Origin of the sequence: Mesorhizobium sophorae, assembly GCF_002270415.1 — a bacterium.
GTDB lineage: Bacteria > Pseudomonadota > Alphaproteobacteria > Rhizobiales > Rhizobiaceae > Mesorhizobium > Mesorhizobium sophorae.
Window position 1 is genome coordinate 230,286 of sequence record NZ_NNRI01000007.1, and the last position, 55,804, is coordinate 286,089.

At 62.4% G+C, this 55,804-nt stretch carries 54 protein-coding genes and 1 pseudogene (2 of these 55 only partly in view); 18 read left to right on the forward strand and 37 right to left on the reverse strand.

The window, feature by feature from the left end:
* The 8 genes from CGZ66_RS05535 to CGZ66_RS05570 form a co-directional block, all read right to left on the reverse strand.
* Positions 1 to 235, reverse strand: the beginning of a protein-coding gene (locus tag CGZ66_RS05535; RefSeq protein ID WP_095082359.1) for a type II secretion system F family protein. Its footprint begins 779 nt before the window's first position; 235 of the gene's 1,014 nt are visible here — the first part of the coding sequence; its start codon is at positions 233 to 235; the stop codon falls past the left edge of the window.
* Between the two features lie 20 nt (positions 236 to 255).
* Complete coding sequence (locus CGZ66_RS05540; RefSeq protein ID WP_095082361.1) at positions 256 to 1,761, reverse strand: TadA family conjugal transfer-associated ATPase; 1,506 nt, start codon at positions 1,759 to 1,761, stop codon at positions 256 to 258.
* Positions 1,762 to 1,790: 29 nt separating this feature from the next.
* The gene (locus CGZ66_RS05545; protein ID WP_245331028.1) at positions 1,791 to 3,074 is read right to left on the reverse strand and encodes a CpaE/TadZ family protein; all 1,284 of its coding nucleotides are present in this window, start codon (positions 3,072 to 3,074) and stop codon (positions 1,791 to 1,793) included.
* Between the two features lie 43 nt (positions 3,075 to 3,117).
* Positions 3,118 to 3,855, reverse strand: coding sequence for a CpaD family pilus assembly protein (locus CGZ66_RS05550; RefSeq protein WP_095082365.1), 738 nt, complete (start codon positions 3,853 to 3,855; stop codon positions 3,118 to 3,120).
* Positions 3,856 to 3,867: 12 nt separating this feature from the next.
* Positions 3,868 to 5,385, reverse strand: coding sequence for a type II and III secretion system protein family protein (locus CGZ66_RS05555; protein ID WP_095082367.1), 1,518 nt, complete (start codon positions 5,383 to 5,385; stop codon positions 3,868 to 3,870).
* A complete protein-coding gene (cpaB, locus tag CGZ66_RS05560; protein ID WP_095082369.1) occupies positions 5,382 to 6,197 on the reverse strand; it encodes a Flp pilus assembly protein CpaB in 816 nt (271 codons plus the stop codon). Before cpaB ends, CGZ66_RS05555 begins: the two co-directional genes overlap by 4 nt.
* Before the next feature lie 214 nt (positions 6,198 to 6,411).
* Entirely contained in the window at positions 6,412 to 6,930 is a 519-nt protein-coding gene (locus CGZ66_RS05565) for an A24 family peptidase (protein WP_095082371.1), read from the reverse strand.
* 178 nt (positions 6,931 to 7,108) lie between these two features.
* Positions 7,109 to 7,285 (reverse strand): Flp family type IVb pilin, encoded by a 177-nt coding sequence (locus CGZ66_RS05570; protein WP_095082373.1) that lies wholly within the window; start codon positions 7,283 to 7,285, stop codon positions 7,109 to 7,111.
* A 327-nt stretch (positions 7,286 to 7,612) separates the two neighbouring features.
* On the opposite strand from CGZ66_RS05570, the gene CGZ66_RS05575 reads away from it, so the two are divergent.
* The 3 genes from CGZ66_RS05575 (at position 7,613) to CGZ66_RS05585 (ending at position 9,412) form a co-directional block, all read left to right on the forward strand.
* On the forward strand, positions 7,613 to 8,035 hold the full coding sequence (locus tag CGZ66_RS05575; protein ID WP_095082375.1) for a pilus assembly protein N-terminal domain-containing protein: 423 nt from the start codon (positions 7,613 to 7,615) through the stop codon (positions 8,033 to 8,035).
* Positions 8,036 to 8,173: 138 nt separating this feature from the next.
* Entirely contained in the window at positions 8,174 to 8,755 is a 582-nt protein-coding gene (locus CGZ66_RS05580) for a TadE/TadG family type IV pilus assembly protein (protein WP_095082377.1), read from the forward strand.
* Positions 8,756 to 8,800: 45 nt separating this feature from the next.
* Positions 8,801 to 9,412 (forward strand): TadE/TadG family type IV pilus assembly protein, encoded by a 612-nt coding sequence (locus tag CGZ66_RS05585; protein WP_095084272.1) that lies wholly within the window; start codon positions 8,801 to 8,803, stop codon positions 9,410 to 9,412.
* 45 nt (positions 9,413 to 9,457) lie between these two features.
* On the opposite strand, the gene CGZ66_RS05590 is transcribed toward CGZ66_RS05585, so the two are convergent.
* Positions 9,458 to 10,408 (reverse strand): phosphate/phosphite/phosphonate ABC transporter substrate-binding protein, encoded by a 951-nt coding sequence (locus tag CGZ66_RS05590; RefSeq protein WP_167392012.1) that lies wholly within the window; start codon positions 10,406 to 10,408, stop codon positions 9,458 to 9,460.
* A gap of 339 nt (positions 10,409 to 10,747) precedes the next feature.
* Between CGZ66_RS05590 and CGZ66_RS05595 the strand changes: the two genes are divergently transcribed.
* The 9 genes from CGZ66_RS05595 to CGZ66_RS05635 all read left to right on the forward strand — a co-directional run bounded on the left by CGZ66_RS05595 (position 10,748) and on the right by CGZ66_RS05635 (position 20,741).
* Positions 10,748 to 11,989: a phosphopentomutase gene (locus CGZ66_RS05595; protein ID WP_095082379.1), complete on the forward strand. Its 1,242-nt coding sequence runs from the start codon at positions 10,748 to 10,750 to the stop codon at positions 11,987 to 11,989.
* Positions 11,982 to 12,872 (forward strand): bifunctional DNA-formamidopyrimidine glycosylase/DNA-(apurinic or apyrimidinic site) lyase, encoded by an 891-nt coding sequence (gene mutM / locus CGZ66_RS05600; RefSeq protein WP_095084273.1) that lies wholly within the window; start codon positions 11,982 to 11,984, stop codon positions 12,870 to 12,872. The genes CGZ66_RS05595 and mutM overlap by 8 nt, the downstream gene beginning before the upstream one ends.
* A gap of 129 nt (positions 12,873 to 13,001) precedes the next feature.
* Positions 13,002 to 13,775 (forward strand): enoyl-CoA hydratase, encoded by a 774-nt coding sequence (locus CGZ66_RS05605; protein WP_095082381.1) that lies wholly within the window; start codon positions 13,002 to 13,004, stop codon positions 13,773 to 13,775.
* Between the two features lie 160 nt (positions 13,776 to 13,935).
* A complete protein-coding gene (rpsT, locus tag CGZ66_RS05610; protein WP_095084274.1) occupies positions 13,936 to 14,202 on the forward strand; it encodes a 30S ribosomal protein S20 in 267 nt (88 codons plus the stop codon).
* 838 nt (positions 14,203 to 15,040) lie between these two features.
* On the forward strand, positions 15,041 to 16,588 hold the full coding sequence (dnaA, locus tag CGZ66_RS05615; RefSeq protein ID WP_095082383.1) for a chromosomal replication initiator protein DnaA: 1,548 nt from the start codon (positions 15,041 to 15,043) through the stop codon (positions 16,586 to 16,588).
* 304 nt (positions 16,589 to 16,892) lie between these two features.
* Entirely contained in the window at positions 16,893 to 18,011 is a 1,119-nt protein-coding gene (dnaN, locus tag CGZ66_RS05620) for a DNA polymerase III subunit beta (RefSeq protein ID WP_095082385.1), read from the forward strand.
* A 185-nt stretch (positions 18,012 to 18,196) separates the two neighbouring features.
* On the forward strand, positions 18,197 to 19,336 hold the full coding sequence (recF, locus tag CGZ66_RS05625; RefSeq protein WP_095082387.1) for a DNA replication/repair protein RecF: 1,140 nt from the start codon (positions 18,197 to 18,199) through the stop codon (positions 19,334 to 19,336).
* A 156-nt stretch (positions 19,337 to 19,492) separates the two neighbouring features.
* Positions 19,493 to 20,248 (forward strand): molybdopterin-synthase adenylyltransferase MoeB, encoded by a 756-nt coding sequence (locus CGZ66_RS05630; protein WP_095082389.1) that lies wholly within the window; start codon positions 19,493 to 19,495, stop codon positions 20,246 to 20,248.
* A gap of 31 nt (positions 20,249 to 20,279) precedes the next feature.
* On the forward strand, positions 20,280 to 20,741 hold the full coding sequence (locus CGZ66_RS05635; protein ID WP_425352281.1) for a GNAT family N-acetyltransferase: 462 nt from the start codon (positions 20,280 to 20,282) through the stop codon (positions 20,739 to 20,741).
* A 27-nt stretch (positions 20,742 to 20,768) separates the two neighbouring features.
* Here CGZ66_RS05635 and CGZ66_RS05640 read toward each other — a convergent pair whose 3' ends face one another.
* A complete protein-coding gene (locus tag CGZ66_RS05640) occupies positions 20,769 to 21,770 on the reverse strand; it encodes a 2-hydroxyacid dehydrogenase (RefSeq protein WP_095082393.1) in 1,002 nt (333 codons plus the stop codon).
* A 151-nt stretch (positions 21,771 to 21,921) separates the two neighbouring features.
* Here CGZ66_RS05640 and CGZ66_RS05645 point away from each other — a divergent pair, with 151 nt between their 5' ends.
* Complete coding sequence (locus CGZ66_RS05645) at positions 21,922 to 22,482, forward strand: SH3 domain-containing protein (protein WP_095084275.1); 561 nt, start codon at positions 21,922 to 21,924, stop codon at positions 22,480 to 22,482.
* A gap of 55 nt (positions 22,483 to 22,537) precedes the next feature.
* Here the strand turns inward: CGZ66_RS05645 and CGZ66_RS05650 are convergent, their stop codons facing one another.
* Together CGZ66_RS05650 and irrA are read right to left on the reverse strand one after the other, a co-directional pair.
* Positions 22,538 to 22,897, reverse strand: a complete 360-nt coding sequence (locus CGZ66_RS05650; protein ID WP_095082395.1) for a DUF4260 domain-containing protein — start codon at positions 22,895 to 22,897, stop codon at positions 22,538 to 22,540.
* Positions 22,898 to 22,957: 60 nt separating this feature from the next.
* Positions 22,958 to 23,389: an iron response transcriptional regulator IrrA gene (gene irrA, locus CGZ66_RS05655; RefSeq protein WP_167392014.1), complete on the reverse strand. Its 432-nt coding sequence runs from the start codon at positions 23,387 to 23,389 to the stop codon at positions 22,958 to 22,960.
* Positions 23,390 to 23,632: 243 nt separating this feature from the next.
* Here irrA and fabA point away from each other — a divergent pair, with 243 nt between their 5' ends.
* The 4 genes from fabA (at position 23,633) to CGZ66_RS05675 (ending at position 28,004) form a co-directional block, all read left to right on the forward strand.
* Positions 23,633 to 24,151, forward strand: a complete 519-nt coding sequence (gene fabA / locus CGZ66_RS05660; RefSeq protein WP_095082399.1) for a 3-hydroxyacyl-[acyl-carrier-protein] dehydratase FabA — start codon at positions 23,633 to 23,635, stop codon at positions 24,149 to 24,151.
* A 36-nt stretch (positions 24,152 to 24,187) separates the two neighbouring features.
* The gene (gene fabB, locus CGZ66_RS05665) at positions 24,188 to 25,408 is read left to right on the forward strand and encodes a beta-ketoacyl-ACP synthase I (protein ID WP_095082401.1); all 1,221 of its coding nucleotides are present in this window, start codon (positions 24,188 to 24,190) and stop codon (positions 25,406 to 25,408) included.
* Positions 25,409 to 25,440: 32 nt separating this feature from the next.
* The gene (gene fabI, locus CGZ66_RS05670; protein WP_095082403.1) at positions 25,441 to 26,253 is read left to right on the forward strand and encodes an enoyl-ACP reductase FabI; all 813 of its coding nucleotides are present in this window, start codon (positions 25,441 to 25,443) and stop codon (positions 26,251 to 26,253) included.
* Between the two features lie 206 nt (positions 26,254 to 26,459).
* Positions 26,460 to 28,004: a putative bifunctional diguanylate cyclase/phosphodiesterase gene (locus CGZ66_RS05675; RefSeq protein ID WP_095082405.1), complete on the forward strand. Its 1,545-nt coding sequence runs from the start codon at positions 26,460 to 26,462 to the stop codon at positions 28,002 to 28,004.
* 72 nt (positions 28,005 to 28,076) lie between these two features.
* Here CGZ66_RS05675 and CGZ66_RS05680 read toward each other — a convergent pair whose 3' ends face one another.
* From CGZ66_RS05680 to rimP, 10 genes are all read right to left on the reverse strand, one after another.
* Positions 28,077 to 29,096 carry a class I SAM-dependent methyltransferase gene (locus CGZ66_RS05680; RefSeq protein ID WP_095082407.1) on the reverse strand — a complete coding sequence of 340 codons (1,020 nt, stop codon included), beginning with the start codon at positions 29,094 to 29,096 and terminating at the stop codon, positions 28,077 to 28,079.
* Positions 29,097 to 29,248: 152 nt separating this feature from the next.
* Positions 29,249 to 31,396 (reverse strand): polyribonucleotide nucleotidyltransferase, encoded by a 2,148-nt coding sequence (gene pnp, locus CGZ66_RS05685; protein WP_095082409.1) that lies wholly within the window; start codon positions 31,394 to 31,396, stop codon positions 29,249 to 29,251.
* A 277-nt stretch (positions 31,397 to 31,673) separates the two neighbouring features.
* The gene (rpsO, locus tag CGZ66_RS05690; protein ID WP_006202929.1) at positions 31,674 to 31,943 is read right to left on the reverse strand and encodes a 30S ribosomal protein S15; all 270 of its coding nucleotides are present in this window, start codon (positions 31,941 to 31,943) and stop codon (positions 31,674 to 31,676) included.
* Positions 31,944 to 32,125: 182 nt separating this feature from the next.
* Positions 32,126 to 33,220 (reverse strand): magnesium/cobalt transporter CorA, encoded by a 1,095-nt coding sequence (corA, locus tag CGZ66_RS05695; RefSeq protein ID WP_095082411.1) that lies wholly within the window; start codon positions 33,218 to 33,220, stop codon positions 32,126 to 32,128.
* A gap of 99 nt (positions 33,221 to 33,319) precedes the next feature.
* Positions 33,320 to 34,315, reverse strand: a complete 996-nt coding sequence (gene truB, locus CGZ66_RS05700) for a tRNA pseudouridine(55) synthase TruB (RefSeq protein ID WP_095082413.1) — start codon at positions 34,313 to 34,315, stop codon at positions 33,320 to 33,322.
* Positions 34,315 to 34,740 carry a 30S ribosome-binding factor RbfA gene (rbfA, locus tag CGZ66_RS05705; RefSeq protein WP_095082415.1) on the reverse strand — a complete coding sequence of 142 codons (426 nt, stop codon included), beginning with the start codon at positions 34,738 to 34,740 and terminating at the stop codon, positions 34,315 to 34,317. The genes truB and rbfA overlap by 1 nt, the downstream gene beginning before the upstream one ends.
* Positions 34,741 to 34,880: 140 nt before the next feature.
* Positions 34,881 to 37,448, reverse strand: coding sequence for a translation initiation factor IF-2 (gene infB / locus CGZ66_RS05710; RefSeq protein ID WP_095082417.1), 2,568 nt, complete (start codon positions 37,446 to 37,448; stop codon positions 34,881 to 34,883).
* Positions 37,445 to 38,095, reverse strand: a complete 651-nt coding sequence (locus tag CGZ66_RS05715) for an RNA-binding protein (RefSeq protein ID WP_095082419.1) — start codon at positions 38,093 to 38,095, stop codon at positions 37,445 to 37,447. The genes infB and CGZ66_RS05715 overlap by 4 nt, the downstream gene beginning before the upstream one ends.
* 38 nt (positions 38,096 to 38,133) lie before the next feature.
* A complete protein-coding gene (gene nusA / locus CGZ66_RS05720; RefSeq protein ID WP_095082421.1) occupies positions 38,134 to 39,729 on the reverse strand; it encodes a transcription termination factor NusA in 1,596 nt (531 codons plus the stop codon).
* A gap of 49 nt (positions 39,730 to 39,778) precedes the next feature.
* Positions 39,779 to 40,426 carry a ribosome maturation factor RimP gene (gene rimP, locus CGZ66_RS05725; RefSeq protein ID WP_095082423.1) on the reverse strand — a complete coding sequence of 216 codons (648 nt, stop codon included), beginning with the start codon at positions 40,424 to 40,426 and terminating at the stop codon, positions 39,779 to 39,781.
* 289 nt (positions 40,427 to 40,715) lie between these two features.
* Here rimP and CGZ66_RS05730 point away from each other — a divergent pair, with 289 nt between their 5' ends.
* A complete protein-coding gene (locus CGZ66_RS05730; RefSeq protein WP_095084276.1) occupies positions 40,716 to 40,880 on the forward strand; it encodes a hypothetical protein in 165 nt (54 codons plus the stop codon).
* A 70-nt stretch (positions 40,881 to 40,950) separates the two neighbouring features.
* On the opposite strand, the gene trmB is transcribed toward CGZ66_RS05730, so the two are convergent.
* From trmB to CGZ66_RS05805, 15 genes and pseudogenes are all read right to left on the reverse strand, one after another.
* On the reverse strand, positions 40,951 to 41,652 hold the full coding sequence (gene trmB / locus CGZ66_RS05735) for a tRNA (guanine(46)-N(7))-methyltransferase TrmB (protein WP_095082425.1): 702 nt from the start codon (positions 41,650 to 41,652) through the stop codon (positions 40,951 to 40,953).
* A 23-nt stretch (positions 41,653 to 41,675) separates the two neighbouring features.
* Positions 41,676 to 42,941: a methionine adenosyltransferase gene (metK, locus tag CGZ66_RS05740; RefSeq protein ID WP_095082427.1), complete on the reverse strand. Its 1,266-nt coding sequence runs from the start codon at positions 42,939 to 42,941 to the stop codon at positions 41,676 to 41,678.
* A 170-nt stretch (positions 42,942 to 43,111) separates the two neighbouring features.
* A complete protein-coding gene (locus CGZ66_RS05745; protein ID WP_095082429.1) occupies positions 43,112 to 43,531 on the reverse strand; it encodes a helix-turn-helix domain-containing protein in 420 nt (139 codons plus the stop codon).
* Between the two features lie 141 nt (positions 43,532 to 43,672).
* The gene (gene lnt, locus CGZ66_RS05750) at positions 43,673 to 45,265 is read right to left on the reverse strand and encodes an apolipoprotein N-acyltransferase (RefSeq protein WP_095082431.1); all 1,593 of its coding nucleotides are present in this window, start codon (positions 45,263 to 45,265) and stop codon (positions 43,673 to 43,675) included.
* A gap of 95 nt (positions 45,266 to 45,360) precedes the next feature.
* On the reverse strand, positions 45,361 to 45,831 hold the full coding sequence (locus CGZ66_RS05755) for a VOC family protein (RefSeq protein WP_095082433.1): 471 nt from the start codon (positions 45,829 to 45,831) through the stop codon (positions 45,361 to 45,363).
* A gap of 128 nt (positions 45,832 to 45,959) precedes the next feature.
* On the reverse strand, positions 45,960 to 47,033 hold the full coding sequence (locus tag CGZ66_RS05760) for a hemolysin family protein (protein ID WP_095082435.1): 1,074 nt from the start codon (positions 47,031 to 47,033) through the stop codon (positions 45,960 to 45,962).
* 28 nt (positions 47,034 to 47,061) lie between these two features.
* A complete protein-coding gene (gene ybeY, locus CGZ66_RS05765; RefSeq protein WP_095082437.1) occupies positions 47,062 to 47,568 on the reverse strand; it encodes an rRNA maturation RNase YbeY in 507 nt (168 codons plus the stop codon).
* Positions 47,569 to 47,585: 17 nt separating this feature from the next.
* Positions 47,586 to 48,578, reverse strand: coding sequence for a PhoH family protein (locus CGZ66_RS05770; RefSeq protein ID WP_023758127.1), 993 nt, complete (start codon positions 48,576 to 48,578; stop codon positions 47,586 to 47,588).
* A gap of 83 nt (positions 48,579 to 48,661) precedes the next feature.
* Positions 48,662 to 50,071: a tRNA (N6-isopentenyl adenosine(37)-C2)-methylthiotransferase MiaB gene (miaB, locus tag CGZ66_RS05775; RefSeq protein ID WP_095082440.1), complete on the reverse strand. Its 1,410-nt coding sequence runs from the start codon at positions 50,069 to 50,071 to the stop codon at positions 48,662 to 48,664.
* Positions 50,072 to 50,154: 83 nt separating this feature from the next.
* The gene (gene olsA, locus CGZ66_RS05780) at positions 50,155 to 50,955 is read right to left on the reverse strand and encodes a lyso-ornithine lipid O-acyltransferase (RefSeq protein ID WP_095082442.1); all 801 of its coding nucleotides are present in this window, start codon (positions 50,953 to 50,955) and stop codon (positions 50,155 to 50,157) included.
* An 85-nt stretch (positions 50,956 to 51,040) separates the two neighbouring features.
* Positions 51,041 to 51,535 (reverse strand): ribosomal protein S18-alanine N-acetyltransferase, encoded by a 495-nt coding sequence (gene rimI / locus CGZ66_RS05785; protein ID WP_095082444.1) that lies wholly within the window; start codon positions 51,533 to 51,535, stop codon positions 51,041 to 51,043.
* Positions 51,535 to 52,212 carry a tRNA (adenosine(37)-N6)-threonylcarbamoyltransferase complex dimerization subunit type 1 TsaB gene (gene tsaB / locus CGZ66_RS05790; protein WP_095082445.1) on the reverse strand — a complete coding sequence of 226 codons (678 nt, stop codon included), beginning with the start codon at positions 52,210 to 52,212 and terminating at the stop codon, positions 51,535 to 51,537. The genes rimI and tsaB overlap by 1 nt, the downstream gene beginning before the upstream one ends.
* A gap of 110 nt (positions 52,213 to 52,322) precedes the next feature.
* Positions 52,323 to 53,429 (reverse strand): DUF1513 domain-containing protein, encoded by a 1,107-nt coding sequence (locus CGZ66_RS05795; protein ID WP_095082446.1) that lies wholly within the window; start codon positions 53,427 to 53,429, stop codon positions 52,323 to 52,325.
* A gap of 2 nt (positions 53,430 to 53,431) precedes the next feature.
* Positions 53,432 to 54,511 (reverse strand): imelysin family protein, encoded by a 1,080-nt coding sequence (locus tag CGZ66_RS05800; RefSeq protein ID WP_095082448.1) that lies wholly within the window; start codon positions 54,509 to 54,511, stop codon positions 53,432 to 53,434.
* Positions 54,511 to 55,804 (reverse strand): annotated as a pseudogene (locus tag CGZ66_RS05805) (di-heme oxidoreductase family protein); it runs 307 nt beyond the window's last position. Before CGZ66_RS05805 ends, CGZ66_RS05800 begins: the two are co-directional and overlap by 1 nt.

The window sequence follows — 55,804 nt, forward strand, 5'->3', positions numbered from 1 at the left end:
CGAGCTCGTTCAGCGAATCCTGAACCGACTTGCGCCGCTTGACGGCTTCCGCCGCGCGGTCACGCGAGGCCTTGACGACGGAGCGATCAGTCTCGGCGGACTTGATCGTTTCAAGCCGCTTGCCGACCTGTTTCTCGTTGCTGATCCGGGTGAACAGGAATGCATAGGCGACCGCGCCGGCGCTAAAGCCGGCGAGCACGACAAACGCCAGTACTGTGCCGTCAATTCCAAACATTGGCCAGAACCCTCACGCCGTCAGTCAGCGCGTTTCTCCATCGCTTCGAGCGCAGTGGCGAGGCGCTGCTCCTCGCCATAGTAGCGAGCCCGGTCCCAGAAATGCGGACGACCGATGCCGGTCGATACATGCTCTCCCAGCAGCCTGCCATTGGCGTCCTCGCCCTTGATGTTATAGAGGACGATATCCTGCGTGATGATGACGTCGCCCTCCATGCCGATCACCTCGGTGATGTGGGTGATGCGACGCGATCCATCGCGCAGGCGCGCCGCCTGGATGATCACGTCGATGGAGCCGACGACGATTTCGCGCACGGTTTTCTGAGGCAGCGAATAACCGCCCATCGCGATCATGGATTCGATACGGTTCAGGCACTCGCGCGGGCTGTTCGAGTGGATCGTTCCCATCGAACCGTCATGGCCGGTGTTCATCGCCTGCAGAAGGTCGAACACCTCGGGTCCGCGCACTTCGCCGACGATGATGCGCTCGGGACGCATGCGCAGGCAGTTCTTGACCAGGTCACGCATCGTTACCTCACCCTCGCCCTCCAGATTCGGCGGGCGGGTTTCGAGGCGCACGACATGCGGCTGCTGCAATTGCAGCTCGGCCGAGTCCTCGCAGGTGATGACGCGCTCCTCACGGTCGATATAGTTGGTCAGGCAGTTGAGCAGAGTCGTCTTGCCCGAGCCGGTACCGCCCGAGATGACGATGTTGCAGCGAACACGACTGATGATCTTGAGAACTTCGGCTCCCTGCGGTGAGATGGCGCCGAACCTGACCAGCTGATCCAGGGTCAGCTTGTCCTTCTTGAATTTGCGGATGGTGAGCGTGGCACCGTCGATGGAGAGCGGCGGCGCGATGACGTTGACGCGTGAGCCGTCGGGAAGACGCGCGTCGCAGATCGGGCTGGATTCGTCGACACGGCGGCCAACCTGGCTGACGATGCGCTGGCAGATGTTGAGGAGCTGCTGGTTGTCGCGAAAGCGGATGCCGGTCTGTTCGACCTTGCCGTTGACTTCGATGTAGACGTTCTTGGAGCCGTTGACCATGATGTCGGCGATGTCATCGCGCGCCAGCAACGGCTCGAGTGGCCCATAGCCGAGCACATCGTTGCAGATGTCCTCGAGAAGTTCCTCCTGCTCAGCGATCGTCATCGCGAAATTCTTGATCGCGATGATGTCGTTGACGATGTCGCGAATTTCTTCGCGTGCGCTTTCGGGATCAAGCTTGGAGAGCTGCGACAGATCGATGGTGTCGATGAGCGCGGCGAAAACCTGGCTCTTGGTGTCGTAATAGGATTCGCTCTTTTCGCGTTGGACCCGCTTCAGGTCCGGTGCCGATGACGGCGCATCGATTGTGCGGCGCGCCGGCGGCGCGACAGGTGCGCTTGGCGGAGGCGCAGCGGGGCGGGCAAGCACCGCCGTATCCGCAGAACTTACGGCCGCCGGCGCAACCGGGGTCGGTGCCGGCTGGCGAAATTCCGGCGTGAACCGGTTTCCGTCGTCGCTGCCTCTTTTACCAAACATGATCTGCTACCGATTCCACCGCTGAAACGTCATTTCTTGTTGCGCGAGAGCCTGCCAAGCAGATTGCCAAGCCCTGCCTTCTTCTTCGTCTTGATTTCACTGCGCCCAGTCAGCACGTGCGCGATTTCGTTGATCATCGCGACAACCGAGTTCTTGGCATCCATTTCGCCAAGCATGCGCCCGTTGTTGGCGGCGTTGCCGAACAGCAACGGATCAAAGCCAATGACCGACATCGGCGTCAGGCCGAGCGGCTCGGTGAAATCGGACGGTGAAATCTCCGGGCGCTTGGGGACGCCGGCCTGGTTGATGATCAGCTTCGGCGGCGGGTCGTTGGGACGAAGTCGCTTCAACATGTCGAACAGGTTCTTGGTGTTGCGCAGATTGGCCAGTTCCGGCGTCGCCGTGATGACGATCTCGTCGGCCTTGATCAGCGTGTTCTTGGTCCAGCCCGTCCAGGCATGGGGGATATCGAGCACCAGTAGCGGCACGCTGCGCTGGGCGGTGTCGATGAGCTGCGCGAAGGCTTCGGGATCGAAGTCATAGACCCTTTCGAGCGTCGAAGGGGCTGCCAGCAGCGACAGGTGTTCGGCGCACTGGGTCAGCAGACGGTCGAGATAGACTTCATCGATGCGCTCCGGCGAAAACACCGCCTCGGCGATGCCTTGCGCCGGATCCCGGTCGAAATTGATGTTGGCCGTACCGAAAGCGAGGTCGAGATCGGCGACGACCACCTCGGATTTGAACAGGGTGGACATCGCCCAGGCCACATTGTGGGCAATCGTGGAGGAACCGACGCCGCCCTTGGCGCCGACAAAGGCGATCGAGCGGCCGAGCGGCTCGGCTTCCGGATCAATGAAAATCGACGACACCACGCTGACGATGTCAGCCATCGAGACAGGTGCGATCACATATTCGGAAATGCCGGAGCGGATGAGCTCGCGATAGAGACCGACATCATTGTAATGACCGATCACCACCACCTTCGAGGTCGGATCGCAATATTCCGAGAGCTGGGCGAGTTGCTCCAGCAATTGCTTCGGCTCGCTGCGCGATTCCAGCAGGATAAGATTGGGCGTCGGCGCCGACTGATAGAATTCGATGGCGGTGGGGACGCCGCCCATATGGACCTTGAGATGCGCCTTCGTCATGCGGCGGTCCTCGCCGGCGCGCTCGACCGGATTTGCAACGCCCTCGGTCTCGCAGAATGCCTGGATCGAGATGCGCGGGATCGGCCGCAATGCCTGCATCGCGGCGATGTCTTGCTGCGAAGTATCGCTGCCATCCACCGGGGCGTCGTAGGCAAGGTTGCTCATGATCATACTCTTTCGCGTGGCCTGTTCTGTCCGAGACGGCGGCTCAGAAGTCTACTTCCGAATTGCTAAGGAAATCGCCCGAGATGCCTCTTTGACGGTAGACATCGATCACCGCGCCGCGATTTTCAGCATCGATGTCGGTAGATTTGCGCGGGCCGAGCAGATCGGCCGGGTTGGCCATTTGCGCGGCGAGATTGTTCTGATAGGAGCAGCCGAAGTCGGCATAATGCTTGTTTTCCGAGGTCTCGACCAGGTCAGCTGGCCAGCGTCCGCATTTGTCGGTCTGGGCTCTCACCGAGACAAAGGAGACGCGAACCGGCGAGGAGATCTCGCTCGAGGCGGCCTGATAGGAGGTGACGACGACCCGGTTGCGCTTGACACCAGCGGCGACCGCGAGCCGTGCGAAATCGCGGGCGGCCGCCGTCGCGGCGACCTCGTTGGCCGACCCGCTCGGGACCTGGATCGTCAGCGTCGGGGCGGCACTCTTGTCATAGCTGTCGAGGAAGCCCAGAAGCGTGTCGCGCTGCGATCCGGTCATGCCGCGATCGCCGGCGCCGACAGGCAGGTCGATCTTCTGGTTCTTCTCCGCGATCACGATCGGATGATTGGTGCGATAATCATCCGGAATCGCACCGACGGTGACGCTGTCGCGATTGGCGCAGCCGGACAGCAGCGCCGCTACCGCAATTGCCAGGACCGGAACGGCTCGCCCGCAAATCCGCGAACGGCCAAAGCGCATCGTCGTGGCGATGGTGCTTGCCTTCAATGCTGACTGAGACATGTCCGCTCCCGCCTATTTGTAGATGAAGCCGACAACGCCATGGTAACGGCCGTTGGGCTTGTCAGTCTGCATGGTGCCGTAGACGCGATTGACCCTGCCAAGGAACATGGCGGCGCCATCGCTGGCAGCGTTGAAATTGTCGTCCGGCTTGGCAAGGTCGTTGCGTGCCACGGGCCGTGCGAGATACGGCGTGATGATGATCACCAGCTCGGTTTCGTTGCGCACGAAATCCCTGCTGCGGAACAGCGCGCCGAGGACCGGGATCTTTGTTAGTCCGGGCAACCCGTTCACGGCTTGCCTGACATCGTCGCGAACCAGGCCGGCGATCATCATGGAGCCGCCCGAGGGCAGTTCCACGGTTGTGTCGGCAAGACGCTTGCGCAGTGACAGGGCATTCATGCCGGGGCTGGTCACGCCACTGGAAAACGAAACCGACCCTTCCGTTGTCGGCTCGGAAACCGAGGTTCTGACTTTCAGGCTTATGCGGCCGGGAGACAACACCACCGGCTGGAATTCCAGACCGATGCCGTACTCGATCTTGTCGACGCTGTAGGTCTTCAGGCCGGTCTGGTTGTCGGTCGATACATTCTGGGAGACGCCGCTCACCATGTTGTATTCACCACCGACCTTGAAGGTCGCCTTCTCGCCGGACACGGCGGTCAAGGTCGGCTCAGCCAGTGTCTTCATGACGCCGGACTGCTCCATGGCGTTAATATAGGCCTGCAGCCCCGAGGCGCCGATGTTGAAGCCCGAATTCGACAGCTGCTTGCCGAGGCCGGTGAAATTGTCGCTGACCGCGCCGTAGCTGATGCCGTTGCTGCCGCCACTGCCGACCATGTTGACGCCGAGCTGCTTCATCACCGAGCGGCTGACTTCGGCGACCGTCACCTTCAGCGTGACCTGATCGTCGCCGATGATCTGAAGCAGGTTGACGATCTTGCTGGTGCGGCGTTCCTGGTCCGGATTGTCGATCTGGACACCGTTCTGGGCCGAACCGCCGGCCGCGGTCTGCGAATATTGTCCCGTGGTCGCTTCACCGCCCGACACGAAGATCGTCGCCAGGTCGACGGCGCGTTTCGCGTCCAGCGGCGTGTCGACCGTCCCTGTCAGGACGACGTTGTCATTCAGCAGTTCCACCTTGATTGCCGACGTTGGAATGAAGCGCTTGATATAGTCTTCAAGGCCGGCAACGTCGCGTTCGACAGCCAGATCCAGGCTGACGATCTGCTCGCCATTCGGACCGAAGACAAAGATGTTCGTCTCGCCGACCGCCTTGCCGAACAGATAGATACGCCTTGCGGTGCGGGTCACTGCATCGGCGACCGCCGGGTTGGCGACGAGAATATCGTAGGCATCGCTCGGCAGGTCGATGACCACCGACTTGTTGAGGCCAAGCTTGACGCGCTGGGTTGCCGTTGATGCAGTGACCTGCGCGTTCTTTGCCTCGACGACGCCTTGCAGATTCGTCCCGATGAGCAGCAGGCTGAATGCCGCGGCTACAATTGCCGGCAGTTTACCACTTAGCCTCATTTCCTTGCCCCCACTTCGGAAACTTCGCCCGACTTGATCAGCCTCACCGTTCCCCTGCGGCCATCGCCGGAAACGAGATAGTCGGCCTCGCCCAGGTTCTTTTCCTGGGTGTCCGCGACCGCCCGCAGCGCCAGGGTCAGGCGATCCGCCATCTGCTGGGCAACGGTGATGATCTCCGCCTGACGCGGTGTCAGTTCCAGCGTGGCTGTCTGGCCCACCCTGGTCTTCTTGCCTTCCTCGTCCTCCTGAATGGTCTGGTCGATTGCCAGGACGCGGATGTTCTTGAGGATGGTTTCAGTGTTGAAACTGGTGGCGCCGCCGCCGCTGGCATCGCCCCTGCGGGTCATGATGACATCGACGAAGTCGTTGGGAAGAATGAAGCCGCCGGCCGACGTGTCGGCCGAGATGGCGGTGGCGACCGCCCGCATGCCGGAAGGCAGGATCGACGACATGAAGCTCTGCCCCTCGCCGATCAGCTTGGAACGCCGCAGAGGCTCTCCGGCGTACATCGCCACGCGGGCAACGGAGCCCTTCAGCTTTTCCAGCGCCTCTGGCTCGGCGGTGCGGGTGATGAAATTCGCGTTGATGCCGTCGGCGGGCCAGGATTGCCAGGCGATGTTTTTCTCGAGCGGACTGCCCATCGGAACGTCGCCCGAAAGCACTAGCACATCCTGCAGCGACACCCCCGGCGCCTGGGGCCCGGAATCGACGACGATCTGGGGCGGCGGTGCCACCATGTTCTTCGCGACATAACCGGCACCACCCGCCGCGGCCACCGCCACGCTCAGAATTATCAATCGCGATGCTGGCATCTGTCCGAACCCTTGCCCTGGCAAACCACGTAGCCAAGCCGGACTTTGCAGCGGCAATCGTCAAAACAAGGTTAATGTAATGCTTACGATCGTGATTAATTTAACGTTTACATAAATTAGCCGGAATGTGGCCTGACCGGCCAAAACGGGCCGTCCCGGCGTTGTCGAAAGCCGGCTGCGGCAATGCTGGTGGATAACCGAAATCGGATCGTGTTCAGGTCGCCAGCCTGGTCAGCGCCCAGACCATCAAGGGCGAATCCGGATAGGTCAGCAACCCGCCAAGGCCAAGCGCGATCCCGTAGGGAACCCCATTTGACTCTTCGGCGAAATGGCGCAGAAACGGATTTTGGCCGGTAACGGCCGCAAGCAGCGATTTCCGGTAGAGGAGGATGGCGAGCGTCAGCAGGCCGCCGATGATTGTCGAGACCACAAGATACTCGACGAGATGTATATTGAGACCCATCCACATCGCGGAGGCGGCCAGCAGCTTGGCGTCGCCACCACCCATGCCACCCATTGCAAAGAGGCCGAACGTCACGGCCAGGACCAGGGCGCCAGTGGCGATATGTCCGCCATAGGCTGCCCATTCCATACCCGTCAGCGGCGCAACCAGCGCGAAAACAACAACAAGCAGCACCGGCACGCGATTGGCGATCGTCATCGACAGCATGTCGGAGATCGCGGCAAACAGCATGCAGAACGGAAACACGACGAAGATCAGGGCTTCAAGCATCGGCGCTATGCCTATTGTCCGATTTCACAGGGCTCAATCTAGCCATGTTCGATTAACGATTGGTGAGGCCCGGAACGAAAAGGCGACTGGTATTGGCAGCGGAATAGAGAAGGGCCGCCACGCGGCAGCCCTTCTCCAGAACGTGATCCGAGCGCTCAGCGCTCAGCTATGCGGCAGATTAGCTGCCGCTGCTGTTCAAGGTGTTTCCGATAGCCATGAACTTGGTGTTGAGTGCATTGCCGAGCGCGCCAGCGCCAGTGATGATGGCGAGCGCGATGAGAGCGGCGATCAGACCATATTCGATAGCGGTCGCGCCGGATTCGTCCTTCACAAAACGTGCGATGAGATTAGACATTCGAGAGCTCCTACTCCACGTGTTACAGCACTTCCGTCAACTTCTGCGTTGGTTGATCGGATACTGGCAATCTAGGGAGAAGCTCTTTCGATCGGCTTAATAAACAGCCTTACCGATTCCTTTCCCGGTTCGAATATATTGCGTGGTTAACCCAGCACTAAATGCCGGCCGGCCCCATCCGTTTGCAGGGGTCGATGGTGGGGAGATCGCGCTCCGCAGGCAATCAAGTTGGCACGCCGCACCCTTCGACCAGGGTGTCCGCTTAACCGTTGGTTCACCAATCTCGTTCATGTTCCGTTGATCAGTCTGCTTGCGTGGAGCGCCTCAATGGCCCAGCCGAGATCGTCAATCGTGATTGCTGCGCTTCTTGTCGCCGCGAGCTTCGTCGCGCCCGCCATGGCCGGGGCCGGCATCGAGGTCACGATGAACCAGGCCAAGATCGTCAAACTGTCGCGTCCCGCCGATACGATCGTGGTCGGCAATCCGGCAATCGCCGACGCTTCCGTACAGGACGCCTCGACGATCGTGTTGACCGGCAAGGGTTTCGGCGTCACCAATCTGGTCGTGCTCGATACGGACGGCAGCCCGATCGTCGACGAACAGGTTACCGTCGTGCGCCAGGCCGCCTCGTCGGTGCGTATCTATCGCCGTGCAGAAATACAGACCATGTCCTGCACGCCCTATTGCGAAAGCTCCTATAAGAGTGATGCGGAGAAATCCTCCGAGGCTGAGATGAACGGCACCCGATAGGATGGCGCGGTGGAATGCCGTTCAGGTTATCGGCTGGTTAAGACGCCATCGACGACTTTAACGATCATTCAAACCGGGCCTCAATTGGTTTGCGCTAATACGCCTTCCGAGACCGCATAGAGATCGGCAGGATCAGACATGAGCAAGGGATTCGGCTCCGCAGACGAGCACAAAGCGAGACGCCCAAGGTTTTTCGCTCGCTTCCTTCGCGACCGGCGTGGCAGTACGGCAATTGAATTCGGAATCCTTGCAATCCCGTTTGCGCTGCTTGTCTTTGCCATTCTGGAAAGCTGCATCGCATTTGCCGGCCAGGAAGTGTTGTCCAACATCACCGACGATGTCGCGCGCCGCTTGCGCACCGGCCAGTTGAGGGCGGCCGACGTCGCCGGAGACAATTTGAAGAACATGATCTGCGACAAACTGGAGGTCATCGTCTCGCAGGACTGTCCCAATCAACTGGACGTGGATCTTCGCCAATATACGACGTTCGCAGCCGCCGCCGCCGCCGGCTTCAAGATTCAGGCTGGCCAAGTCGTCCTGACCAACGGCGGCGCCAACCAGTCCTTTGCCGTTACGGCGGGTGCTGCGGAATCGAAGAACATGCTGCGGGTCTTTTACAAATGGCCGATCATGACCGATCTACTGGCCCAGTCGATGGGCGGCAACAAGACCCTGCATTTCGCGTCGGTAACCTGGCAGAACGAGCCGTTCGACAATTGAGTTCGAGGCGGATGCACGAGCAGTAAAAGAAAGAGGGCAATGGGCATGATGCGTGCGGGGGCACATCTCAAGACTTCAGGAATTTGGCGCAAAGCAATTCGATTCGGGTCCGATCGCCGCGGTATCGCGGCAGTCGAGTTCGCCTTGATCATGCCTCTTCTGCTGTCAATGTATTTCATCACCATGGAGGCGTCACAAGCCATCGAGACCAGCAAGAAGGTCAGTCGTCTCGGCAGCATGGTGGCTGATCTCGTCACCCAGCAGACGACAGTCGTCAAGGCGGATATCGACGCCATCATGGCGATCGGCGCCGTCACCCTTCAGCCCTACAACCGCTCGGTCCCGAGCATCACCATCACGGCCATACAGGTCACGACCGACGCAACGCCGCTGGTGCAAGTGGTGTGGTCGCGCAAGCTGGTCAATGGCGTCGCCAGCACTGGCCCCACCACCACCACGGTTCCAGCAAAACTCAAGGTCGCCGGCACCTTCCTCATTCGCGTCGACAGCACTCTTGGCTACAAGCCGGTCATCACCTGGTCGGCGGGCAGCCAACAGAAGCTTGGATTGACCTCGGCTTTCAACGCCCTGACGATGGGCGAGTCCTACTATCTGCGTCCGCGTAGAAGCGTGACGATCCCTTGCGGCGATTGCTGAACCGGGACCGCTGAGCCGCTCGCAAAACCGCTCCAAAGCCTCGCGTTACTGCCCCGGACCACTGCCCGCGACGAAGCGCACGACAGCGGCGGCCATGTCGTAATCCTTTGGCACCACGATAGCGAAGCCACCGGAATGCTTTGATTCCAGGAGATCGTAGATGTCTGGCGTCATCGACTTGAGGTTGGTGAGGAAGACGGTGAGCCGGCGCTTGGCTTCCGGATTGAGGTCGCTGCGGACGGCGTGGGGACCATATCTCAGCAGGCCCGACGCCCATACGACTTGAAGCGCCGCTGCCGAAAGCCCAGTTGCTTCGAGCCTCGCCTGGGTGCCCGATGCCTGCGCGCCTGAGGCTTGAGTGCCCGATGCTTCCGGTCGGCCGTCGGCAGCAGCCGTCACCCAGCCGAACAGGCCATCGGCCTTGCCATCGAGCAGCATCGTTTCCGCCGCCGCAGCCGACTCGGCATGGACCAGAAACGGTGCATCTTGCGAAATCTTGCGGCCTTCCGCTGTCAACGCGGCCAATGGCAACAGAGAACCGCCGACGCTGTCCGAAGGGGCCATGGCGATGCGATGGCTTTCCATTGCCGCCAGATCAGGCAGCTTGCCGTCGCGCGTCAAGAGAACGGAGCGGATGCCGATCGCGCCGTCAAAATCGACCGGAGCCACAAGCGGCTCGATGCATCCGCAGCGTTGCGACGCCGTCGCGTAGGCTGTCGCCGAATAGATTGCGTATTCGATGCGGGCATTGGCCTGCGCCTCGATCAGCGCGGCATAGTCGCGGGCGACGACAATCTCGACCTTCATCCCCAAGGCCTTGGTATAGGCGTCGGTCAACCGTGCCAGCCCCGGAACGGTGTTGCCGGCGCCTGGCTCGGCGACGATGCCGATGCGGAACGTACCGATATCATCGCGCCAGTCGGCATGCGCCGGATTGGACCAGAGCGCACCCTGCACCAGCATGAGAGCGGCGTATGCCTTCAGGGTAACCCTCATGACAGAACCGCCGCCTGCTTTCCTCGATCCATACCCATGCCCGCCGCATCGTTGCGACATGCCAAAACCGCCACGCACCATGCATGTCGTTGCCCCAAAACCGCTGCGCACTTTTGGGCGACATGCATTCTCAGTTTATGCGTGTCGTTTGCCCCAAAACCGCTTCGCACTTTTGGGCAACATGCATTCTCAGTTTATGCGTGTCGTTGCCCCAAAACCGCTGCGCACTTTTGGGCGACATGCATCGGACTATCACGCCTGGTCGTTGCCGTTTGGTTTCCGAATTGCCAACGAAGTCGCGGAACCCTATGTCTGGGCGTTCAAACTGGCAACAATTCGATGACGCGCGCTTTCCTCTTCGTTCTGGACTCCTTCGGCATCGGCGGGGCGGCCGACGCCGACCGCTATGGCGACGCAGGCGCCAACACATTCGCGCACATCACGGAAGCCTGTGCCGAAGGCCGCGCGGATCGCGAAGGGCTTCGCAGTGGACCGCTATTTGTCCCCTACATGGCGTCGCTCGGGCTTGGCAAGGCTGCCGAAACCGCCACGGGACTGGGCTTCGCCAGCAGCGGCACGGATCTGCTCACGACGGCCTTCCACGGCGCGGCGCAAGAGGTTTCGAGCGGCAAGGACACGCCTTCGGGCCATTGGGAAATCGCCGGCCTGCCGGTGCGATTCGACTGGGGCTATTTCCCGGATACGGTTCCCGCCTTTCCGGCGGATCTGACCGAGGCGATCATCCGCGAGGGCAAGGTGCCGGGCATTCTCGGCAACTGTCATGCGCCGGGCACCGAAATCATCGAGCGGTTCGGCGAAGAGCACATCCGTACCGGCAAGCCGATTTGCTACACGTCGGTCGACTCGGTCCTGCAAATTGCCGCGCATGAAGCCCATTTCGGCCTCGAGCGGCTTTATGAGTTCTGCAAGGTGGTGCGAAGGCTGGTTGACCCGCTGAGGATCGGGCGGGTGATTGCACGGCCGTTCGTCGGCGAAACCACCGCGACCTTCGAGCGAACCTACAACCGCCATGACTACGCGGTGCCGCCGCCGGAACCAACCCTGCTCGACCGGCTGACGGCTCGTGGTAGCCGCGTCATCGCTATCGGCAAGATCGGCGACATCTTCGCCCATCGCGGAATTTCGCAAGTGCGCAAGGCGGCGGGCAACATGGCCATGTTCGACGAGGCACTGGGCGCGATGGATGATGCCGGCGATGGCGACCTCGTCTTCGCGAATTTCGTCGACTTCGACACCGAATTCGGGCATCGCCGCGACGCTGCGGGTTATGCTGCAGCGCTCGAGGCCTTCGACCGGCGGCTGCCGGAGGCATTTGCAAGGCTGCGGCAGGGCGATCTTCTCATCCTGACGGCCGACCACGGCAACGATCCGACCTGGCGCGGGACCGACCATACGCGCGAACGCATTCCGGTGATCGGCACCGGACCGGCTTTCAAGGGCGGTGACATCGGACTGAGAACGACATTCGCCGACATCGGTGAAACCGTGGCGGAGCATCTTGGGCTAGCGGCCGGCCGTTACGGCACGTCTTTCTATGCAGCGATTGGCGGCCATGCCTGAACTGCCCGAGGTCGAAACGGTCCGGCGTGGGCTGCAGCCGGTTCTGGAAGGCGCCACCATCACCCGTGTCGAGGCGCGCCGACCGGATCTGCGCTTTCCATTTCCCGAAAAATTCTCGCAGCGGCTGACTGGCAAGACGATCACCGCGCTCGGCCGCCGGGCCAAATATCTGACGATGGACGTTGAAGGCGGTCCGGTGCTGATCTGCCATCTCGGCATGTCGGGCTCATTCCGCATCGAGACGGCGGATGGCAGCGACATGCCTGGTATCTTCCACCACGACCGCTCGAAGAGCTCCAACCACGACCACGTCGTCTTCCATGTTGTATCCGTGGGCGGCGCCAGTTCGCGCGTGATCTTCAATGATCCGCGCCGCTTCGGCTTCATGTTGTTTGCCGAAGGACCGCCGGATGTCCATCCGATGCTGGCAGGGCTCGGCGTTGAGCCAACCGGCAACACATTGGACGGCCCGCTGCTTGCCTCATTGATGAAAGGGCGGCGATCACCGCTGAAGGCAGCGCTTCTCGACCAGAGACTGATCGCCGGGCTCGGCAACATCTATGTCTCGGAGGCGCTGTGGCGCGCCAGCCTGTCGCCGCTGCGCGAGGCGGGCACGATCGCCAAGCCCGGGAAGAAGGCCCAGGCTCAAAGCGAGAGCCTCGCCGAAGCCATTCGCTCGGTGATATCAGATGCGATCGCGGCCGGCGGATCCTCGCTCAGGGACTATATGCAGGCTGATGGATCGCTGGGCTACTTCCAGCATTCCTTCGCCGTCTACGACCGCGAGGGCGAGCCTTGCTCCAAACCCGGCTGTAGCGGCCACATCGAGCGGATCGTGCAGAGCGGCCGATCGACCTTCTATTGCCGGACGTGTCAGCGGTGAGTTAGAGCAATTCCAGGAAAAGCGCCTAGCGCCTTTCCTAGGGGAATTGCCTCAAAACAAAGAGTAGAGCGGTTCTACGTTTCCGTGAAACGATGAACTGGACGATGGGCGAGCGAGGAGAAGCAAGTCATGGCCTATGAGACGATCATCGCTGAGGCGCGCGGCAAGGTCGGGCTGATCACGCTGAACAGGCCGCAGGCGCTCAACGCGCTGAATTCCCAGATCCTGGCCGAACTGGTGGCAGCCGTGAACGGCTTCGGCGCCGATGCCGGCATCGGCGCCATGGTCATCACCGGTTCCGAAAAAGCCTTCGCCGCCGGCGCCGATATCAAGGAGATGCAGGCGATCTCCTATGTGGATGCGTACTGCCAAGACTTCTTCGTCGGCTGGGAGGAGTTTACGCGGGCACGGAAGCCGATCATCGCTGCGGTGGCCGGCTATGCGCTGGGCGGCGGCTGCGAGCTGGCGATGATGTGCGACTTCATCATTGCCGCCGACACGGCCAAGTTCGGCCAACCCGAAATCACGCTCGGCGTCATTCCCGGCATGGGCGGGTCGCAACGGCTTACCCGCTTCGTCGGCAAGTCGAAGGCGATGGACATGTGTCTGACCGGGCGGATGATGGATGCAGCCGAAGCCGAGCGTTCGGGCCTGGTGTCGCGGGTCGTGCCTGCCGGCGAGCTCGTCGAGGAGGCATTGAAGGCGGCCGCCAGGATCGCCGACTTCTCGCTGCCATCGGTGATGATGGCCAAGGAGGCTGTCAACCGCGCCTTTGAGACAACGCTCGCCGAGGGATTGCGCTTCGAGCGCCGACTGTTTCACTCGCTGTTCGCGCTTGAGGACCAGAAGGAAGGCATGGCGGCCTTCACCGAGAAGCGGAAGCCGAATTTCAGCAACCGCTGACGCCAGTTTGATAGCCGCCAAAAAGAAGGCCAGGCAGCGTTGACGCGCCGGAAAAGCTGAACTATAAGCCGCACCAACCGAGGCGGCCCCGTGGCTGCCCGTTTGTTTTTTGCGCCCTGCGGCATCCCGCATGCGCCGACCAGATCAGAAGAGAGGCATCATGGCCAATACATCCTCGGCCAAAAAGGCAACGCGCAAGATCGCACGCCGCGCGGCGGTCAACAAGAACCGTCGCTCGCGCGTCCGCACCTATATCCGCCAGGTCGAAGAGGCACTTGCCTCCGGCGACAAGGCTGCTGCACAGGCTGCGTTCAAGATTGCGGAGCCGGAATTGATGCGCGCCGCAACCAAGGGCGTGATCCACAAGAACACGGCGTCCCGGAAGGTGTCGCGACTGGCCCAGCGGGTCAAGGTTTTGTCTGCCTGACATCACGTCCTGGACTGACGTTCTGAGAACCCGGCCGATTGTGCCGGGTTTTTTCGTTTGCCGGCAAGCACTTAAAAAGAATGGCCGGAAACGGCCCTTTGGCGGCTCGAAATGCTTTGCCGGCACTGCCATGCAGGTTGATCGCCGGTATCCCTGAAAAGGGTTCACTTGAAAAAAGTCGTCACTCAGAAATAATCTATACTTTTCAAATAGTTGCGGACAGTCGTCCACAGCTTGTTCACATCGAGCCGGGGGGATGGGGGACAAGTCGCTGTCAAGCGAATTATTTCATAAAATTTCGTGACGGGCCGGCTTTTTCATATTCGCCGGAAAAGAGTTTGAATCACAATGGCTTTGTTAAAAAGTGCCGTAGCGGCACGCCACTCGAACCCGCCTCCACTAACCAGATTCCTTAAAAATCAGTTAGTCCCGGCCTTGCCCTATCCACAGCGATTTCGGTAATGTCGGTCTATCGAAAGGGACGGGCTCCGGGCCTTAACCCAGCTTGTAACGGCCAGCTTAAATTGGCGGGATTTGCAACGCGGATCAAGTCCGTGGACGGCTTTGGTTTGTCTTTTTCGATACGGTAGGGGACTGGCGTAACTAGACATGGCAGGTAGACGGCGCGCCGGCGCACTTTTCGCCGGATGGTGTCGTATTGCCCAGACATACCCAACGCGGACTGGCTTCCATGGGCCGGCACCGGTTTCCCCCGAATATTGGCGATGTCATCTGCCGGCGGCGGCAGCAGGCATCGTAGCGAAGACGCAGTTGCCGGGACACGGGTGCAGGGGCGCATCCCCGGTGGAACAGGGTACGGAAAGACAAGGAAGAGACCATGCAGAGCGGCATCGAACGGGAGCTTACGGGCGACCTCCCATTTCCTGGAACTTTGACCGGAGCAAACGACATGGCGGTGTCCAGCGACGCGGAACAGAAGTTCGACCGGGTCAAGACCCAGTTGAAGGCGCGCCTGGGAACTGAAGTCTATTCGAGCTGGTTCGGCCGCATGAAGGTCGCGGAGGCTTCCAAGGGCATCATCCGCATCTCGGTGCCCACCGCTTTCCTGCGCTCATGGATCAACGGTCACTATCTCGACCTCATTTCCGAGTTGTGGAAGCAGGAGGATCCCGATCTCCTCAAGATCGAGATCGTTGTGCGGACGGCGACCCGCCAGGGGCACAGCCATGCCGAGCCGGAAGTGGCGCCTGCGCGAGCCAAGATGACGCGGCAGACGCAGACGGCGCTCGCCGCCGGCACTGTCAGCCCCGGCCGGACTGAGCGCGCACCGGCTCCGCGTCCGGGCACACCGGTCGAGAGCGAGTTCCGGCACAATGTGCTCGGCTCGCCGCTTGATCCGCGCTACACATTCGGCTCCTTTATCGAGGGACCGTCGAACCGGGTGGCCTTCGCCGCCGCCAAGGCAGTTGCGGAATCGCAGTCCAGCGCGGTGCGCTTCAACCCGCTTTTCCTTCACGCAACCGTCGGGCTCGGCAAGACACACCTGTTGCAGGCGATCGCCGCGGAATCGCTGAAGCAGAACCCCAAGTCGCGCGTCGTCTATCTCACGGCCGAGTATTTCATGTGGCGCTTTGCCACCGCGATCCGTGACAACAATGCGCTGACGCTCAAGGAACAGCTGCGCGACATCGACCTGCTCATCATCGACGACATGCAGTTCCTGCAGGGCAAGTCGATCCAGCATGAATTCTGCCACCTGATCAACATGTTGCTCGACAGCGCCAAGCAAGTCGTCGTTGCCGCCGACCGGCCGCCGTCGGAATTGGAGTCGCTCGAACCGCGGGTCCGGTCGCGCCTCAATGGCGGCGTCGCGCTTGAAATGTCGGCGCCCGATTTCGCCATGCGCCTTGGCATGCTCAACTTGCGCCTTGCCACCGCAAGGGTCGATGACGCATCGCTCAATATTTCGGAGGAGATCCTCAATCACGTCGCCCGCACCGTGACCGGCAGCGGACGCGAGCTGGAAGGGGCGTTCAATCAGCTGCTGTTCCGCCAGTCCTTCGAACCGCAGATCACCATCGACCGTATCGACGAGATCCTCGGCCACATCTATCGCACCGGCGAGCCGAAGCGGGTTCGTATCGAGGACATCCAGCGCATCGTCGCGCGCCACTACAACGTGTCGAAGACCGAGTTGCTGTCCAACCGGCGCACGCGCACCATCGTCAAGCCGCGGCAGGTGGCCATGTACCTGTCGAAGGTGATGACGCCGCGCTCCCTGCCCGAGATCGGACGGCGTTTCGGCGGCCGCGATCACACCACGGTGCTGCACGCCGTTCGCAAGATCGAGGACCTTTCGGGCAACGACAATACGCTGGCGCAGGAACTCGAGCTCCTGAGGCGGTTGATCAACGACCAGGCCTGACCGGTCGGGCGAAGACGAACCAGAACAGCACCGGAATTCAATGACTTGCCGGTGCGGTCCTGGATCCGAAATGGGTTCGTGGTGTCGCCTGGGGGCGATCCGGAATTTGGTTTTGCGACACCGGCTCGCGGACTTCGTGGCCTTTATCCCCAGAAAGCCCGCGTAGCCGGCCTGAACCGGTGGCGCGGGCTTGCGTTTGCTGGTTTTTTCCTGTCAGTTTACGCAGATTCTGAGCCTGTTCAGACCTTTCGCGGGGCGCCGCTTACTGGTGACCCGTCATTCATTCAAGCGAGCCTGTTTCGTCATGCGTGTTATCCTGGAACGGTCAAATCTCCTGAAGTCGCTCAACCACGTCCACCGTGTCGTCGAGCGGCGTAACACCATACCGATCCTGTCCAACGTGCTGCTCAGCGCCGAGGGCGCCAGCCTCGAAATGAAGGCGACCGACCTCGACCTGGAGGTGACGGAAGCGACACCCGCCAAGGTGGAGCGCGGCGGGGCGACGACGGTTCCGGCACATCTGCTCTACGACATCGTGCGCAAGCTCGCCGACGGCGCCGAGGTGATGCTGAAGACGGACGAGGACGGCAACGCCATGACGGTGACGTCCGGCCGTTCGAGCTTCCGCCTCCAGTGCCTGCCGCAATCCGACTTCCCCGAGCTTTCGGCCGGATCCTTCTCGCATATCTTCCGTCTCGACTCAGTTGCCCTGAAGGGCCTGATCGAAAAGACCCAGTTCGCCATCTCCACCGAAGAGACGCGCTATTATCTGAACGGCATCTACCTGCACACGCACGAGGTCGGCGGCAAGCTGAAGCTGCGCTCGGTGGCGACCGACGGCCACCGCCTGGCACGCGCCGAGATCGACGCGCCGGCGGGTTCCGAGGGCATGCCGGGCATCATCATTCCGCGCAAGACCGTGAGCGAGCTGCAGAAGCTGGTCGACGATCCGGATGTCGCGGTCACCACCGAACTGTCGGACACCAAGATCCGCTTCACCATCGGCAGCGTGGTTTTGACCTCGAAGCTGATCGACGGCACCTTCCCGGACTATCAGCGGGTCATTCCGACCGGTAACGACAAGAGGCTGATCATAGACCGCCAGAGTTTCGCTGCCGCTGTCGATCGCGTCTCGACCATCTCCTCCGAACGCGGCCGCGCGGTGAAGCTTTCGATCAGCGACGGTCAGGTGACGCTTGCGGTCAACAATCCGGATTCAGGTAGTGCCACCGAGGAGCTGGCCGCCGACTATTCCTCCGATCCGATCGAGATCGGCTTCAACGCCAAGTACCTGCTCGACGTTGCCGCGCAGCTGACCGGCACGGAGGCCAAGTTCATGCTGGCCGACGCGGGTTCGCCGACTCTGATCCACGACATGGCCGACGAGACCGCGCTTTACGTGCTGATGCCGATGCGGGTCTAGCCGGCGCGGCGTCACCAATCCGGCCTGCTACTGGACCGGCAGCGAGAATTATGGTTGCGGCGACTTCCAGAGCAATTCCAGGAAAAATATGAAACGGTTTTCCGCCCGGAATTGCGTCAAAACAAAGAGTTAGAGCAGGTCTGCGTTTCCTTGAAACGACGAACCGCTCTATAGGCGGATAGCGGTTGCCGGCACAGACTCACATAAGTAAGCTTACACTTACTAATTTCCGCAACTATGCGGGATTGGCGATCGACCTGGCGCCGGGTGCCGTGGTCTTTTCCGGCGATAACGGTGCGGGCAAGACCAATCTTCTCGAAGCGATCTCCTTGCTGACGCCGGGACGCGGCTTGCGCCGCGCGCCTTATGCGGATGTCGCGCGCGAAGGCGGCGACGGCGGCTTTGCCCTGCACGCCCGGCTCGATGGGCCCGACGGCCAGGTCGAGATCGGTACGGGCATTTCAGGTGGCGACAGTGCCGGCGAAGGCGGCAGGCGGGTGCGTATCAACGGCGCTTCGGCGCGATCGGCTGAGGAGATGCTGGAGTGGCTGCGCGTGGTGTGGCTGACGCCGGCGATGGATGCCTTGTTCACCGGACCAGCCGCGGATCGCCGGCGCTTTCTCGATCGGCTGGTGCTGGCGATCGATCCCGGGCACGGCCAGCGCGCAATCGACTACGAAAAGGCGATGCGCGGCCGCAATCGGTTGCTTACTGAAGGCTCCCGGGACGACCGCTGGTTCGACGCGATCGAGACACAAATGGCCGAAACCGGTGTGGCGATCGCTGCTGCACGCGCCGAGATGGTGCGCCTGCTGGCCGCGATGATCGACAGGCTGCCCGACACCGGACCGTTTCCGCAGGCCGATATCGGCCTTTCGGGTGAGCTTGAGGCCGAGATTGCCATCGCGCCGGCGGTCGACGTCGAGGAGCGGTTCCGCCGGACGCTTGCAGAAGGTCGTGACCGCGACCGCGCCGCCGGGCGCACGCTTGAGGGACCGCACCGTTCGGATCTGGTGGTTCGGCACCGTCCCAAGTCGATGCCGGCCGAACTTTGCTCGACGGGTGAGCAGAAGGCGCTGCTGGTCGGCATCGTCCTGTCGCACGCCCGGCTAACCGGCGAGATGTCTGGCATGACACCGATCCTGCTGCTCGACGAAATCGCCGCGCATCTGGATGGCGGGCGGCGCGCGGCGCTGTTTTCCATCCTCGAAGACCTGAACTGCCAGGCGTTCATGACCGGAACCGATGCGGCGCTGTTTTCCAGTCTCAAGGGACGTGCGCAATTCCTGACTGTCGACCACGGCACGGTTGGGCCAACGATCTAGATCTTTGTCTACGTATGTCGTGGTCCCAAAACCGCTTCACACTTTTGGGCGACATGCATCGGGTTGTGCATGTCGTTGGTCCCAAAACCGCATTACACTTTTGGGCGACATGCATTGGCTCCTGACAAGGTTTTTCAGCCGCTATATGGTCCGGCAATGACCGCTGCCGCCCTGACCGACGAAGAGATCGAACGCTATGCCCGCCACATCGTGCTGCCCGAGGTCGGTGGCGCCGGCCAGCAGAGGCTGAAGCGGGCGCGAGTGCTGGTGATCGGCGCCGGCGGGCTGGGTGCGCCGGTGCTCGAATATCTTGCCGCCGCCGGGGTCGGCACGCTCGGCGTGATCGACGATGATACCGTGTCGCTTTCCAACCTGCAGCGCCAGGTCATTCACGGCACCGACACCGTCGGCATGCTGAAAACCGATAGCGCCAAGGCGGCAATCGCGCGCATCAATCCCAACACCGCTGTCGAGACACATACGTTCCGGCTGACCGCGGACAACGCCGCTGCCCTCGTCGCCCGTTATGACATCGTCGTCGACGGTTCCGACAATTTTGAAACCCGCTATACGGTGGCCGACGCCTGCGCGAGCGAGAGGAAACCGCTGGTGCACGCCGCCGTTGGACGCTTCGATGGTTCGGTGACCGTGCTAAAGCCGTTCGAAGACGGCAAGGACGGGGTGCCAAATCCGGGCTATCGCGATCTGTTTCCGGAAGCGCCGCCGCCTGGCCTGGTGCCGTCCTGTGCCGAGGCCGGCGTGCTTGGTGCGCTGACTGGTGTCGTCGGCACGCTGCAGGCGATGGAGGCGATCAAGCTGATCACCGGCATCGGCGAGCCGTTGGTCGGCCGGCTGCTGCTCTATGATGGGCTGGCCGCGCGGTTCGATACGATCCGCTACAAGAGAAGCTGACATCGTGGATCGGGCCGAAGTTGTCACCGTCATGAAGATCCCGGCCGATTTCGACCATTGGGACGATATGCTCGCACTGATCATGCACGCGTTCGCCACCATGGACGGTGTCATCGACCCGCCCTCCTCGGCGCACCTGCTGACCGCCGACACCTTGCGCGACAAGGCGCGGCAGGAGGTCGGCTTCGTGGCGTTCGAGGGGGACAGGATCGTCGGCTGCGTTTTTGCCCATGAAAGGACAGCGGAGTTTTACGTCGGCAAGCTCGCCGTCGCGCCGGATTGTCAGGGACAAGGCATTGGCCGGCGGCTGATGCTGGCGGTCGAGGACCTTGCCCGCAGCCGCGGCAAGGCTGCGGTCGAACTTCAGACGCGGATCGAGCTGACCGGAAACCATGCCGCCTTTGCCCGCCTCGGCTTTCACGTGACCGAACGGACGGCGCATGAGGGCTACGTCAGGCCGACCTCGATCACCATGCGCAAGGTCCTTGCGTAAGCCTGGACTTTCGTTCGAAGGCTGGCGTCAGGTTCTGAGCGGCAGCACGCGATCCGGTGGCCGGTGGCCGTCGACGAATGCGCGGATGTTGATGATGACCCTTTCGCCCATGTCGATGCGGCCTTCGAGCGTTGCCGAGCCCATATGCGGCAGAAGCACGACCTTGCCCTTGGCGGCGAGCTTCAGCAGCTTCCCGTTCAGTGCCGGCTCGTGCTCGTACACGTCGAGGCCGGCTCCGGCGAGCTTGCCGTCCTGGATCATCTTCACCAGCGCCTCTTCGTCGATGATGTCGCCGCGTGCGGTGTTGACGACATAGGCCGTAGGCTGCAGCAGCGCCAGCCGCCGCGCCGAAAGCAGATGGAAGGTCGCCGGTGTCGACGGGCAATTGACCGAAATGATGTCCATGCGGGCCAGCATCTGGTCGAGGCTTTCCCAATAGGTCGCCTCCAACTCGTCTTCCACGGCCGGCAGCACGCGATGGCGGTTGTGGTAGTGGATCGACAGGCCGAAGGCCTTGGCGCGCCGCGCGACCGCGGTGCCGATGCGCCCCATGCCAACAATGCCGAGCCGTTTGCCCCAGATGCGGCGCCCAAGCATCCAGGTCGGCGACCAGCCGGCCCATTTCTTGTCGCCGGTGAGCACATTGGCGCCTTCCGCCAGCCGCCGCGGCACCGCCAGCATCAGCGCCAGGGTCATGTCGGCGGTGTCCTCGGTCAGCACATTGGGCGTGTTGGTGACGGTGATGCCCTTCTTGGCCGCCGCCGTGACATCGATCTTGTCGACGCCATTGCCGAAATTGGCGATCAGCTTGAGATTGTCGCCGGCCTGGGCGAGCAGCGCCGCGTCGATCTGATCGGTCACCGTCGGCACCAGCACGTCGGCTTCCTTGACCGCCGCGACCAATTCCGGCTGCGTCATCGGCCTGTCCTCGACATTCAGCCGGGCGTCGAACAGTTCGCGCATGCGGGTCTCTACCGGATCGGGCAGCTTTCGCGTGATGACCACGAGAGGCTTCTTTTTGCCTACCATTGTTTCCTCGTACCCCGATCTCGTTGAGACCTCTTTAACCAAGACCGGCGAAACTGAAAGCCGGTCGCGGTGCCGATTACCCCATGTAACAAGCAGTGCCGCCGAAGACAAAGAAAAAGGGGCGCCAAGGCAAGCGCCGAAAGGAATGAAAGTGTCTGGTTTCGCGTCGCTTCGCCTGACCCTCAGTGCAGCATTTCTCGGCGCTCTGCTTCATTCTCCGCTTGCCGCGGCGCAGAGTGCGGCAGCACCTGCCCAGAGCGTCGTCACGCTCGGCCCGAGCGGTCTGCCGCTGCCGCGATTCGTCAGCCTGAAATCCGGCCGCGTCAACTCGCGCGTCGGCCCCGGCGCCAACTACTCGGTCGACTGGATGTATATGAAGGCCGGCCTGCCGATGGAGATCATCCAGGAATTCGATACATGGCGCCGCGTGCGCGACGCCGACGGTTCGGAGGGCTGGATCAACCAGTCGCTGCTTTCCGGCCGGCGCACCGCAATCGTCGCCCCGTGGCAGCGCGGCAAGGGCGCCCAGGTGAACCTTCTCAACAGCCCTGAACAGGACGCAAGGGTGGTCGCGATGGTCGAGCCTGGCGTCATGGGCACGATCAAGTCCTGCGACGGCCAGTGGTGCGAAATGACGTTCGAGGGCCACACCGGCTGGCTCGCTCAGTCGCTTGTCTGGGGCGCCTATCCCGGTGAACGGGTCAAGGACTGATCTTTTGACCGTTTGACCACGATCGTTCCGGACCAAAGAGTTTCCAAACAGCCGCTTAGCGGCCGATACGGCCCAAATGCGTGTCCTGAAAGCCGGTTGACAGCTTCAGACCGTAGCCCAGCGCACGATCGATGGCGATGTGGGCGATCCAGATCAATGCAACCGCCGTCGCGGTCGCTTTGCCGGACAGATGACCGGCCAGCAGCAGCAGCACGGGCACGATCAGGATATGCAAGGCGTTGTAGGCAAGGGCACCGACGCGCGGCCCCGCCAGATAGCCGAACATAGACAGGTCTGGCGCCAGGATAAGCAATCCGAAGAGCCACCAGCTTATACCAGTTGAAGCGTAGAAGACGACGGCAGCCACCGCAACGATGGCCCATTCGAGCCAGATTGTCAGGTCGAGGGGTTTCATTCCTGGCCGATCATTCTTGGCCGATCATTCCGGCCTTGCCGTTTATTCGGGCCTCGCCGGTCATTCGCAGCGCTTGGGGCGCAGCCTCACCACGATGTCGACATTGGCGATCTCCATCCCCTCCGGCGGCTCCGGCAGGTTGGCAACCGTCACCGGACCGCTGTCGATGTCGAATATGCGGTTTTCACCTTCGATGTAGAAATGGTGGTGGTCGGAGGTGTTGGTGTCGAAATAGGTCTTCGCGCCCTCGACGGCGAGGATGCGCAACAGGCCCGCCTGGGTGAACTGGTGAAGGGCATTGTAGACGGTGGCCAGCGACACCGGCACGCCGGCCGCGACCGCCTCCTCGTGCAGTTCCTCGGCCGACAGATGGCGGTCGCCCTTGGCGAAAAGCAGGTCGGCCAGCGCAATGCGCTGGCGCGTCGGCCTCAGGCCGGCTTCACGGACCCGCTTGTCCACAGCGACATTTTCCTTCTGACCGTCCAGGCCCATCTTCTCGTCGAACCCCACAGTTCCGCCCTAAGACACGCCCAGAATGGCAAAAAAATGAATGTCTGCCGAAACCGGACCCCTGCTGACATATATTCTGTCGTCCGAATGCGATCAATAGCGCGCATTGACCCGAGCAGACGAGCAGGTTAAGCGCAAACGCCGGTTTCCGGCCTGAAACAGATTGTGTTAGGAAACCAACGACAAGGGCGCCCGATAGCCCGGAACGATGTGGGGACGAAATTGATGGCGGGTTCGAAATCCAGCTACGACTACGACGAATTGCTGGCCTGCGCCCGCGGCGAACTGTTCGGACCGGGCAATGCCCAGCTTCCCTATCCGCCCATGCTGATGTTCGACCGCATCACAGAGATCAGCCAGACAGGCGGCGCCTTCGACAAGGGCTTCATCCGCGCGGAATTCGACATCAAGCCGGACCTGTGGTTCTTTGCCTGCCATTTTATCGGCAATCCGATCATGCCCGGATGCCTCGGCCTCGACGCGATGTGGCAATTGACGGGCTTCTATCTCGGCTGGCTCGGCGAACCCGGCAAGGGAATGGCGTTGTCGACAGGCGAGGTAAAATTCAAGGGCATGGTGACGCCCTCGGTGAAAAAGGTCGAGTACGGGATCGACTTCAAGCGCGTGATGCGCGGCCGGCTGGTCCTCGGCATTGCCGATGGCTGGCTGAAGGCGGATGGCGAACCCATATACGCGGCAACGGATTTGAAGGTCGGTCTGTCCAAGCAGTCGGCGGTCGGCTGACCGGCATCACCGGCTGACCCCTGGAAGGAGTTGCGAATGAGACGTGTCGTAGTCACAGGCCTCGGCATCGTGTCGTCGATCGGCAACAATGCCAACGAGGTTCAGACCTCGCTGCATGACGCCAGATCCGGCATCAGCTTCTCCGATTCCTTTGCCGAGCATGGTTTTCGCTGCCATGTCTGGGGAGCGCCGACGCTCGATCCTTCCGCCATGATCGATCGTCGTGCAATGCGCTTCCTGTCGAAAGGTGCCGCCTGGAACCACGTCGCCATGGATCAGGCGATCGCGGATGCCGGCCTCAGCGAGAGCGACATCACCAATGAGCGCACCGGCATCGTCATGGGATCGGGCGGACCATCCACCAGCACCATCGTCGAGGCGGCAGAGATCACGCTGAAGAACGGCAGCCCCAAGCGCATCGGTCCGTTCGCGGTGCCGAAAGCGATGTCGTCGACCGCATCGGCAACGCTTGCCACCTGGTTCAAGATCCACGGCGTCAACTACTCGATCTCGTCGGCCTGCTCGACCTCGGCGCATTGCATCGGCAACGGCTACGAACTGATCCAGTGGGGCAAGCAGGACATGGTCTTTGCCGGCGGCCACGAGGACCTCGACTGGACGATGTCCGACCTGTTCGACGCCATGGGCGCCATGTCGTCGAAATTCAACGACCGTGCATCCGCCGCCTCGCGCGCCTATGACGCCAATCGTGACGGCTTCGTCATCGCCGGCGGCGCCGGCGTGCTGGTGCTGGAAGAACTGGAACATGCCAAGGCGCGCGGCGCCAAGATCTATGCCGAGATCGTCGGCTACGGCGCGACCTCGGACGGCTTCGACATGGTGGCGCCATCCGGCGAAGGCGCGGTCCGCTGCATGCGCCAGGCGATGGCGACGGTTTCCGCACCGGTCGACTACATCAACACCCATGGCACGTCGACGCCGGTGGGAGATTCCAAGGAAATGGCCGCGATCCGCGAGGTTTTCGGCCAAGAGATGCCGTACATCACGTCGACGAAATCGCTGACCGGCCACTCGCTGGGCGCCGCCGGCGTCCAGGAGTCCATCTACTCGATCCTGATGATGCAGGGCGGTTTTATCGGCGAAAGCGCCCATATCGAGACCCTCGACCCCGAATTCGAGGGCATGCCAATCGTGCGAAAGCGCATCGACAACGCCAAGATCGACACTGTTTTGTCAAATTCGTTCGGCTTCGGTGGCACCAACGCAACGCTCATTTTCCAGCGCTATTCCGCATAAGGCCAGCGTTGTTTTCATAAGGATTGGCGGCCATGGACGGATTGATGAAGGGCAAGCGCGGGCTCGTCATGGGTGTCGCCAACGATCATTCGATCGCCTGGGGCATCGCCCGGAAATTGTCCGAACATGGAGCGGACCTTGCCTTCACCTATCAGGGTGACGCCTTCGGGCGTCGGGTCAAGCCACTCGCCGACAAGCTCGGCGCCTCGCTGGTCGTGCCGTGCGACGTCGAGGACAGCGCTTCGGTCGCCGCCACCTTCGAGACCCTGGGCAATGCCTGGGGCGGGCTTGATTTCGTCGTCCACGCCATCGGCTTTTCCGACAAGAACGAACTGAAGGGCCTCTACGCTGACACCAGCAGAGACAATTTCGTCCGCACCATGGTGATCTCCTGCTTTTCCTTCACCGAGATCGCCCGCCATGCGGCCGCCTTGATGAAGGATGGCGGATCGATGATCACGCTGACCTATGCGGGCTCGGTCCGTGTCATGCCGAACTACAATGTCATGGGCGTCGCCAAGGCCGGACTTGAGGCCAGTGTGCGTTACCTCGCCAACGACTACGGTCCGCGCGGCATCCGGGTGAACGGCATATCGGCTGGACCGGTGCGTACGCTCGCCGGCGCCGGGATTTCCGATGCGCGCCACATGTTCTCCTACCAGCAGCGCAACTCGCCGCTGCGCCGCACAGTGACCATCGACGAGGTCGGCGGTTCCGCGCTTTATCTGTTGTCCGATCTGTCTTCGGGCGTTACCGGCGAAATCCACTATGTCGATTCCGGCTATCACATCGTTTCCATGCCGACGCTCGATGAATTGAAGCAGACCGATGGCGGGCGAGATTAATACCTAGCTCCCAAAAGTGCGCAGCGGTTTTGGGACGACGACGCGCATAAAACAAAAGCTTAAAATGCGCCGACTAAGCCCGTTTCAACGCGACGCGCTTTAGTCCGCACATGAAATACTTCCGGTCCAATAAAATTGGACGCATTCGCGGAAACTCATTTTAAGGACATATCCGCTAGAAAGCCCTGTACTCTGGGGACCTTTCAATGTCGGCCGTCAGCAACCCGAAGCGAACACCGGTGTTCCGGCTGCTCACCATAGCAAGCTCGGGTATCGGCAGTTTTGTCCTCGGACTCTGGGGCCTGAAGCATGGTCTCAGCGATAGTTTTGCCGGGATATCGGCGGACATGATGGTCGCGATGATGGCCGCCCTGTGCGCGCTGGCGGCGTCGGTGGCCGCGATGTCCTTCTTCGCCGGCGTCGATGAATCGGCGGATTTCGTCTTCGAGGAAACCCAATTCGACAAGCTGACCGGCCTGCTGGCACGCCCGGCGATGGTCGGCAAGATCGCCGAGGCGGCATGCGCGACGAGCCGGACCGGCGAGCCGGTGTTCCTCATCGACATCGACATTGATCGGTTCAAGCAGATCAACGACGCCATCGGCTACAGCCAGGGCGACGAGTTGATCCGTGAGTTCACCAAGCGATTGAAGACTTGCCTGCCGCAACGCGCGGTGATCGGACGCATCGGCGCCGGTGAATTCGCGATCCTCCTCCCCGACAATCAGGTGTCAGGGTCACTGGAAAGTGCCATCGAGAGGCTCATCGACGAGATGATGGAGCCCTATGAGCTCAGCACGCACATGCAATCGGTCAGCCTGTCGGTGGGCATCGTGGCGATGCCAAAGGACGGTGTCGATCCCGTCCTCATCCTGCGCCGCTCCAATCTGGCACTGCAGAATGCGCGCGCCAGCGGCCTCGGCAACTGGTCGGTCTTCCACGCAGAAATGGGCAGGGTCGCCGACCATCGCCAGTGGGTCGAATCCGAGTTGAACGTTGCCTTCGAGCGGGGCGACTTCGACCTTCACTACCAGCCGCAGCTCGATCTCCCGACCGGCCGCATCGTCGGCTATGAAGCGCTGATCCGCTGGCGGCATCCCGAACGCGGCATGATCCCGCCGATGGAGTTCATTCCGATCGCCGAGGAAACCGGCATGATCGGTCCGATCGGAGAATGGGTGCTGCGCAAGGCCTGCAGCGACGCGCGCCATCTGCCCGAAGACTGCTTCGTCGCCGTCAACATCTCGCCCGTGCAGTTCATGACCAAGGACTTCGTCGGTATCGTGCGCGACACCATGACCAGCACCGGCATCAAGCCGTCGCGGCTGGAACTGGAAGTGACCGAGACGGCGATGATGCAGGACCGCGACCGCGCCGCCACCATCCTGAAGGAGTTGGCAGGTATGGGCATCTCGGTTGCCGTCGATGATTTCGGCACCGGCTATTCCAATCTGAGCTACCTGATCGACTTCTCGTTCGGCAAGCTGAAGATCGATCGCTCGTTCGTCAGCCGCCTCGACACGGACTCCAGCTCTGGCGCAGTCGTTTCGACCATCGTCGGGCTTTCGCGCGCACTTGGCGTCAGCATCATCGCCGAAGGCGTCGAAACCGAAAGCCAGGCGACGCTGCTTAGGGCAGCCGGCTGCGAAGTGGTACAAGGCTACCTGTTCGGCAGGCCGGCGCCACTCAGGTTCAGGGTCGGTGACGCTCACGTTACCGACGAGACGCGGCGCGTCGCCAATCTGCATTGAACGCGGCGCCGCATCTGCTCTCTCGAGCATGATCTTTTTCGAAAACCGGTTCCCACTTTTCGGGATCAAGCTTTAACGACGCGCGACAAGCACCTTGAACATGCCGTCGCGGGCGAGCTCTGCATGGCTCGAAAAAGCAGCCGACAGCACCGGCTCGTAGGGAAGCTGGCGGTTGGCAACCATGAACAGCCGCCCGCCGGGCTTCAGGGCCTTGGCCGCCGCGCGGATCATGCCGGCGCCGATCTCAGGCTCGGCCGCGCGGCTGCGGTGAAAGGGTGGGTTCATGGCGATCGCGTCGTAGCGCTTCTCGACCGGCTCCTTCAGCAGATCAACCCAGAAGAAATCCCTGGTGATCGACTGGCCAACCCCTGCCAGATTGAGCTTTGCGGCTTCGAGCGAGGCGAAGTCCGCCTCATAGAGGTCGAGCGCCGAGATGCCCGGCGCCCGGGCGGCTATCTCGGCAGCCACATACCCCCAGCCGGCACAGAAATCGGCAACGCTCCCACGCAGATCATTGGGCAGGTTCTCGACCAGCAATCTCGAGCCGGTATCGATCCGGTCGAACGAAAACATGCCGGGCGCGGTGCGGAACCGGCCTTCGACCAGCAGAGCGGGATTGGCGGCGCGCAGGTTTTGCGTAGCGGCCGGATCGGCAGGACGGCGAAACCAGAAGGCAATGCCGTGATACTTCGGCAGATGCCCCTCGAGCGGCACCAGTTCGCCGACGCGCTTGCGCAGGCTGGCGATACCGTCGTCCTTGCCGCCGGCAATGACGATCAAGCCGCCCGGCGCCACCCGCTCGAGCGCCTCGGCGAGGCGCAATTCGTTCAGGCCGCGATGCCGGCCGGCAAGCACAAGTGCCATGTCGAAGCCACCACCTTCGGCCTGCGCGGTGACGATGAGCCCAGACGCCTGCAACGCGCGAAAATGCGGCCGGAAGCCCTGTACGAGGTGAAGTGAGGCCTCGAAGCCTTCGGGGGAGCGAAAGCCCGGTTCAGCGCCGAGAAACAAGGCGCGATCGCCCTTCCCCGGCAAAGGAACAGCCTCGGCCTCGAAGGGATGAAAAAGCGTCTTCAGCGGCTCGGCGGACATTGTTCGATCTCGAAACGAGGCCTGTCTTGACAATCTGAGGATGAAAAGACGGGCTGAGAATGAAAAGACAGGCTGAGAATGAAAAGACGGGCTGAAAATGAAAACGGGCGCGACATAAGCCGCGCCCGTTTCGATTTACAATTTCAGGCCAATCAGGCGGCGTTTTCTTCGCCTTCGGTCTTCTTGTCGCGGGCGAGTTCCTTGCCGGTGGCCTGGTCGACGACCTTCATCGACAGGCGGACCTTGCCGCGCTCGTCGAAGCCCATCAGCTTGACCCAGACCTTGTCGCCTTCCTTGACGACGTCCGAAGTCTTGGCGACCCGGTCGTTGGCAAGCTGCGAGATGTGGACGAGGCCGTCACGCGGACCGAAGAAGTTGACGAAAGCGCCGAAGTCGGCGGTCTTGACGACCGTACCTTCGTAGATCTCGCCGACTTCCGGCTCGGCGACGATGGTGTGGATCCACTTCTTCGCCGCCTCGATCTCCTTGGCGTTCGACGAAGCGATCTTGACCGTGCCGTCGTCCTCGATGTTGATCTTGGCGCCGGTCTTTTCGACGATCTCGCGGATGACCTTGCCGCCCGAGCCGATAACGTCGCGGATCTTGTCGGTCGGGATGTGCATGACTTCGATGCGCGGCGCGAACTCACCGAGTTCCGAACGAGCGCCGGAGAGCGCGTGGCCCATTTCGCCGAGGATATGCAGGCGACCGTCCTTGGCCTGGCCAAGCGCGATCTGCATGATCTCCTCGGTGATGCCGTCGATCTTGATGTCCATCTGCAGCGAGGTGATGCCGTTGGCGGTGCCGGCGACCTTGAAGTCCATGTCGCCGAGGTGATCCTCATCGCCAAGGATGTCGGAGAGAACGGCGAAACGCTCGCCTTCCTTGATCAGGCCCATCGCGATACCGGCAACTGGCTTGGCCAGCGGCACGCCGGCATCCATCAGCGCCAGCGAGGTGCCGCAGACGGTCGCCATCGACGACGAGCCGTTGGACTCGGTGATCTCCGAAACGACGCGCAGCGTGTAGGGGAACTGGTCAGCGCTCGGCAGCATCGGGCGGATGGCGCGCCAGGCGAGCTTGCCATGGCCGATCTCGCGGCGGCCCGGCGAACCCATGCGGCCGGTTTCACCGACGGAGTAGGGAGGGAAGTTGTAGTGAAGGAGGAACTTCTCCTTGTACATGCCGGTCAGCGAATCGACATACTGCTCGTCCTCGCCGGTGCCGAGCGTGGCAACGACCAGCGCCTGGGTCTCGCCGCGGGTGAACAGCGCCGAACCGTGGGTGCGCGGCAGGACGCCGACTTCGGAGACGATCTTGCGGACCGTCTTGAGGTCGCGGCCATCGATGCGCGAGCCGGTGTCGAGGATGTTCCAGCGCACGACCTTGGCCTGGAGTTCCTTGAACACGGCGCCGATCTGCTCGGACGTGTACTTGGCGTCTTCGCCTTCAGCCGGAGCAAACGCGGCCTTGACCTTCGCCTTGACGGCGTCGACGGCGGCGTAGCGCTTCTGCTTGTCGATGTTCTTGTAGGCATCGCGAAGCTCGCCTTCGACGATCTTCAGCATTTCGGCTTCGAGCGCGGAATAGTCCGGCGCGGTGAAGTCGCGCGGCTCCTTGGCGGCAACTTCGGCCAGCTTGATGATGGCGTCAATGACCGGCTGGAAGCCCTTGTGGCCGAACATGACGGCGCCGAGCATCAGCTCTTCGCCAAGTTCCTTGGCTTCGGACTCGACCATCAGAACGGCGTCGGTGGTGCCGGCGACGACGAGGTCGAGCTTGGATTCCTGCATCTCGTCGACATGCGGGTTGAGCACGTATTCGCCGTTGATGTAGCCGACGCGAGCGCCGCCGATCGGACCCATGAAGGGAACGCCCGAAAGGGTCAGGGCCGCCGAGGTGGCGACGATCGACAGGATGTCGGGATCGTTCTCGAGATCATGCTGGACGACGGTGACGACGATCTGGGTGTCGTTCTTGTAGCCGGCGGCGAAAAGCGGGCGGATCGGGCGGTCGATGAGGCGGGAAACCAGCGTTTCCTTTTCGCTCGGACGGCCTTCGCGCTTGAAATAGCCGCCTGGGATCTTGCCGGCGGCGTAGGTCTTTTCCTGGTAGTTGACGGTCAGCGGGAAGAAATCGAGGCCTGGCTTCGGCTCCTTCATCGAAACGACGGTGGCGAGAACCTTGGTCTCGCCGTAGGTCGCGAGCACCGCGCCGTCGGCCTGGCGCGCGATCTTGCCGGTTTCGAGGATGAGCGGACGACCGCCCCATTCGATTTCCACTTTGTGGTGATTGAACATATCTTGTCCTTAATAAGCGGAAAGGGCCGCGCCGTTTCACGGTGCGCGGATGCCCTTTCCCTGGCTTCCTTTCTCGGGCAGCCACGGGCAAGACAACGGGAAGCTCGGGTGATTTCAGCGCGGCGAGCGCGCGAGCGTCCTGCAATCCTGCCCCATGACCGTCCATGGGCGGTTTCGAGTGGCCCTCTGCACGCTCGAAACCGGGTCTGGCCAGTCGATACGACTGGCAGAATGCGCGACCGGCGGGCCCTCCGAAGAAAGCCCGCCGGTCAATTCGTCAACGGCGCAGACCGAGCTTCTCGATCAGCGTCTGGTAGCGCGCGTCATCCTTGCGCTTGAGATAATCAAGCAGGCTGCGGCGCTGGGAGACGAGAGCGAGCAGACCACGGCGGGAATGGTTATCCTTCTTGTGGTCCTTGAAATGGTCGGTCAGGTTCTTGATGCGCTCGGAAAGGATGGCCACCTGGACTTCCGGAGACCCGGTATCGCCCTTGGCGGTTGCGAATTCACCCATCAATTCCTGTTTGCGCTCGGCAGTAATCGACATCGTGTTTTTCCTTATCTGTTTGAGGAAACGGGTCGCCCTCAGCCGGGATGTCGTCCAGCAGGGGCCGGTGCAAGCAAAGCGTCATAGCGCTATGCTGCGGCGCGTATAGTGCAATTCCCGAGAAAACACCAGCCCAATTCACAAGCCGGCTTTTCAGCCCAAAATGACAGGTTTTATCCTTGTTATAGCCATTTCTTCCATTTGAAGAAGGCGATCAGCCCAAACGCGACAAGCGCCATGAACAGCAACGATGCCGGATAGCCATAATAGGCTTTCAGCTCCGGCATGTTCCAGGGCGAAGACTCCGGATCGAAATTCATACCCCAGATGCCGACCAGGAAGGTGAGCGGCATGAAGATGACCGAGACGATGGTGAGGTAGCTGATGACGTCGTTGGTGCGCGCCTGGCTCAGCGACAGATGCATCTCGATCAGGCCGGTCAGCATGTCGCGCTGGGTTTCGACCAGTTCGATCAGCCTGAGCGAATGGTCGAGCGTGTCGTTGAGAAAGATCTTGGTCTCAGCCTTCACATAGGGCACGTCGTTGCGGATCAGCGTTGCCAGCGCATCGCGCATCGGCCACAGCACCCCCTTCAGCACATTGGCATCGCGCCGCAATTCATGCAGCTGCCGCATCTGATGCTTGTGCGTCGTGTGCAGCATTTCGTCCTCGATGCCGTCGACCATGTCGCCTGCGGCCTCGATCGGCGGGAAATAGCTGTCGACGACAGCGTCGATTAGCGCGTAGGCGAGGTAGTCGGCGCCGCGCGCGCGCAACCGGTTGGGCGCCGAGCTCTCGATGCGCTTGCGCACCGGATTGAACGGATCGCCTTCACGCTCCTGGAAGGTGACGACGAAGTTGTTGCCGAAGAAGACGGCGATCTGCTCGTAGCGGTGCGACGTGACATCATCGATCATCCTGACGACGACGAAGGCATGATCCTCGAAGAAGTCGACCTTCGGCCGCTGGCCGGTGTTGACGACGTCCTCCAACGCCAGCGGATGCAGGCTGAAAATGCGGCCGATCTCCTCGATCAGCGGAATGTTGGCGAGGCCGGTGCAGTCCAGCCAGATGACCGGCCATTTGTCGCAATGGGTGTTCAGGTCGTCGATGCTGGCATTTTCGATGGTCTTGAATTTCTGCGGTGAGATGAGGGTCAGCCGCAGTTCCGAGCGCCGCGCCGCCGGATCGGCGATCAGCGTGCCGGGCGACGCCCCGACCGGCGGCCGCCGCGTCTTCACCGGCGCCCGCTTTTTCACCGCCTCGGCCTTTTCCATATGCCCCTCGAGCGTAAAGTCGACCTGAAGTTAGAACCTCGTTTTGTCGCAATTCCGGACGGAAAACCGCTCTCGCTTTTCCTGGAATTGCCTTGGCCGTCAGCCGGCAAAGACCCGCTTGGGCTTGAACATGCCTTGCTCGATGGCACCGATGGCGACCAGCTTGCCGCGCGCCGTGGCGCAGGCTTCTTCGGCTTCCACCGGTGCGTCGCGGCCGCGGATGATGACCGGATTGCCGAGGCGGATTTTCGTCGCCGCGTCGTCGCTGATGGCGACCTGCGGCAGGCAGTCGAGGGCAGCGGATGTATCCACCAGAAGTGCGTCGATGGCGTCGAAGTCGATCGGCGCTGCCACCGCGCCAGCGGCTTCAACCGTGTCAGCGGCATCTGTCGCGCCCGGGTCGTCTTCACCCGGCACGCCGAAACGGGCGGCCTCCAGTTCGGCGATGGTGACGAAGTCCTGCGGCGTGAACGGCTCGACCTCGACCCGGCGCAGTTCGGAAATATGGCCGAAACAGTTGAGATCGCGGCCCATGTCGCGGGCCAGCGAGCGCACATAGGTGCCCTTGCCGCATTCGACTTCGAAAACAGTATGGTCGGCATCGTGCTCGACAATATCGAGCCGGCCGATCTCGACCTCTCGTGCGGGTATGTCGACCGTCGCGCCGTCGCGGGCCAGATCATAGGCGCGCTCGCCTGATATCTTGATGGCCGAGAATTGCGGCGGCGTCTGCATGATGACGCCGGTGTATTTAGGCAGCAGCGCAAGCACCTCGGCTTCCGCCGGACGCAGGTCCGAGCTCTTCGTCACCGGACCTTCGAGGTCATCGGTCGAGCGCTCCTGCCCCCAGGCAACGGTGAAGCGATAGATCTTGGCGCCGTCCTGCACGTAAGGCACGGTCTTGGTGGCTTCGCCAAGCGCGATCGGCAGCATGCCGGACGCCAGCGGATCGAGCGTGCCGGCGTGGCCGGCCTTTTCCGCCTGGAACAGCCATTTGATCTTGGAGACGGCTTCGGTCGAACCCATGCCGACCGGCTTATCCAGGACCAGCCAGCCCGAGATCGGCCGGCCCTTCTTCTTGCCGCGACGCGCCACTATTCGGTGTCCTTGTTGTCGTCTTTGTCCTGGCCTTCGGAACCCAGATCGCGCGCCACTTCGGGCGACTTCAAGAGATCGTTGATCCTGGCGAAATTGTCGAAGGAGGTGTCGAGCTTGAAACGGAACTCCGGCATAAACTTCATCTGCCGCAGCGCGCCGGAGACACGGCCACGCACGAACTTCGCATGCTTGTTCAGCGCCTCGACCACCGCATCGGTATCCTTGGCGCCGAGCGGCGAGACGAAGGCGGTGGCAACCTTCAGGTCGGGCGACATGCGCACTTCCGAGACCGAAACCACGGTGTTCTCGATCAGCGGATCGATGATCTCGCCGCGCTGCAAGGTTTCGGACAAGGCATGGCGCACCTGTTCGGCGACGCGCAGCATGCGCTGGGATGGGCTGGATGTGGTTGGACGGGGCATTTTTCTCGATCCTGAAAGCGTGAGGCGCGGGATGGAACCGTGCCGCATGTCTCATATGGTCATTCTCAATAGGACCTGCTCAATAGACTTGGGGGCGGCGGTCTTTCGACCACCGCCCGGTATCGACAAGTCACTCGAACTCAGAGCGTACGGGTCACCATCTCGACGCGGAAGCACTCGATGATGTCGCCGACGCGCATGTCCTCGTAGTTCTGGAAGGCCATGCCGCACTCCTGGCCGCCGGGAACTTCCGCAACCTCGTCCTTGAAGCGCTTCAGGGTCTTCAGGGTGCCTTCGTGGATGACGACGTTGTCGCGGATCAGACGCACGCCCGCACCACGCTCGACCTTGCCTTCGGTGACACGGCAGCCGGCGATCTTGCCAACCTTGGTGATGTCGAAGATTTCGAGGATCTGCGCATTGCCGATGAAGGTCTCGCGACGCTCCGGCGACAGCAGGCCCGACAGAGCCGCCTTCACGTCATCCACAAGGTTGTAGATGATCGAGTAATAGCGGATTTCGATGCCCGCGGCAGCGGCGGCGGCACGTGCCTGCACGTTGGCACGAACGTTGAAGCCGATGATCGCCGCACCCGAAGTCTCCGCCAGCGACACGTCGCTTTCGGTGATGGCACCGGCGCCGGCATGGACGATGCGCGCACGCACTTCGTCGGTGCCGAGCTTGTCGAGCGCCGCGTTGATCGCCTCGATCGAACCCTGCACGTCGCCCTTGATGACCAGCGGGAATTCCTTCAGCCCGCTCGTCTGCAACTGCGACATCATCTGCTCGAGCGAACCGCGCTGACCGGCATGCTTGGCAACCGCCTTCTCGCGCGCCAGACGCTGGCGATATTCGGTGATCTCGCGGGCACGGGCTTCGTTGTTGACCACGGCGAAGCGGTCGCCGGCCTGCGGGGTTCCCTGCAGGCCAAGCACTTCGACCGGCATCGCCGGCGGTGCTTCCTTGATTTGCCCGCCACGATCGTTGACCAGCGCGCGCACCCGGCCCCATTCGTTGCCGGCGACAAGGATGTCGCCCGGCATCAGCGTGCCGGTCTGCACCAGCACGGTGGCGACGGGGCCACGGCCCTTGTCGAGTTGAGCCTCGATGACAACACCCTCGGCGGTACGGTCCGGATTGGCCTTGAGGTCGAGGATTTCGGCCTGCAGCAGGATCGCCTCGAGCAGCTTGTCGAGATTGGTGCCCTTGGTCGCCGACACTTCGACGTCCAGCACTTCACCGCCCATAGATTCGACGAAGACCTCATGGCGCAGCAGTTCGGAGCGCACCTTCTGCGGATCGGCATCATGCTTGTCGATCTTGTTGATCGCCACGATGATCGGAACGCCGGCCGCCTTGGCGTGGCTGATCGATTCGATCGTCTGCGGCATGACGCTGTCGTCGGCCGCAACCACCAGGATGGCGATGTCGGTCGCCTGGGCGCCACGAGCACGCATCGCCGTGAAGGCAGCGTGGCCGGGCGTGTCGATGAAGGTGATCTTGTGACCGTTCTTCTCGACCTGGTAGGCGCCGATATGCTGGGTGATGCCACCGGCTTCGCCGGAGACGACATTGGCATTGCGGATGGCGTCGAGCAGCGAGGTCTTGCCGTGATCGACATGGCCCATGATCGTCACGACGGGCGGACGCGTCACCAGGTCCTCGGCATTGTCGGCGATGTTGAACAGGCCTTCCTCGATGTCGGACTCGGCGACGCGGCGGACGGTGTGGCCAAATTCGGTGGCAACCAGCTCCGCGGTATCGGCGTCGATGACGTCGCCCGGCTTCAGGATCTGGCCCTGCTTCATGAAGAACTTGACCAGGTCGACCGCACGCTCGGACATGCGTTGCGCAAGTTCCTGGATGGTGATGGTCTCTGGCAAGATCACTTCGCGCATGACTTTCTCGCGCGGCTCATTGTGCATCGCGCGCTTGAATTTTTCCTGGCGGCGGCGCATCGACGACAGCGAACGGGCTCGCGCGTCCTCATCGGACAATGCGGAATTCAGCGTCAGCTTGCCACGACGGCGATCTTCCTCGGCCTTGGTCGGCTTGGCCGGACGCGCCACTTCAGGCGTGACAGGACGGCGCACCGGCGCGCCAGCGCCAATCCGCTTCGGCTTGACCTCTTCCTCGTCGTCGACCGTTGCCAGTTCTGCGGCCAGCGGCGCGCGGCGACGTGCCTCTTCCTCGGCGCGACGGCGGGACTCTGCCTCGGTCTGCAACCGCGCCTCTTCCTCAGCCTGGCGGCGCGCGGATTCTTCGCGCTCGCGCTTGCGGCGCTCTTCGTCCTCGGCGCGGCGCTTGGCGTCCTCGGCAGCGCGCTGTCGGTCCTCGACCTCGCGCACCTTCGAGCCTTCGAGCGCCCTGCGGCGCGCTTCCATTTCACTGCGCGACAGTTCGTTCAGCACCATGCCGCTGCGCTCGACCGGAGGCGGCGGCGGTGGCGGCGCCTTCGGCGCTTCCTGCACGACGGGTGCGGCCACAACCACCGGCTTCGGTGTGAAGACGGGTGCGGCAACCGGCTCCGGCTTGTCGCCGGGCATCGAGAACTTGCGCTTCTTGGTTTCGACGACGACCTGCTTGGTGCGGCCGTGCGAGAAGTTCTGGCGCACAGTGCCCTGTTCCATACCGGGGCGCTTTAGCGTCAAGGTCTTCTTCGGCGTCACACTCAGCGTATTGTCGTCACCCGATTTCGTATCGCTCATTCCATATCCTCTGCGGCATCATCTTCGTCAGCAACAGCCGCAAGCATTGCCAGATCGTCCGGGGAACCGCCCCGATACCGGTCGAGCGCAACCATGCGCTTCTGGACCGCCCTGCCCGCGTCTCCCGCGAGAACGGCAGCATGTATCACATTTGTACCCCCCAATGCCAAGCTCAACTCGGCCTCGGAGAAAAGTTTGTAGGCAAGGATAGCAGGCCCGCCAAGATGGACCGTCGCCCGTCGCGCCTGGCTGATCTTGCGCACGCCGTCGTCGGACGCCTCGGTCGCATGGAGCACGAAAAGCGCCAATCCGCCGCGCACCGCGCTCTCGACCTTGGTGGCTCCAAGAGAAATCGCGCCTGCCTTGCGAGCAAGCCCAAGCATGCCCAGAGCGGATCTGGAAAGCAGCCCGTCGACCATGCCGCCAAGATCGGGCGGCACGACCACCTGTGCCTTGAAGGCGCGGGCAAAAAGGTTCTTCGTCGCCGCCTTGTCGATATGTAGGCGGTCGGCGGTCACCCAGCAACCACGGCCGGGCAAATTTCTCTTGATGTCGGGAACGACGGCCGAATCCGGGCCGACGACGAACCGGATCAATTCATCCGGTTCGGCCTGCCTGCGGGTGACGATGCAGGTGCGATCGTTCATCTCGTCCAAGGGCGGGTTCGGTGCGATGCGGTTTCACCTCACGCACCAACGGCTTCGTCAGCCGTTTCTTCTTCGGCTGCAAGCTCGTCTTCGGTGATCCAGCCAGCCTTGAGGCGAGCGGCCAGAACCATCTGCTCGGCATCGGCGCGTGTCACGCCATGACTGGCCAGCACGCCCGGATAAACTTTCGTCTCGCCGTCCTTTCGTTCCTTCCAGCCGGTCAGGTCGTCGGCGGCATAGCCGGCGAAATCCTCGATTGTCTTCACGCCGTCCTCGCCGAGCGTCACCATCATGGCGGTCGTAACGCCGGGGATTTCGCGCAATTCGTCGGAGACGCCGAGCGCCTTGCGCTTGTCGTCGTGCTCGGCTTCGATCTTCTCCAGATACTCGCGGGCGCGGGTCTGGATCTCCGAAGCGGTGTCTTCGTCGAAGCCGTCGATCGAGGCGATTTCGCCGGAATCGACATAGGCGACTTCCTCGACGCTGGTGAAGCCTTCGGAGGCGAGCACCTGGCCGACCATCTCGTCGACGTCGAGGGCTTCCATGAACAGCGACGAACGCTCGACGAATTCCTTCTGGCGACGCTCGGATTCTTCGGCCTCGGTCAGGATGTCGATGTCCCAGCCGGTCAGCTGCGAAGCGAGCCGCACGTTCTGGCCGCGGCGGCCGATGGCCAGCGACAGCTGGTCGTCAGGAACCACGACTTCGATGCGCTCGGCATCCTCGTCGAGCACGACCTTGGCGACTTCCGCCGGCTGCAGCGCGTTGACGATGAAGGACGCGGCCGAAGGCGACCACGGAATGATGTCGATCTTCTCGCCCTGCAATTCGCCGACGACGGCCTGGACGCGGCTGCCGCGCATGCCGACGCAGGCGCCGACCGGATCGATCGAAGAATCACGCGAGATGACGGCGATCTTGGCGCGAGAACCGGGGTCGCGGGCGACCGACTTGATTTCGATGATGCCGTCATAGATTTCCGGCACTTCCATGGTGAAGAGCTTGGCCATGAACTGCGGATGGGTGCGCGACAGGAATATCTGCGGGCCGCGCTGCTCGCGGCGCACGTCGTAGACATAGGCGCGGACGCGGTCGCCATATTTGTAGTTTTCGCGCGGGATCAGTTCGTCGCGACGGATGATCGCTTCGCCACGGCCGAGATCGACGATGACGTTGCCATATTCGACACGCTTGACGGTGCCGTTGACGATTTCGCCGATGCGGTCCTTGTATTCGTCATACTGGCGGTCGCGTTCGGCCTCACGCACCTTCTGCACGATGACCTGCTTGGCCGACTGGGCGGCGATGCGGCCGAAATCCATCGGCGGCAGCTGTTCGGCGATGAAGTCGCCGAGCTGGGCGTCGGGATTGCGCTCGCGCGCCGAAGAAATGGCGATCTGGGTGGCGTAGTCGTCGACCTTCTCGACCACTTCCATCAGCCGCTGCAGCTTCATCTCGCCGGTGTTCGGGTTGATGTCGGCGCGGATGTTGGTCTCCTGGCCGTAACGCGAACGCGCCGCCTTCTGGATCGCATCGGCCATGGCGGCGATGACGATCGACTTGTCGATCGACTTTTCACGCGCGACCGCATCGGCAATCTGCAGCAGTTCAAGCCTGTTGGCGCTTACAACCATCGTTTTTCTCCCGAGCCTGTTTGCCGGACCTTTGCGCCCGGCAGCTCAATCATAGTTCCTGTTCGGTTTCGTTTTCCGCGCCGGCATCCGCACCCTCGGGCGCATCATCGTCCGGTTCGCCGCGGCGTTTCTTGGCTTCCTTGCGCGCCCTGTTGTCTTTCGACAGGGCATCGCGAATGAGATCGTCGGTCAGGATCAGGCGCGTTTCGGAAATCGCGTCATAGGGGACCCGCACCGTCGGCTCCTCGCCATAGGCGGCCTTTTCGCGCTCGATCAGCACATCGTTGTCACCGGCCTCGACGATCTTGCCCTTGAACCGCTTGCGGTCGGCGACGATGATCGACGTCTCCATCTTGACCAGATGGCCGGTCCAGGTCGCGAAATCCGATTTGCGGACCAGCGGCCGATCGATGCCGGGCGACGAGACTTCGAGGTGATAGGCCTTTTCGATCGGGTCATCAACGTCGAGGGCCGGCGACACCGCGCGGCTGACCTCTTCGCAATCCTCGACGGTCATGGTCCCGTCCTCGCGTTCGGCCATGATCTGCAGCGTCAGCCCGTTCTGGCCCGACAGATGCACCCTCACGAGGCGGAAGCCGATGCCGCGCAGAACCGGCTGGACGATCAGCGCGATGCGCGCATCGATGCCGCTTTCGCGGATGATGCGGTCGTCGCCTTCGCTTGCCGTTGCAGTCATTCGATCCCTGTCGTTCTACCCGAAGCTACCGGCAGGTAATAAAAAAGAGCGGGACCGGGTGGACCCACTCTTCGTCATACCGACCAAGAATTTGAGGCTGATATAACCGATCATGGCCGCTGTTTCAAGCCCGCCGTACCCGCACGGACAAAAGCCGTGGCAACGACAGTGTTGCGCCAGACGCATGGCCTCCATGCGGCAGTACCCCTGTGAGCCTCAACGCTGCATCACCATTTATGTTGCATCGCACAAAGATGACGACACGTCACAGCAGCGAAAGGATACGACCATGACCAACCGCAAGATTCTATCCGCCATAGGCGATCTCTTCACGACATTTGGCAGTGCAGTCGCCGCGTCGCGTTCCGTGGAAGCCGGCCGCAGGCCACGCGCGGACGACCTGCGCAAGCTCGGCATGGATCCGGCTGTCTTCAACAGGATCGGCCGTTTCTAAGGATTTGGCGGGCTGACGACGCACGCGCTTGCCGCCGGCTCACGCCGGAGGCCGCGTGCGATCGGCCCGCTTACGTCCTGATGAAGGTAAGATAGGCGGGCTGCCGGCCCTCACGAACAGCCTTCGCCTCGTAACGCGTACCCGGCCAGCCATCGTAGGGCCGATGCCAATCCGCCGCCTCCGAGGCCTGCCACGCGAATGCGCCATGCACCCGACAGTGCAGCAAGGTCCAGTTCACATAGGTGTCGATATCGGAGGCGAAGCGGAATTTTGAACCCGGCTTCAGCACGCGCGCGAAACGGTCGAGATTGATCGGGCTGACGAAACGGCGCTTCCAGTGCTTCTTCTTCGGCCACGGATCCGGATAGAGAAGGTCGATGCCGGCGAGCGAGGCTTGCGGCAGCCAGTCGAGCAGCCGGGTGGCGTCGTCATCATAGACCTTGAGATTGGCAAGCGGCTTTTCCCTCACCGCCATCATCATCTTGGCCATGCCGTTGACGAATGGCTCGACGCCGATAAAGCCAATCGATGGCGCCTCGGTGGCGCGATGCAGGAGATGTTCGCCGCCGCCGAAGCCGATTTCGAGCCGAACCGCCGAAACATCCGCTTCAAACAGGGTGCTGAGATCTGCCGGCGGTTCAGCTGTCAGATCGAGCCGATATATGCCGAAGCCGCTTTCCAGTGCGGCCGCCTGCTGCGGACGCATGGTCTTGCCGCGCCGGCGACCGAAGAAGGCTTCGGTCGCGCGGCTTGGTCTGTCCTTCGGGTCCATGGCAGGACTTTGCGGCGCCGCTGTCAGGCGGCGACCGCGTCCTTGAGCGCCTTGGCGAGATCGGTCTTTTCCCAGGAGAAGGACCCATCGCGGCCGGCCTTGCGGCCGAAATGGCCATAGGACGACGTCTTGGCGTAGATCGGCTTGTTGAGATCGAGATGGCGGCGGATGCCTGACGGCGACAGATCCATCACCGTGCGCAGCGCCTCTTCAAGCTTGGCCTCGTCGACCTTGCCGGTGCCGTGCAGGTCGACATAGACCGACAGCGGCTGGGCGACGCCGATGGCGTAGGAAAGCTGAATGGTGCAGCGGTCGGCGAGTTTCGCCGCCACGACGTTCTTGGCGAGGTAGCGCGCCGCATAGGCGGCGGAACGATCGACCTTGGTGGTGTCCTTGCCCGAAAAGGCGCCGCCGCCATGCGGTGCGGCACCGCCATAGGTGTCGACGATGATCTTGCGGCCGGTGAGGCCAGCATCACCGTCCGGGCCGCCGATGACGAACTTGCCGGTCGGGTTGATGTACCACATGCAATCGTCGGCGATCTTGAGTTCACCAAGCGCCTCGCGGATATAGGGTTCCACGACCTTGCGGACCTTCTTCGAATCCCAGGTCGCGTCGAGATGCTGGGTCGACAGCACGATCTGCGTCGCCTCGGCGGCCTTGCCGTCGATGTAGCGGACGGTGACCTGGCTCTTGGCGTCCGGGCCGAGCTTGCCGGCCTCGCCGTTGTTTTCGTGACGGGCGGCGGCCAGCAGTTCGAGGATCTTGTGGCTGTAGTAGATCGGCGCCGGCATCAGGTCCGGCGTCTCGCGGCAGGCATAGCCGAACATGATGCCCTGATCGCCGGCACCTTCCTCGCCCTGACGGTCGGACGCGTTGTCGACACCCTGGCCGATATCGGGCGACTGGCCGTGCAGGAGAACCTCGATCTTGGCCGTCTTCCAGTGGAAGCCGGCCTGCTCGTAGCCGATCCCGCGGATCGCCTTGCGGGCGACGGATTTGAATTTTGCCGGGTTCACGACCGGGTGGCCGGCGGCATCCTTGAGGATGTTGCCTTCCTTGTCCTTCTTCAGCAGCGTCTCGGGGACGCGCACCTCACCGGCGATGACGACGCGGTTGGTGGTGGCCAGCGTCTCGCAGGCGACGCGGACTTTCCATGGGTCCATGCCGGTCTTCTTGGCTTCGCGATAGACCAGATCGACGATCTCGTCGGAGATACGGTCGCAGACTTTGTCGGGATGGCCCTCGGCAACGGATTCCGAGGTAAAGAAGTAATTCTGCCGCGTCACGGGTGTCCCCTCTTGAAAAAACGATCGGCAGGCTGCCGATTTTGGCGCGCCACGTGTTAGCGGGGTGGAGCGCCGCTCGTCAAGCGGTGCTGCCGTTCTGGCATGAATGTCGATGCAGTTATCTTGTGCCACCGGCGGCAGGCTGCCGCCGGTCCAAACGGGATTGCGGATCAGTCGAGATCGTCCGTGGAGAGCGATTTGACCAGGTCAATGATCCTGCGGCGCACCTTGGCATCGGCAATCTTGACAAAAGCGCGGTTGAGCTGAAGGCCTTCAGGACTGCCGCAGAATTCGACGGCGAAAGCCATCGACGTATCTTCGGCAAAGCCACGGCCGGGCGCGGCCTCCTGGCCGGGCGCATCTTCGAAAAAGAAGGCGACTGGCACGCCGAGAATCGACGCGATCGCCTGCAGGCGGCTGGCGCCGACGCGGTTGGTGCCCTTTTCATATTTCTGAATCTGTTGAAATGTGATGCCGAGATTCTCGCCCAGTTTCTCCTGGCTCATTCCCAGCATATTGCGGCGAAGCCGGATGCGACTGCCAACATGGATGTCGATCGGATTCGGTTTCTTCTTGTTGTCTTCTGTCATTTTTTCCTCGCCGAATTTTTTCGGCTTTCTCTATTTTTTTCTTGCCCAAACGACGCCGGCGGCAACTGCCCCAACAGAACGATCCACCGACTTCGAGAAATTTTCAGGCACTTACAGTATGAGTTTCTAATGTGTGGGCTGTCAATTCACCCGTAGCCTTTGCCTTACGTTCAACAATGCGGCGGCGATGGCAAACAGCAACATGATCAGCATTCCGTTAATGCGCCTTTGGCCGGCGGATATGACCGCCCGCCCGGAAATCGGCACGTGCGCATCGATGGCGCCGCGCGCATCGATCGCCAGCGCATCGACGACGCGCCCGCGCGTATCGACGACTGCCGAGATACCGTTGTTGGCAGCACGCAACAATGGCAATCCATTCTCCACCGCACGGATCTGGGCCTGCCTGAAATGCTGATACGGACCCGGCGTGTCGCCGAACCACGCATCATTGGTAACGTTCACAATAAGCTGCGCTGACGTAGCGTCAACTGCCACCAGATCGGGAAAGATCACCTCATAACAGATAAATGGCAGCGCACGGATGCCGTCAGGCAAAGTGATGGCGTGCCGCTCGTTGCCGGCCGCAAATGTCATCGGCCCGGCAACCAGTTGCTCGATGCCGAAACGCTCGAGCAGATCGGCGAAAGGCAGGTATTCGCCGAACGGCACCAGATGAACCTTGTCGACGGCGTCGGCGATTTCACCCTTGTCGTCGATCGCCACCACGGAGTTGTAGTAGCGGCTGTCGGCATTCGCCGCCGAGCCGCCTTCCTCGCGGACGACGCCGGCGATCAGCATCTGGCCGGGTCCGAGCATGTCGCCCAGCGCCGTCAACGCGTCCGGACGCTCGGTGAAGAGGAACGGCACCGAGGTCTCGGGCCACAGGATCAATTGCGGCTTTTCATGACCGGGGTCCGGCGCCTTGGCCGACAGCCCCATCAAAGTTGCGAAGATGCGGTCGCGCACCGAGGCATCCCACTTTTCCGACAGATCCACGGCCGGCTGGACGATGCGGACATCCAGGCTGTGCGTCGCCGGCTTTTCGGGAGTGGCAAGCCTGACATAGCCGAAACCGATATGGGCGGCGGCGAGGACGGCAAACAGTGCCGCGCCGAGGCGCAGATGCCGGCGCGCCACCAGCAGCGCCGGCAATGCGAAGACGAACACAGCGAGCGCGTTCATGCCGATCATGCCGGTCACCGAGACGCTCTGCATCAGCAAGGGCACGGGCATGGCCGCATAGCCGATCGCATTCCACGGAAAACCGGTGAACAGGAAGTCGCGCAGCCACTCCGCCAGCCCAAAACCAAAAGCAAGGGCGGCAATGCGGCCGATATCGCTGCTCCACAGCAGTCGAGCAACCATTGCCGCAAAGCCGTAGAAAAAGGCGAGTGCGAAGGGAATGCCGACCACCGCGAAGGGAAGCGCCCAGGCAAAACTGTCGGCCTCGACCAGCAGTGCCGAGCCAATCCACCAGAGGCCGGTAAGGAAATAGCCGAAGCCGAACCACCAGCCGACGGCGAAGGCAGGCCGCAGGCGACGAAACAGGCTGCCGGAGGCTTCGCCGGTGGCGCCATCGATCAGCCAGACCAGCAAGGGAAACGAGATGAAACAGGCCGCGAAGAAATCGTAAGGGGCCTGGCCAAGCACGGCAAACGCCCCGGCGAGAAACGCCACCAGCGCGCGCCGCCAACCCCAAAGCAGAATTATCCGGCCGGCCAGGCGCTCCATGCAAACTTCCGAGTCGCGCGAATCAGGAAGCAAGATTTAACAGGCCGCGGTCCGCGCTCCAAACGCCGGATGGCTGGCTACAATGCAAGCTCCGCCTACCGGTGCCAGCCGTCGATGCGCACGCCGCCCAACCGTTCGGCCTCTTCACGCGAAACAGCGCGAATGGTCTGGGTGAAGGTCCAGACATGGCCTTCGGGATCACGTGCCCGATACTGGCGCTCACCGTAGAACTGATCCGCAGGCTCCTGGATGATCTCGGCGCCGCTCGCCCTGGCGTGCTCACAATGGGCGTCCAGGCCGTCCTTCAGCCGCACATAGACTGATTGGGTGTTCTTGCCGGAGACGGAAGCGGGGCTGGCGACGTAATCGGTCCATTCGGAATCGACGATGATGTAGCCGTCGCCGAACCGCATCTCGGAGTGGACGAGCCTTCCATCGGCGTCGCTGACCACCATGCTGCGCTCGAAGCCGAAGGCCGTTTCCAGCCAGTCCAGAGCGGCGCAAGGGCCCCTGTAGAACACCCCGGACCCCAAGGTGGAATGCTTGAAGGGGTCCTCGACCGTCATCCGCGAGCGCTTATGTCCTTGTTTTGTCGCATGATGTTCGTCCGAAAAGTCTGCAACCTTTCGGCATCGTGCTTTGGTCTTGTCGCATGATGTTTATCCGAAAAGTCTGCAACTTTTCGGCATCATGCTTAAGCCTGCTCGGTGCGTGCGGCGCGCCGGCGGCGCTCGCCCTTCTGGCTCTGCACGATGCGCACGCGCTTGACGCGGCGCGGATCGGCATCAAGGACGTGGAATTCGAAGCCGGGGATGGCCTGCACCACCTCGCCGCGCGCCGGCACGCGGCCAAGCGTGTTGAAGATCATCCCGCCGATGGTGTCGACATATTCGCCATGTTCGCCGGCGGCGAAATCCTCGCCGATCATTTTGGCGACGTCGTCGATCTCGGCCTTGCCGTCGACGATGAAGACGCCGTCGCCGCTCTGGGTGATCATGGGCTCATCGTCGTCATGCTCGTCCTCGATGTCGCCGACCACCATCTCGACGATGTCTTCCAGAGAGGCAAGGCCATCGGTGCCGCCATACTCGTCGATGACCAGCGCCATCTGCGTGCGTGTCGTCTGCATGCGGCCCATCAGGTCGGAGGCAAGCATCGACGGCGGCACGAACAACACCTGGCGGATCAGGTTGAGGTCGCCAATGGTGCGGGCTAGGTCGACCTGCGTGAGGTCGAGAACCGTGGCCGCAGGGGTTTTCCGTGTCGAGCGGCCCTTCTTGACGCGCGCGATCTTCGTGATGTGGGCCAGCACGTCGCGAATGTGCACCATGCCGCGCGGATCATCGAGCGTCTCGGAATAGACCGGCATGCGCGAATGGCCGGACTGCTCGAAGGTGCCCAGGAGATCGCCGAGCGTCGTCGTGATCTCGACCGCCTCGATATCGGCGCGCGGCACCATGACGTCCTCGACGCGCACTTCGCGCAAGCGCAGGATGTTGTTGAGCATGGCGCGTTCGCCTGGCGAGAAGGCGCCGGCGTCGCTCGCTGTTTCGGCAAGCGCCCCGGCGATTTCCTCACGCAGGCTGGTTCCGTTGCGCTGCCGGAACAGGCCCAGCACGCGGTCGAACAGAGAGGGACCGGCTGGCGATGTTTCGCTGGCAACGCTGCCGGTAACGGTACTCGGACTTGATCCCTCTTCCGACGTATCGGAAGCCTTGTTCGCACTGCCGGCGTCGGGGCGGGCGGCAGTCTCTGGTTTGTCGTTCATCGTCGTCCGGTCAATTGGTCAGACGTAGTTACGCGTAGGGATCGGGAATGGCAAGCCTCGCGAGCGCTGCGCGCTCGATGGCCTCCATCGCATCGGCCTCGGCATCGGTCTCGTGGTCATAGCCCAAAAGGTGCAGCAGGCCATGGACCACGAGATGAGTGATATGGTTCTCGACAGGCTTGTCTTCCAGTGCCGCTTCACGCGCGACCGTCTCGGCGGCGAGCACGATGTCACCCAGCATTGGCGGCAATGGAGCGCCTTGCACAAGCGGAAAAGCTGGGAAAGACAAGACGTTGGTCGGTTTGTCCTTGCCGCGCCAGCCGGCGTTGAGGGTCCGGATATGGGCGTCGTCGGAAAAAACGAGGCTGAGTTCGGAACGGCCCGCCACGCCGGTTTCGGCAAAAGCAGCCGCGACAGCGCGATCGACCAGCCGTGTTAGGCTTGCCTCATCGGGCCAATCGCCCGCTTCGACTGATATATCAATGTCGACGGGGACCGGACGTGCCCCGTCGCCGGATATGTTGTCCTCAGGCATGAGGCCGCATCGTCACATCAATTCTCGGCGCCGAGGCCGCGCGCCAGTTTGGCATCCCGGTCATACGCCCTGACGATTTCCGCCACCAGCGGATGGCGGACGACGTCGCCATCGTTGAAGCGCACGGTTACCGCGCCGGCCACGCCGTCCAGCACGCGCAAGGCTTCGACCAGGCCGGATTTGGTGTTCGAGGGCAGGTCGATCTGGGTCGGATCGCCAGTGACGATCATGCGCGAGTTCTCGCCGAGACGGGTCAGGAACATCTTCATCTGCATCGGCGTGGTGTTCTGCGCTTCGTCGAGGATGACGGCGGCATGCGCCAGCGTGCGGCCGCGCATGAAGGCGAGCGGCGCGATCTCGATCACCTCCGCGGCAATGGCGCGCTCGACCTTGTCGGCGGGCATCATGTCGTAAAGCGCATCATAGAGTGGCCGCAGATACGGATCGACCTTCTCCTTCATGTCGCCCGGCAGGAAGCCCAGCCGTTCGCCGGCCTCCACGGCCGGCCGCGACAGGATGATGCGTTCAACCATGCCGCGCTCAAGTAGCATCGCGGCATGCGCCACCGCCAGATAGGTCTTGCCGGTGCCGGCCGGGCCGATGCCGAACACCAGTTCCGACCGCTCCAGCGCGCGCATATAGGCGTCCTGGTTGAGCGAGCGGGCATAGATCGTCTTCTTGCGGGTGGCGATTTGGGCGGCGGAGACCTTCCCCTTGCGTTCCAGCGTCGGCAAGGTCAGCTGATCGTCGGCGGCAATCGCCATGCGCACGGCGCCGTCGACGTCGGACTGGCCGATGTCGACGCCCTTCTGGAGAATGCCGTAGAGATTGTCCAAAGCCCGGCGGGCCTGCTCGGCGGCCGACGCCGAGCCCTTTATCGTCAACTGGTTGCCGCGCGAGCGGATGTCGACGCCGAGCTTCTGCTCGAGCCTAGCCAGATTTTCGTCGAACTGACCGTAAAGGGCGCTGGCAAGCTTGTTGTTGTCGAAAGTCAGAACGATGTGCGCCATGTCAGAAGCCCCAGACGCCGGTGCCGGGGGCAGGCTCTTCACTTCTGCAGCGCTCAACCGTCTCTCCTCATCTGCCGAGACCCTCAGGCCAATTCGGCGAACAGGCTGTTGTAGCCCGTCTTCGTGATTCGCACCTGGATAATGTCACCGATTTCGCCGGCCTTTTCATCAACAATAACCGGCTGCAGCCAAGGTGAGCGGCCGACCCTCTGGCCGGCCTGGCGGCCGGGCTTCTCGATCAGCGTGTCGATGGTGCTGCCGACGAGGCTTGTGCCGAAATCCTGCTGCTGCTTCAGAAGCAAGGCCTGCAGCCGCTGCAGGCGCTCATCCTTGACCGTTTCCGGCACATGGTCAGCCATCTCGGCGCCCGGCGTGCCGGGACGCGGCGAGTATTTGAACGAGAAGGCCGAGGCATGGTTCACCTGGCGCACCAGTTCCATGGTCGCCTCGAAATCCGCCTCGGTCTCGCCCGGGAAGCCGACGATGAAGTCACCGGAAAGCGCGATATCCGGTCGCGCGGCACGAATGCGGTCGAGCAGCGTCAGATAATCCTTCGCGGTATGCCTGCGGTTCATCGCCTTGAGGATGCGGTCGGACCCGGATTGCACCGGCAGATGCAGATAGGGCATCAACGCCGGCAGATCACGATGGGCTGATATCAGTTCATCGTCCATGTCGCGCGGGTGGCTGGTGGTGTAGCGTAGCCGCGCCAGCCCTGGGATTTCGGCCAGCCTGAACAGAAGGCTGCCAAGGCCCCATTCCTCGCCGTTTTCGCCCTCGCCATGCCAGGCATTGACGTTCTGGCCAAGCAGCGTCACCTCGCGCACACCGGCTTCGGCCAGCCGCTGCGCCTCGGCAACGATCTGCGCCACCGGCCGCGACACTTCGGAGCCCCTGGTGTAAGGCACGACGCAGAAGGTGCAGAACTTGTCGCAGCCTTCCTGCACGGTGAGGAACGCGGTGACGCCGCGCTTGATGACCTCGGCGCGCTTGGGCTGCGGCAGATGCTCGAACTTGTCCTCTATGGCGTAGTCGGTCTCGACGATCTTTTCGCCGCCGCGCACCCGCGCCAGCACGTCGGGCAGCCGGTGATAGGTCTGCGGGCCGATGACCAGATCGACGGCCGGCGAACGGCGGATGATCTCGGCCCCTTCGGCCTGCGCCACGCAGCCGGCGACGCCGACCAGCATCTCGCGGCCTGCCACGGCGCGTTCCGCCTTCATATCGCGGATACGGCCGAGCTCGGAATAGACCTTTTCGGCCGCCTTCTCCCTGATATGGCAGGTGTTGAGCAGCACCAGATCGGCCTCGCCGATGGCATCGGTGGCAGTATAGCCGTCGGCGGCCAGCGCATCGGCCATGCGCTGTGAATCATAGACGTTCATCTGGCAGCCATAGGTCTTGATGAAGACCTTTCTGGTGGCTGCCGCCGGCACGGCCATCGCTTCGGCCGCGGCGTCGATGTCGTCACGCTCTATCGTGTTCAAGTCCATCCGGCGGCTTCTAACGCCTTTCCGTGACAAAAAACAGACGATTCTCCGCGCAGCCGTCACGCACTGGCGCACCCATCACCAGTCTACCGGCTCGGGCGCGGATCGGCGAGTGCCGCCTGCATCATCGCGCGCACCTGGCTTTCCATCAGCTTCGACGTTTCCTTGCGGTTCGAGCCCTTGGAAAAGGCGATCGGTTCGCCGAAATGCACCTCGACGTCGAGTGCCCCCTCCTTCAGCAACACCTTGAGATGCGGCATCAGGTCTTCATCGCCGATCCAGGCGGCAAGCGGCCGGTGCCGACGGCCGAGCGGCACGCCGTGCAGGCGCGTGTAGGCGATCGCCACCGGCTGGATGAAGACCTGTTCGGCCGCGCCTTCTGAAATCGCCATCGAGGCGGCGCCAAACAGCGTGCTCTTGAAGGGCAGGACGATGTTGCCGTCGCCGGTCGATCCCTCGGCGAACAGCACCATGGCGTCGCCCTTGGCCATGCGGCTGGCGATCTCGCTTGCCTGGTCGCCGGACGAACGCTTGCGCTCGCGCTCGATGAAAACGGTGCGCTGCAGCTTCGACAGCATGCCGATCAGCGGCCAGCCTTCCATATCGGCTCTGGCGATGAACTTCACATCGACCATTGAGCCTAGCACCATGATGTCGGTCCAGGAGATGTGATTGGACGCGACCAGCAGTGGACGTTTGTCGGACAGCGCACCCTTGACATGGATGCGCATCCCCAACGCCCGGACGATCAGCCTGTGCCAGATCTTGAGGATGAAGGTCTCCGGCCACCAGCCGGTCTTCATCGACAGGATCTGCAACGGCACCAGGACCAGCGAACCGGCGGCGACGAGGCCCAGCGCTAGGAAGATCCTGATTTTTCCGTTCATACAGTCCCGGCCCTGCCGTTACAGCGCCGCGCGTCCTCTTTGGAAGCGCTGGGGACACTATAACCCTTGGATTTGGCGCTTCTGGCTAGCGAAGATCGCGGCGCATGACAAGCGCCCCGGTCGGTCCGTGCTCGGACGACCTGTAGTAATTGGGGCGTTTGCCGACTTCGCGGAAGCCCAGTCGCCGGTAGAGGGCTATCGCCGCGACGTTGGTCTCGTCGACCTCGAGGAACAGCGCTTCGGCGCGCTGAGCGTGCAGTTCGCGCAGCACAGCATCCATCAACTGCCAGCCCAGTCCCTGCCGGCGATGCGAGCGCGCCACCGCGACGGTCAGGATCTCGCCCTCACCGGCCGCCAGCCTGGCCAGCACGAAGCCGACCGGCGGCTTGGCGCCCTGCCCGGTCTCGCGCGCGGCGTAGCCGAACACGGTGTCCTGTTCGAGCAAGGCAGCGAATTCGCCGTCGGTCCAGGGGCGGACAAAATCCTCGCGATGCAGCAGCGAGACCGCCGGGCTGTCGGTGATCCTCAGCGGCTCGAGCGCATAGTCCCGGCGGCGTGGTTGGAGAAAAGGTATGCGCATTAGTTTTGTTGCCTTGACAAAATGAACCCAGCCTGTGGCTTGGCGTCCGCGCCACGCAAATAAAGCGGTTTCGGCCTTTCGCCCTCGCCCTTGCCGGCCGCTAGGCGAGCGTAGGTGAGAATGTCGGCGGTGGCCGTCTCGGGGCCGATATCGAAGGCGCGCCCTGCTGAGGCAGCGATTTGCGCAGCCGCGGTGCCGGCGAGCACCGAAGCGCTTTCCGTCGCCATGGCCACGGCACTCGCCAGTGTGGTCACAGCCGGACCGTAAGTCAAAGCTGACATTTCATCGAAAAGGGCAGCGTGGAGTTCCTCGCGGCCGGCGTCGAGCGCCGGCAGTACGGTACGGCCGGGAAATCTCGCTGCTGCCTCGGCGGCCAGCGCCTCCAGCGTCGTCACCCCGATCGCCGGAACCTTCAGCGCCAGCGCCAGGCCGCGCGCGGTCGAGACGCCGACGCGCAAGCCGGTGAAGGAGCCGGGACCGACAGAGACGGCGATGACGCCGAGACCGGCATAGTCGGTTGCGCCTGCCTTCAGCGTTTCAGCGATGGCGGCCATCAGGTGCTCAGCATGGCCCTTGCCGAGATCGAGCACCGAACGGCCAAGCTCCTGCTTCGCCTCGGTGTCATAGACGCAAGCGGCGCAGAGGTTGGCGGCACAGTCGATGGCAAGCAATTTCATGAAACGACCGGTTCGAGAAACAATTCCCTGTGCCCGCCACGGCCCGCCACCGCAAGGGGATAGTGCATAATTTGTTAAGCGGCTTCGGTTCGGCTTGGCCGGAAAAGTAGCTACGCGGCCCGTTCGATGCGCAGCATATGGTTGTCCCAGACATAGTCCGGTTCGGAGCGTATCGCTCCGCTGCCCTCGATGATTTCGCCGGCGCCTGTGGTCGCCATGAAGCTCGTTCCGTCGGGTGCCACGCCGCAGACCTCGACCAGCGCGCTGTTCGAGACGACCCGGCCGCTCGCCGCGTCGATCACCACAAGCGAATTGCCTTCCGGTGAAGAGACGGCGACGGTGCCGGCAACCGGATTGGCGGCGACCGACCCGATATAGTTGCGGAAGCCGGACAGCACGTCCTGCGGCATGTCGAGCAGTTGCAACTCCTTGCCACGCGCGGCGCGGCCGACCAGCAGCGGACGATCGGTGCCCGGCCCCCTGTACTGACAGCCGAACCAGACGGTGCCGGACCGGTCGGTATCCATGTGGCGGATCGACAGCTGGTGCAGTGCCGCCGGCAGTTCGTGCTTCTCGATGAGGTCTCCGGTGACGCGGTCGATCAGCACATAGGACGGCTTCATGGTGGCGATGTTGAGCTCGGCGCGGCCATAGTCCGGATGGGTCTCGATGCCGCCATTGGCAACCGCAATCGTCTTGCCGTCGCCCAGGAGCAGAAGCTCGTGCGGACCCATGCCATAGGTCGGGAATTCGCCGATGCGGCTGAATTTCGCCCGCGCATCGTAGATACCGACCACACCGGCGGCATTGTCGAAATCATTCTCGGTTGCATAGAGCAAAGCGCCGTCGGGCGAGAACACGCCATGGCCGAAGAAATGCCGGCCGGTGATGCTGGTGATGGTCAGCGGCTTCTCGCGGCCCGAATGATCGAAGACCACGGCGAAAGTGCCCGGCTGGCGAGCGAAGACCACGGAGCGCTTCGAGACCGGATCGAAAGTGACGTCGTGGCCGCGATCGGGCAGGTCGATCGCATGCAGGAGCTTGCCGGCCTCGGACAGGACGGCCGCGCCATAACTGCCGTCGCGCTTGACAAAGGCGGTAGCGAAGACGGCGTCGGCCGCCAGTGTCGTTGTCCAAGCCGACGGCGCCATCGCGGCGGCAAAACCAGTGCCTGCGGCCCGGAGGAAATCGCGGCGGTCGATCAGCGGCGTACGCATGCTCAGTCTCCGTCGAGCGACGAGAACCCAGCGGTGAGGCCGAATTCGGCGGTCAGCCTCGAGCCGATCAGGGTCGACAGGCTGGAGGTAATCAGCGCGAGATGGTCGAGCTTTTCGCGCAACGCCGGATCGGCAAGTGCCTTGTCGATCGGACCGCCGACCGCCTTGGCGGTGGCGACACCGTTGACCAACTGGATATGGATCGATTCCGCCATCCAGCGCGCGTCCGGCGGCAGCGCGTCACCGAGCTTCGAGGCCTGGAACAGATTGTCTATTCCCGACAGATTGGCGGCCAGCGAATTGGTGGTGTTCTGCGACCGCCAGTAGATTGCTTGCCTGGGCTTGTCCGCATCCGGCTTGCCGCCGAAAAAGCCCTTCAGGCGCACGTCGCGCACCATTTCCAGTTCATTAATGAGAACACCGACCAGTTCGGTCACCGCTTCGTTGCCGTCGCGATAAAGCGCATTCTGCGGCCCCGGATTAGCCCAAAGGGCGGCAAAACCGTCAGGCTTGTTCCAGGCGGCGCTTACCTCGCCGGCCATGGTTTCGATGTTGCCGGCAACCGCGGCGCCATAGGCACAACGATAGGGATCGGCCTTGCCCGTCAACGCCTCGGCGCCATCACCGTAAAGGACGAATTCCAGCGCGCCCAGCCCCTGCATGGCGACGCTCTTGCCGGCCAGCTGTGCCGGATCGGTTGCTGTCGGGTCCTTGTCGGACAGCGCCGCCTGCACCTGCTTCAGGCCGATGCTCTTGCGGTCCGGCCAAAACAGCATGCGCTCCAGCCGGTTGTTCTCCTTGATCGGCCCGAACCCGATGATCTCGGCTGACGACCAGGCATCGACCGTCGCCGAAAACTGGGCCCGCGCCGCATCGAGGTCTTCTTGAGAGGGCGCGGCGCAGAGCGTGTGCATTGACTTGGTCAACCGGCCGGCGTGGTCGTGCAGGCTGGCATAGGCCGGGCGGACAAAGCCGTCGATTGCCCGCTGGATGATTTCGGAGGCTTTCACAGTCGCCGACGCCGGGACGATACCCAGCAGGGCCAGCGGCAGAACAAGAACCAGTGCAGAGCGCTTGAGCATTACAGTGACTCCAGGAATTTGAGCAGCGCATCACGGTCGGCCGCGCTGGCGGCGGCAAAGCGGTCGCGCGTCTTCTGCGCCTCGCCACCATGCCACAGGATCGCCTCGGTCAGGCTGCGCGCGCGGCCGTCATGCAGGAAGAAAGAATTGCCGTTGACTGTTTCGGTGAGACCGATGCCCCACAGTGGCGGAGTGCGCCACTCATTGCCTGTCGCTTCGCCCACGGCCTGGTCGTCTGCCAGATCCGGCCCCATGTCGTGCAGCAGGAAGTCGGAATAAGGCCAGATCAACTGGAAGGCCTGCGCCTTGTTAGGCGTATCGCGACGGGTGACGAATTTCGGCGTGTGGCAGGCAATGCAGCCTGTCTCGTAAAAGATTTTCTTGCCGGCGAGCACATGCGGTGTGTCGAGGTCGCGGCGTGCCGGCACCGCCAGGTTCTGCGAATAGAAGGTGACGAGATCCATCACCGGCGCCGGCGCCTCGACCGGGCCGAGGCGCCGCTGCACGCCATTCGGCATGGCCAGGCATTTTTCCTGTGCGGCGGTGCAGTCGCCCCAATGTTTCGGCTCTTCCGGCGTCGAGATGCCGATGTCGCCGGCAAAGGCATCCGCCGCCTGCTGGCGGATCGATGCGGTCTGCGCCTTCCAGCCGAAACGGCCAAGCGTCAGCTCTCCGCTCTGGCCGTCGCGCACGATGTTGGGCCTGCCGGAAATGCCGTCACCATTCCGGTCGTCCGGGTCGGCATTGGCAAGGATATCCGCCGGTGCGATCTCCTCGATCAGGCCAAGGCCGATCATCGGCGGCGTCAGGCGCGGCGACAACGTGGTGCGCGGATCAAGCGACCCATAGCCGGGATCGATGACCGAATAACTGGGTTTGCGCAGCGAAATCACGGTGCCGTCCGCCAGCGTCACCTGCCGTTCCTGATAGTCGACATGCATCCTGCCTTCGCCGCGCAGGCCAGGCACGGCCAGCTCCTGTAATTGCGTGCCGTAGACCGGGTCGGGAAAATTGAGCAGCCTATGGTCGGCAAGCGCTGCCTTATCTTCTGCGCTGCTTGCCTCGCGGGCCAGCCGCAGGAACATCGACGTGGTGCCGACGTCGCCTTGCGGCGGGCGGCCGCGGCCATCCTTCAGATGGCAGTTCTGGCAGGCGCGTTCATTGAACAGCGGACCGAGCCCGTCAGAAGCCTGCGTCGAGGATGGCGACGACACCCAGTTCTTGCGGAACAGGGCGTTGCCGAGCTTGAAGTTACTCTCTTCCTCGAAGGTGATGTTGGCCGAGGGTTGCGAG

Excerpts from the sequence above, each read along its gene's own strand:
- tsaB (WP_095082445.1), bottom strand. The coding sequence starts at position 52,212 with ATGAAATTGCTTGCCATCGACTGTGCCGCCAACCTCTGCGCCGCTTGC.
- mutM (WP_095084273.1), top strand. The coding sequence starts at position 11,982 with ATGCCTGAACTGCCCGAGGTCGAAACGGTCCGGCGTGGGCTGCAGCCG.
- ybeY (WP_095082437.1), bottom strand. The coding sequence starts at position 47,568 with ATGCCTGAGGACAACATATCCGGCGACGGGGCACGTCCGGTCCCCGTC.
- CGZ66_RS05795 (WP_095082446.1), bottom strand. The coding sequence starts at position 53,429 with ATGCGTACGCCGCTGATCGACCGCCGCGATTTCCTCCGGGCCGCAGGC.
- CGZ66_RS05730 (WP_095084276.1), top strand. The coding sequence starts at position 40,716 with ATGACCAACCGCAAGATTCTATCCGCCATAGGCGATCTCTTCACGACA.
- rimP (WP_095082423.1), bottom strand. The coding sequence starts at position 40,426 with ATGACTGCAACGGCAAGCGAAGGCGACGACCGCATCATCCGCGAAAGC.
- CGZ66_RS05565 (WP_095082371.1), bottom strand. The coding sequence starts at position 6,930 with ATGCTTGAAGCCCTGATCTTCGTCGTGTTTCCGTTCTGCATGCTGTTT.
- CGZ66_RS05550 (WP_095082365.1), bottom strand. The coding sequence starts at position 3,855 with ATGTCTCAGTCAGCATTGAAGGCAAGCACCATCGCCACGACGATGCGC.
- CGZ66_RS05595 (WP_095082379.1), top strand. The coding sequence starts at position 10,748 with ATGACGCGCGCTTTCCTCTTCGTTCTGGACTCCTTCGGCATCGGCGGG.
- CGZ66_RS05580 (WP_095082377.1), top strand. The coding sequence starts at position 8,174 with ATGAGCAAGGGATTCGGCTCCGCAGACGAGCACAAAGCGAGACGCCCA.
- cpaB (WP_095082369.1), bottom strand. The coding sequence starts at position 6,197 with ATGCCAGCATCGCGATTGATAATTCTGAGCGTGGCGGTGGCCGCGGCG.
- CGZ66_RS05650 (WP_095082395.1), bottom strand. The coding sequence starts at position 22,897 with ATGAAACCCCTCGACCTGACAATCTGGCTCGAATGGGCCATCGTTGCG.
- CGZ66_RS05800 (WP_095082448.1), bottom strand. The coding sequence starts at position 54,511 with ATGCTCAAGCGCTCTGCACTGGTTCTTGTTCTGCCGCTGGCCCTGCTG.
- CGZ66_RS05540 (WP_095082361.1), bottom strand. The coding sequence starts at position 1,761 with ATGTTTGGTAAAAGAGGCAGCGACGACGGAAACCGGTTCACGCCGGAA.
- fabB (WP_095082401.1), top strand. The coding sequence starts at position 24,188 with ATGAGACGTGTCGTAGTCACAGGCCTCGGCATCGTGTCGTCGATCGGC.
- rpsT (WP_095084274.1), top strand. The coding sequence starts at position 13,936 with ATGGCCAATACATCCTCGGCCAAAAAGGCAACGCGCAAGATCGCACGC.
- CGZ66_RS05675 (WP_095082405.1), top strand. The coding sequence starts at position 26,460 with ATGTCGGCCGTCAGCAACCCGAAGCGAACACCGGTGTTCCGGCTGCTC.
- rpsO (WP_006202929.1), bottom strand. The coding sequence starts at position 31,943 with ATGTCGATTACTGCCGAGCGCAAACAGGAATTGATGGGTGAATTCGCA.
- CGZ66_RS05715 (WP_095082419.1), bottom strand. The coding sequence starts at position 38,095 with ATGAACGATCGCACCTGCATCGTCACCCGCAGGCAGGCCGAACCGGAT.
- dnaN (WP_095082385.1), top strand. The coding sequence starts at position 16,893 with ATGCGTGTTATCCTGGAACGGTCAAATCTCCTGAAGTCGCTCAACCAC.
- rimI (WP_095082444.1), bottom strand. The coding sequence starts at position 51,535 with ATGCGCATACCTTTTCTCCAACCACGCCGCCGGGACTATGCGCTCGAG.
- irrA (WP_167392014.1), bottom strand. The coding sequence starts at position 23,389 with ATGGGCCTGGACGGTCAGAAGGAAAATGTCGCTGTGGACAAGCGGGTC.
- trmB (WP_095082425.1), bottom strand. The coding sequence starts at position 41,652 with ATGGACCCGAAGGACAGACCAAGCCGCGCGACCGAAGCCTTCTTCGGT.
- CGZ66_RS05680 (WP_095082407.1), bottom strand. The coding sequence starts at position 29,096 with ATGTCCGCCGAGCCGCTGAAGACGCTTTTTCATCCCTTCGAGGCCGAG.
- CGZ66_RS05630 (WP_095082389.1), top strand. The coding sequence starts at position 19,493 with ATGACCGCTGCCGCCCTGACCGACGAAGAGATCGAACGCTATGCCCGC.
- lnt (WP_095082431.1), bottom strand. The coding sequence starts at position 45,265 with ATGGAGCGCCTGGCCGGCCGGATAATTCTGCTTTGGGGTTGGCGGCGC.
- CGZ66_RS05745 (WP_095082429.1), bottom strand. The coding sequence starts at position 43,531 with ATGACAGAAGACAACAAGAAGAAACCGAATCCGATCGACATCCATGTT.
- CGZ66_RS05570 (WP_095082373.1), bottom strand. The coding sequence starts at position 7,285 with ATGTCTAATCTCATCGCACGTTTTGTGAAGGACGAATCCGGCGCGACC.
- CGZ66_RS05545 (WP_245331028.1), bottom strand. The coding sequence starts at position 3,074 with ATGAGCAACCTTGCCTACGACGCCCCGGTGGATGGCAGCGATACTTCG.
- CGZ66_RS05635 (WP_425352281.1), top strand. The coding sequence starts at position 20,280 with ATGAAGATCCCGGCCGATTTCGACCATTGGGACGATATGCTCGCACTG.
- CGZ66_RS05770 (WP_023758127.1), bottom strand. The coding sequence starts at position 48,578 with ATGGCGCACATCGTTCTGACTTTCGACAACAACAAGCTTGCCAGCGCC.
- miaB (WP_095082440.1), bottom strand. The coding sequence starts at position 50,071 with ATGGACTTGAACACGATAGAGCGTGACGACATCGACGCCGCGGCCGAA.
- olsA (WP_095082442.1), bottom strand. The coding sequence starts at position 50,955 with ATGAACGGAAAAATCAGGATCTTCCTAGCGCTGGGCCTCGTCGCCGCC.
- infB (WP_095082417.1), bottom strand. The coding sequence starts at position 37,448 with ATGAGCGATACGAAATCGGGTGACGACAATACGCTGAGTGTGACGCCG.
- CGZ66_RS05585 (WP_095084272.1), top strand. The coding sequence starts at position 8,801 with ATGATGCGTGCGGGGGCACATCTCAAGACTTCAGGAATTTGGCGCAAA.
- CGZ66_RS05760 (WP_095082435.1), bottom strand. The coding sequence starts at position 47,033 with ATGAACGACAAACCAGAGACTGCCGCCCGCCCCGACGCCGGCAGTGCG.
- CGZ66_RS05640 (WP_095082393.1), bottom strand. The coding sequence starts at position 21,770 with ATGGTAGGCAAAAAGAAGCCTCTCGTGGTCATCACGCGAAAGCTGCCC.
- CGZ66_RS05755 (WP_095082433.1), bottom strand. The coding sequence starts at position 45,831 with ATGACGGTCGAGGACCCCTTCAAGCATTCCACCTTGGGGTCCGGGGTG.
- rbfA (WP_095082415.1), bottom strand. The coding sequence starts at position 34,740 with ATGCCCCGTCCAACCACATCCAGCCCATCCCAGCGCATGCTGCGCGTC.
- nusA (WP_095082421.1), bottom strand. The coding sequence starts at position 39,729 with ATGGTTGTAAGCGCCAACAGGCTTGAACTGCTGCAGATTGCCGATGCG.
- dnaA (WP_095082383.1), top strand. The coding sequence starts at position 15,041 with ATGCAGAGCGGCATCGAACGGGAGCTTACGGGCGACCTCCCATTTCCT.
- CGZ66_RS05605 (WP_095082381.1), top strand. The coding sequence starts at position 13,002 with ATGGCCTATGAGACGATCATCGCTGAGGCGCGCGGCAAGGTCGGGCTG.
- corA (WP_095082411.1), bottom strand. The coding sequence starts at position 33,220 with ATGGAAAAGGCCGAGGCGGTGAAAAAGCGGGCGCCGGTGAAGACGCGG.
- CGZ66_RS05575 (WP_095082375.1), top strand. The coding sequence starts at position 7,613 with ATGGCCCAGCCGAGATCGTCAATCGTGATTGCTGCGCTTCTTGTCGCC.
- fabI (WP_095082403.1), top strand. The coding sequence starts at position 25,441 with ATGGACGGATTGATGAAGGGCAAGCGCGGGCTCGTCATGGGTGTCGCC.
- fabA (WP_095082399.1), top strand. The coding sequence starts at position 23,633 with ATGGCGGGTTCGAAATCCAGCTACGACTACGACGAATTGCTGGCCTGC.
- CGZ66_RS05590 (WP_167392012.1), bottom strand. The coding sequence starts at position 10,408 with ATGAGGGTTACCCTGAAGGCATACGCCGCTCTCATGCTGGTGCAGGGT.
- pnp (WP_095082409.1), bottom strand. The coding sequence starts at position 31,396 with ATGTTCAATCACCACAAAGTGGAAATCGAATGGGGCGGTCGTCCGCTC.
- CGZ66_RS05555 (WP_095082367.1), bottom strand. The coding sequence starts at position 5,385 with ATGAGGCTAAGTGGTAAACTGCCGGCAATTGTAGCCGCGGCATTCAGC.